The organism is Fulvivirga sediminis (assembly GCF_016757215.1).
GTDB lineage: Bacteria > Bacteroidota > Bacteroidia > Cytophagales > Cyclobacteriaceae > Fulvivirga > Fulvivirga sediminis.
Map to the genome: position 1 here is coordinate 1 of NZ_JAESIY010000003.1, position 57671 is coordinate 57671.

Sequence of the window (57671 nt, forward strand, 5' to 3'; positions counted from 1 at the left end):
TTTTCCATCTCCTGATAGTGACTATGATGTACGATGCATATATGTGAAAAGTATGGATTGGCACTTGTCGATCAATAATAAGAAAGATTCATTTGAGAGGTTTATTAATAAAGAGCTAGATATTACCGGATGGGAAATAAGGAAGGTATTGAAATTACTTTGGAAGTCTAACGTTTCCGTGCTGGAACGGTTGCAATCACCTATAGTATATAAGTTGCAGAACGATGATTTTCTCAATGATCTATGGAAGCTAGCTCAAAATTGTTTCTCGCCAGTATCTACTATATATCATTACCATAATATGGCTTCTCGATATATAAAGGCCTGTTCTCAGGCTGACCAACAGGTGAAGTTGAAAAGTTATTTCTATGCTATTAGAGCCACTATTTGTGCTAACTGGGTGCGAGAGATGAATGCGATACCTCCTATAGAGATGAACAAAATGTTTACTATTGTTTCACCGGATTTGCAACAAAAAATAGAAGAGCTTATAGATATAAAATCAGAAAAAAGTGAAGGTTATTTTCATGATAAAGATGCCTTAATAGATGAATTTCTACTTCTTTCTAGCCGTGAAAATGAAGAAGTAGCTTCTAAATTACCCGGAGCAGTTAATAGGGATATGGAAGAGTTAGATGATTTTTATAGAAAAATAGTCAGAAGTAATGACCATAACTGAGTTAAAGGATAAAGGATTGATAATATACGAATGCCTTAGTGGTAGCCATGCTTATGGTTTGGCTACTGAGCATTCTGATGAAGATATCAAAGGAGTTTTTGTTTTACCTGAAGAGGAGTACTTCGGTCTTGATTATGTTGATCAGGTCAGTGATGAGTCTAATGATATCGTATATTATGAGCTAAGACGATTTGTGGAGCTGCTTACTAAAAGCAACCCAGGTGCCTTAGAAATGCTCTATAGCCCTGATGATACCATTTTGCACATTCATTCGGCTTTTGAGCCGTTACGGAAACTCCAGCTATTGTCTAAAAAGTGTCAGGATACCTTTGGTGGATATGCCGCCACTCAGGTTCGTAAAGCTAAAGGGCTCAAGAAGAAAATTGTTAATCCGGTGGAAAAGGAGCGCAAAGGGGTGCTTGATTTTTGCTTTGTGGCTGCTGGGCAGGGAGCCATACCGGTAGGTGATTATTTAAAAGCCCATAATATGGAAGCTAGTAATTGCGGGCTGGCGAAAATATCGCATATGCATGATGTTTATGGGTTATATTATGGTAACAATACTTTTAAAGGCATCGTGCAAAGTAATGATTCAAATGATGTAACACTGAGTAGTGTGCCTAAAGGAATGCAACCTCTGGCTTATATGTCATTTAATAAATCGGGCTATTCTGCTTATTGTAAAGAGTATAAAGACTACTGGCATTGGGTTGAAAAAAGAAATGATCAACGCTATCAGAATACGCTGGATCATGGCAAAAACTATGATGCTAAGAATATGTTGCATACTTTCAGGCTTTTGCAAATGTGTAAGGAGATAGGTGAAACGAGTCAATTGAAAGTACGGCGGGATGATAGGGACTTTCTTTTAAGGGTAAAGCAAGGCGAATTTGAATATCACGATCTGCTGACTCAGGCTAAAGGAATTATAGAAGCTTTACCTGCATGCTATAGTATGTCGGAGTTGCCCAGCGAGCCTGACCGAAAGATGCTCAATCATATTTTGGTAAAAACTAGAAAGCTATTTTATAAGAAATAGTGTCACTATATATAACTATACTTGCGCTATTTATTTAAGAGTTGGAAAATTGAAAGTTTGTTAATTGGATTATGAAGTACACCCCGCTGCTGTTAGTGTCTATGATCATGATGTCATGTCTCAAAGAAGAAACTTATGGAACTGAATATTTTTATAGAGATTTTTTCACCAACAATGATGTGAAATCTTGGCGTATAAATCCTGGAGACATTGCCTTGGAATCTGCTCATGATACAACTTGCAGCTTGTTTAGTGCTCGCAGCCTTGATAACACGTTCAAGCTCCATGCTGATTATACTCTTGAGTTTAATAATGGAGATATTACCTCCTACCCAGGTTGTGACAGCTGCTGTGTAGATCTACCAAGTGGTACTGGCCGTTGGTATTTACAAGATAGAGGTGAAGATAAGTTACTTGTTTTTATTGTCAATAGTACTTCTGGTATAGCTGATACTTTGATTAATGCTAATTTGTATGGCGCTGGTGATAAATGGATAACCTTAGAAAATGCAGATGATAATTCTAGATATTACAATTACCTGTTTTCTTTAGAAGCTGTACCAGATTAGATTACTTCTTTCTGTAAAACCCTTCCATATATGTAGATTTAGATTTTATTTTTTATGTTTATGATATGCATCATAAACGTTTCCTCAATTTTTTTTTGTTAGTGGGTATCTTGGCGGTTGGCAGCTGTGCAAAACGGGAGGACCCACGTATGGCTAAGGGTATTGCCTTGAAATTGGCTCAAGATAGAAAAGCTCATATCAGCAATATTATATATGACCTATCTCTGGATATCCCAGATAATGCTTCAGATTCAATATTGGGAGAGGAAAAGGTGTTTTTTGACCTCTCAGAGAAATCACAAGTGGTGCTGGATTTTAACGCCAGACCAGAAAATATTAAAAAGGTCATTATTAATGATAAGGAAGTAGATCCTTTATTTAACAATGAACATATCATATTGCAAGGTGATTACTTGAAGCAAGGGGCTAATGAGATACAGATCACCTTTATAGCCGGAGACCAATCTTTAAACCGGCATGATGAATACCTTTATACACTTTTTGTTCCTGATAGAGCATCTACCTGTTTTCCTGTATTTGACCAGCCAGATTTAAAGGCTAAGTTTAATTTATCGCTTACAGTGCCTATCGAATGGAAGGCGGTGGCGAATGGCTCTGTAGCCAAAAAGTTAAGCAAGGGCTCTAAAACTACTTATGATTTTACTACGTCGCCTTTAATAAGTACTTATCTTTTTTCTTTTGCAGCTGGTAAAATGGAGAAAATCACCAGGCAGGTTAATGGCCGGGAAATGAACATGTACCACCGTGAAACGGACACTGTAAAAGTTAATAGAAATGTGGATGCTATTTTTGAATGGCATAGCAAGGCTTTGTTATGGATGGAAGAATATTCGGGGCAGTCTTATCCCTTCGAAAAATTTGATTTTGTGCTCATTCCCTCTTTTCAATATGGAGGCATGGAGCATCCAGGAGCTATTTTGTACAAATCTTCATCGTTGTTATTAGATGAATCACCTACTCTTAGACAGCAAATGGGGCAGGGACAGTTGATCGCTCACGAAACGGCCCATATGTGGTTTGGAGATATGGTTACTATGAAGTGGTTTGATGATGTTTGGTTAAAAGAGGTCTTTGCTAATTTTATGGCATCCAAGATTGTGAATCCTGGTTTTCCGGAAATAAATCATGATTTACAGTTTTTAATGTCTCATTATCCTGCCGCTTATGCTGTAGACCGATCGCAAGGTACTCATCCTATACAGCAGCCATTGGAAAATCTCAAAAATGCAGGAACGCTATATGGCTCAATTATTTACCATAAGGCTCCTGTGGTTATGCATATGCTAGAAGAGGCAATGGGTGAAGAAGCTTTTAAAAATGGATTAAGGCAGTATTTAAAAAAATTCGCCTTTGATAATGCTAGCTGGGATGATCTCATCGCTATTATGGCTAAAGATGCGGATTTTGATATTCACGAGTGGAACAAAAGCTGGGTAAAAGAAGCAGGTATGCCTTCGGTCTATTTTTACATGAAGAGTAAAGATAAAAAGACAATAAGCAAGTTTGATGTCTATACGAGAGTGGAGGCCAAGAATAACTCAGAGGGTTGGAAGCAAGACCTCAGCCTGTTGTTAGGGAATCAGGATTCTTTGTATTTTATGCCTGCCCCTTTACTAACAGACTCCGATGCATTGGATATGAAAGGTAAGCAAGAACCTAATTATGTTTTCACCAACGGGGGAGGTCTTGGGTACGGGTATTTTCAATTAGGAAATAAAACCAAAAAATGGCTTTTGGCTGATATAGACTCTCTAAAAGAGCCTGTTTTGCGGGCTGCTGTGTGGATAGACCTTTATGAAAGTATGCTCAGGGCTCAGATTGCACCAGAAGAGCTCATGGATAGGTGTGTAAAAAGTATAGTAAAGGAGAAGGAGGGATTAATAGTATCTTATATCACTGATATAATTAGAGATATCTTTTGGAAGTTTTACACTGAAGAGCAACGACAAAAAGTGGCAGGTCAGCTAGAAGGAATAGCTTTAAATATGGCTATCAACACTGATTCTCAGAATTTGAAATCTACTTTTTTTCATCTGCTTACCTCTATTACTACTACCCCGCATGGTGAAGCTATTTTAAAGAGTTTTTGGTCTCATGATACTGATGTAGAAGGGCTTACCCTTTCAGAGAATGATTATACAAACTTGGCTTATGGCTTAGCAGTGCGTGAGGTAGAAGATTATGAAGAGATTTTAGATCAGCAGTTGGAGAGAATCTCTAATCCAGATAGAAAAGCCAAGTTTAAATTTGTGATGCCTGCTCTTTCGGCTGACTCTGCGGTTAGAAATGATTTCTTTAGAAAGCTAAAAGAACCTGAAAATAGAGAAAACGAAGACTGGGTACTTACTGCGCTTTCATATCTACACCATCCGCTTCGGGCAGAAACTTCCGTACAGTATATTACGCCCAGCCTGGAAATGCTGGAAGAAGTGCAACTTACAGGTGATATATTTTTCCCACAAAGGTGGCTAAGCACTACTTTAGGTGGCCATAGTTCTTATACTGCTCAAGATGCGGTGAGCATGTTCTTATATGCTCATCATAATTATCCTACGCACCTCAAAAATAAGGTGTTGCAGTCTTCTGATATGCTGTTTAGAGCTGTTGATGTAAAGAAAAAGTATGCTAATTAACGGCGTTTATGAATTAAAAGGCTTTACTGGTGAAATGGGCTTATACAATAAAATTATTCTTTTGAGTTGCATTCATCTTAATCGTTTTATTAATTGTCAGGCGTTTCAAATTGTTATGGGTAGAATAAATGAGTGAAGACCTTCTAAAGGCAATTATTCAGCTCTTTGCTATTGTGGCAAAAGAGAGGGTAACAGAAGCTGAAAGAGATAATATTCAAGAGTTTATTTCCTTGCATGTCAGTCAGGAGTTGGTGGGCGTATACCTAAAGCTTTTTGATCAGCTTTGTTGCGAGCATGTGGGTAGCACCAAGGTACAACAGCTAGATCATGTAGATACAGAAACAGTAGAGTTTGTTGAAGATTGGTCTCGCATCATGGCCATTACTAAAGAGGTAAACAAAGCACTTACATCACAGCAAAAAATGGTGCTGGCAGTGAAAATCATAGAGTTGGTTTTTGCTGATGGTGAAATTTCTGAACGACAGGGTAATCTTATATTTTATATAGGAGAGGCACTTAAAATATCTCGTAAAGATATGGTCACGGTGCGTAATTTTGTTGCCGCCTATGACTTGGAAGAGCTATCTTCTAAAGATATATTGATTATAGATGAAGGGTCAGGCGAATATGACCTTAAAGGGCCTCGACTTGTTTCTAAAAACCTTACAGGGGTCATCGCTATTTTACGGCTTAGAGATATAGAAACCTATTTTATTAAATATTTAGGTATATCCTCGCTTACGCTAAACGGTATTGCCTTAAAAAGTAGAAAGATTGATATTTTTCCTACAGGCAGCACCATAAGAGGAAATAAGATAGAAACAATCTATTACAGTGATATTGTAGGAACTTACCTGCGTAGGCAAGAGCAGAGTGAGATCACTTTTAGCGCTAAGCATTTATTTTATCATTTCAAAAGTGGCCGTGCCGGTCTGCAAAATGTAAATATACTAGAAGAGGGAGGTAAGCTGGTGGGCATAATGGGGGCTAGTGGCTCAGGTAAGTCTACCTTGCTAAACGTAATTAATGGCTCTGAAAAACCTTCTAGCGGCACGGTGCAGATCAATGGAATTGATATCCATGATCAACCATCAGCTATGGAAGGCGTGATTGGCTACATCCCTCAAGATGATCTTTTGATAGAAGAGCTCACTGTATTTCAAAACCTTTACTATGCTGCCAGGCTTTGCTTTGAGCAATATTCTAAAGGTGAAACAGAGGCCTTAGTAAATAAAGTGTTGGCTAACCTTGGCCTCATAGAAATTCAGAACCTGAAAGTGGGCTCACCACTAGAGAAAACCATTAGTGGAGGACAGCGCAAGAGAGTAAACATAGGGTTGGAATTACTTAGGGAGCCTAGCGTACTGTTTGTGGATGAACCCACCTCTGGCTTATCAAGTCAAGATTCTGAAAATATAATGGATTTGCTTAAAGAGCTTTCTTTGAGGGGTAAGATGGTTTTTGTGGTCATCCATCAGCCATCATCAGATATCTTTAAAATGTTTGATAGCCTTTTGATTTTAGACGTAGGTGGGCTACAAATTTATTATGGTAATCCGGTGGCGGCCGTGACCTATTTTAAAGAAATAATAAACGCAGCCAATAAAGACCAGAGCTCATGCCCTGAGTGTGGTAATATTAATGCTGAGCAGATTTTTAGCATTATAGAGACCAAAATAGTAAACGAATATGGTAGACATACAGATAAACGAAAGGTATCTCCAGGTCAGTGGTATCAATATTTCAGAGAGCGCATAAGCATACCTAGGGTAAAACAGGTTTCCCATCCTATCAAAGTATCACAGCATATTCCTAATTGGTGGAGGCAGTTTAAAGTATACATTGTTAGAGATGTCCTCTCCAAGTCAGAAGATATGCAGTACCTGGCCATCAATATATTGCAGGCACCATTATTGGCACTTTTTCTTTCTTATTTGGTGAGGTACTATGCTACTATAGGTAAAGAAGATGCCAGCTACTCTTTTTTTAACAATGATAATATTCCAATTTACTTTTTTATGAGCATTATAGTGGCCTTGTTTATGGGGCTTACCGTTAGTGCTGAAGAAATATTCAGAGATAGGAAAATAAGGAAAAGGGAGCAATTTCTTAACCTCAGCAGGAGTAGTTATCTGGTGTCAAAGGTCGTGATTTTATTTGGAATCAGTGCACTGCAAACCGCCTCTTTTGTTTTTATAGGCAATCATATATTGGAGATTCATGATATCAGTTTTAATCTGTGGTTGATCCTTTTTAGTTGTTCCTGCTTTGCTAATATGCTGGGGCTAAATATTTCGGCTTCTTTTAACTCCGCAGTTACTATTTATATTCTCATACCCATTATACTCATTCCGCAGCTGGTGCTGAGCGGTGTAGTCATTAGTTTTGATAAATTCAATCCTCAAGTAACTACTATGGAAGGCGTGCCTGTAGTGGGTGATTTTATGGCCTCAAGGTGGGCCTTTGAGGCTTCAATGGTGGCTCAGTTCAAAGAAAATACTTTTGAGAAACAATTTTATGAGTTAGATAAAGATAAGGCCAATGCCGAATACAAAAAGCTTTATTATATACCTAAGTTGAAGACAGAGCTTACCCATGTGCTTCATAACATGAGGCGGAAATTGAGTAGGCATAATGGAGATATCGAAGATGCGTTAAACCTACTAAGGAATGAAATCTCTAATGAGCTTAATGAATTAGGCGTAGATAGTGCCACTTTAGTCAGTGAGCTAACCATTCAGGAGTTTGATTCGGCTACATTTAAGAGGACTGATCATTTTTTAGATGTGGTAAGACAGCTTTATGTAAACCGATATAAAAAGGCAATAGCAGCCAAAGATGAGAAGGTGAAGCAGCTGGTCAGCGGCTTAGGGAGCCAACAGGCTTTTGATTCTTTGAAAATGATGTATGAAAATGAGGCCATTACTTTAGCTTTAAACAATACAAATACAGCCTATCGAGTTATAGAATATGATGGAAGGCTGGTTCAAAAGGTTTATCCTATTTACTATGATTCCTTCCAGCCTAATAACCTTCTCGATTACAGAACTCCATTTTTTGCTCCTCGAAAACCGTTTTTAGGTACATTAGTAGATACAGTTACTTTTAATATCATGATGATGTGGTTCATGAGTATTTTGCTTTTCATAGCTTTGTATTACAAACTTCTGCTCCGTTTAATCAAATTTCTATCCGGAGGGAGAAAAAAGAGGGGAGTAAATAGACTATAGTAATGTTAAAAATAGCTTGGAAGCCTAATTATGTACATCCATTGCCTGAAAAGCACAGGTTCCCAATGATTAAATATGAGCTGCTGCCTGAACAATTATTATATGAAGGTACCGTAGAGAAAGATAATTTTTTCGCTCCGGAGCAGGCTTCTGACACGCACATTCTAGCCGCCCATAATGCTGAATACTGGAGGCGTTTAAAAGGCCTTGAATTGACTAAAAGCGAGATCCGAAAAACTGGATTTCCTCTTAGCGGCGGATTAGTGGAGAGGGAAATTACTATAGCTCAAGGTACCATAGATTGTGCTAAGTATGCTCTGGAATATGGAATAGCTATGAATATAGCAGGAGGTACTCATCATGCTTTTACTGATAGAGGTGAAGGCTTCTGTCTGCTTAATGATCAAGGTATAGCTGCTCATTATCTATTACATCATCAGCTGGCTAAAAAGATATTGATAATCGATCTGGACGTGCATCAAGGTAATGGTACCGCTGAAATATTTGGTGCTGAAGATCGTGTTTTTACCTTTAGTATGCATGGTGCTAAAAATTACCCTATGCATAAGGAGGAAAGTGATCTCGATATTGGTTTGCCTGATAATACCACTGATGCGTTTTACCTGAAGACGCTTGACGTTAACCTGAAAAGGCTTATTCAAAAGGTAGAGCCCGATTTTTTGTTTTATCAATCAGGGGTGGATATATTAAGTACAGATAAGCTGGGCCGTTTGAAGGTGACTATCGAGGGCTGTAAAAAGAGAGATAGAATGGTGCTGCTAGCTGCTAAGGAGAATAAAATACCGATGGTGGTTTCAATGGGAGGCGGGTACTCCGAAGAGATTAAATATATAATCGAAGCCCACGCCAATACCTATAGACTTGCTCAAGAAATATACTTTTAACCATAAGTAATATAGAGCTTGTTCTGGGTGTCATAATAATAATCCAGCTTAGAAAGCAATTTTGCCTGATCAGTTTCTAAATCGTTAAGCGTAAAAATTGGAGCTTCAGTAATCCATTGAGCAGAGAAATTAACCATAAGCTCATTGGTTTGGGCATCAATATAAAAGTTGTTAGCAGGAATTGCCCTTAGAATATTACTGGTGGAAGTCAGGTTTTGTAAACTTCTTTCTTTAAAAATAATGTACTTCTTGTTGGAGTTTAAGACATCAGCTATGGAGCCTATTTGCCCATAGATCGGATGATAGATTTTCTTGCTAATGAGTTGGCGTTGCAAAAGTTCATCGAGTTCCATTATTCAATAATTATAGGTTTTGTTTCAAGTTATCTTCTCTCGCAGTGCAATTACTTATCCATAAGCATATGTGAAAAATTTCAGCCTTTTAATAAACAGGTTGTGAAATAAAGATCCCAATGTAGGGAGCTTTTTACTCATCGTATAAATTATACCGGTAAAAAGAGGCCTAATGACCAAACTATAGACTGGCAAAATATTAGCACTTAAGTAATTAACAAAATTAAACCACGAATATTATGGACACTAGTAATAAAAAGATAATTATTGATAAATTAAATCATTTAATTAAAAGAAATTATGACGCTGAATATGGCTACAAATATGCAACAGAAAATGTTGATAATGGAGAGTTGAAAACCATGTTTAAAGCATATACTGAGCAGCGGTATCAGTTCGGACATGACCTAAAAGGTGAAATAGAAAATCTTGGAGGTGAGGTAACAAAGAAGGGCACATCAGTGGCAGGAGATATTCACCGTAAATGGATGGATTTAAAAGCTGCTGTTACTTCTAATGAATCAGAATCAATGCTAGAAGAATGTAGAAAAGGTGAAATGGTTTCATGGGAAGACTATAACCAAGCATTGAGTTTAGAAGATTTGCCTGCGTCTACTTATATGCTCTTGAAAGATCATAAAGCCAAAATTGATGAATGCCTGTATCAGATCATGGAATTAAAAGATAAGTACGTAACCAGTAAATAGTACTCAATATGTATTATATACGTAAGTTAAAAGGTTGGAAATAATTGATTTTCAACCTTTTTTTAATTTTTTCTTAAAATAAATATAATTTAATTTTCTTCTTTAAAGCTTTTGGTATTATTAATTTTCGCATAGTTAAATTATCCATACTAAACCCTTTAAATAATGAGGAAATTTTACATAAGTCAGCTATTACTGCTGAGTTTTTTGTTGGCCATATCCCCGGCTTGGTCACAAAGCATATTCATTAATGAAATACATTATGATAATGCAGGTGCTGATTCGCAAGAAGGCATAGAGATCGCAGGGCCGGCAGGTTCAGATCTTGCCGGATGGTCTCTGGTTTTTTATAATGGTAACGGCGGTGCTCCTTATAGCACCCAAAGCCTTTCTGGTGTTTTGCCTAATCAAGGTAATGGCTATGGTACTTTGTTCTTTTATGAGTCTGGTATTCAAAATGGCTCACCTGATGGTGTAGCCTTGGTTGATAATGCTTCCAATGTGATACAGTTTTTAAGTTATGAAGGTACTTTCGTAGCTGTAGGCGGTATTGCTGATGGCCTTACCAGTACAGATATTGTCTTAGAGGAAGCCAGCTCTACACCGGTAGGCTATTCATTGCAGTTAGGAGGAACAGGTTCTGTTTACACCGATTTTTCATGGCAAAATGCCCAGGGTAGTACCTATACAGAAATAAATACAGGCCAGAGCTTTGGAGGTGATTCTGGAGGTCCAAATAATCCAATGGTGCTTATCAATGAAATTGATGTTGACACCCCTGGGTCTGATCAGGAAGAGTTTATCGAGCTTTACGACGGAGGAGAAGGAAATACTTCTTTAGATGGTCTCGTGTTGGTTTTTTATAATGGTAATGGAGATGCAAGTTATAATGCCTTTGATCTTACAGGTTATTCCACTAATGCAGCAGGTTATTTTGTTTTAGGCAATGCCGCTGTAGCTAATGTAGATCTGGTTTTTTCTAATAATGGATTGCAAAATGGAGCTGATGCTATTGCTCTATATCAGGGGACAGTAGCGGATTTTCCGTCAGGCACTTTAGTAACTACAGATAATCTGGTGGATGCCGTGGTGTACGATACGGATGATAGTGATGATCCTGAATTGTTGACCTTGTTAAACCCAGGAGAACCTCAGCTGAATGAAAATGAAGGAGGAGATAAAGATAATGTATCATTACAACGCATGCCTAATGGAGGAGGTGGAGCGAGAAATACGAGTGCTTACGTTACGGCAGCGCCTACTCCAGGTACAGAAAATGGAGAAGTGCTACCTCCCGGAGAGTTTCAAACTATTGCTGAGGCAAGAGCATTGCCTTTAGGTACGTCAGTTACACTTAGGGGAGTAATTACTGTAAGTGATCAGTTTGCAGGGCCAGCTTATATTCAAGATGCCACTGGTGGTATAGCTGTTTTTGATGCTACTGTTCATGGTGAAGGCCTTTTTAGTATAGGTGATAGCATAGAGATTTCTGGAATTACAGAGGCTTATAATGATCAGGTGCAACTGGGTACAGTAAGTAATGTGGTTGACTTTGGGGTGGCAGCTCAGCCTATTGGGCCTCAGGTGGTCACTTTAAGTGAGTTGTCAAATCATCCCGGAGAGTTGGTAACGGTGGTGAACGCTACCTTTCCTAATCCCGGAGATATCCTTTTCGGTAATTCAAACTATAAATTGGTAGATGCCAGTGGTACAGGAGAGCTAAGAATTGATGCTGATGTCGATAATCTGGCAGGATATGAGCAGCCAGAAGCTTGCAGCTCTATCACAGGTGTGGTGGGCAGGTATCGTGACGTATTTCAGCTATTGCCCAGGCGAGTAACCGACATACCTTGCGCCTCTCCTTATGAGCCTGATGGTGAAGATCTGGAAATACCGCGTCAATCTACGTTTGATGTGGCCGCCTGGAACATTGAATGGTTTGGCAATGAAGGCAATGCACCTGCACCCGATGCTGTGCAGAAGGATAGTGTGAAGGCAATCCTTTTAGCTTTAGATGCCGATATTATAGCAGTAGAGGAGATTGTAGACACGGTTTTGTTCGATCAGATGATAAGTGAAATGCCAGGATATGATTATTTTCTTTCAAGCTTTGTCTCTAACCCAGGCCAGTATGATAATAGCCAAAAGGTAGGTTTTATTTATAAAACAGCTACAGTTGCCCCTGATTTCGAAGCTTCCAGAGCATTATTATCAACCATACATCCATTGTATAATGGGGGAGATGACTCTTACCTTGTAGGTTATCCAGATAGTAGAGATCGATTCTGGGCTAGCGGAAGACTGCCTTTTATGTTGGAAGCAGATGTGACCATAGAAGGTATTACTAAAAAAATTAATATGCTAGTAGTGCATGCCAGGGCCAATAGTAGCAGCGATCCTCAGAGTAGGTATGATATGCGTAAGTATGATGTGGAAGTATTAAAAGATTCTCTTGATACTTACTACGGCGATGCTAATTTAATAATGCTAGGTGATTTTAATGACGATCTAGACGTTACGGTGGCTAATGTTTCTACCACTGTAAGTACCTATGAAGAGTATATTGCAGATACTACTGATTATAAGTTGATCACTTTATCATTAAGTAATCAAGGGCTGCGCACCTATGTTTTTTATGAAAACGTAATTGATCACATTGTAGCTTCTGATGAGATAGCAGAGTATTTTCTTGAGGGTTCTGCTCGTGTAGGTTATCAGTTTTATAATAGTGAGTATGCTTATACTACCTCTGATCACCTTCCGGTAAGTGCGCGCTTTCAGTTTGCTGAAGAGGTGGTGGATAATGACTTTACAGTAACTTCTGTTGTTAGCTTTAAGCAAGGGAAAAGAGCCAATGGCTGGCCAGTTTCTTTTATAAGAAGTAATCCTGATAAAGCATTAGGGGAGCCGTTAGAGAATTTCTACTATAATTTTGTAAGTCTGGGCTTTGGTGGTGAAATAACACTTGAGCTGGATAATTATATGTATGACTTGGAAGGAAATGATTTCAGAGTCTACGAGAGTAGCTTTGGGCCTTTGGAGTTGCCATGTTTCATATATCCTGAAAAAGCTGAAGTTTTTGTGTCTGAAGATGGTAATGAGTTTTATCGTGTAGGGACTACTTGTCAGAATGGTGATTTTGATCTGGCTAATGCTGGTGTGAAACGAGCTAAATTCATTAGAGTAAAAGATGTGACCAAGAAGAATATCTTTTTAGGCTTGGCAGATGGTTATGATTTAGATGGTATCTATAATCTGCATCAGCCTGCTAAGGGAGGAAGAATACTTGCGGATCATCAAAATTATGTACCCAATGAAGATGGAGGTCTGGAGGCTGAAGTTTATCCCAATCCTTTTAGCGAATACCTTACTATAAATGTTAGTAGTATGGAAAGCAAAGAAGTGAAGGTATCAGTTACCGATATTATGGGACGCCAGGTAATGGCTCAGCCATTTAGCCTGGAGATGGGCCAGTCCGGCTTACAGCTAGAGCTCGGTCAATTGCCTAAAGGTGTTTATATCCTTCGCATCACAGGTACAGATGATGCTGAAATCTTAAAAAGAACGGTAGTGAAAGGCCGCTAAAATTTAATGTCAAGAAGGCTGATAGACGCAAGTGTATCAGCCTTTTTTCTTTCTTCTTAGTTTGCTGATACTTTCAGTAGTTATTCTCTTCATACATCTTCCTTGTGTCTTACTCCTGCCTTTGCTAATCCAATTGCTTTGCTAACTATCATCATTTTTGTCTGTTAGGAGTTTAAAGATGGGTGTAATTATATCCATTCATGTATAAACAACAGATCATTATTGATAGAATATGAAATTTGGTAAACCATCCTCTAAAGAAGAATTAGATAATATTGACTTGAGCCTTCCTGCAGATCACCCTGATACCAGCAGAAACCTAAGTAAAGGAAAGCAACCTGTTAAAGTGTATATTGGATGTGCCAAATGGGGGCGAAAAGAATGGGTAGGTCTTATTTATCCTGAGGGGACTAAGGAAAGAGATTTTTTACAGCAATATGTGAAAAACTTCAACAGCATAGAGCTGAACACTACCTTCTACAGCATCAAAAAGGAAAACGTAGAATCCTGGACCTCTCAGGCTCCTGATGGCTTTAAGTTCTGTCCAAAATTTTCAAGAACGATAAGCCATCTTAAAAGACTAAATGATGACTCGAAAAGATTCACTGATTATTTCCTTGAAGCGGCATATTCTTTTGGGGATAAGCTAGGTCCTTCTTTCTTACAAATGCCTAATAACTTCATGCCAAAATATCTGGATCGCTTAGCAGATTATATTCGAGATATACCTGAAGATTTTCCTATGTTTTTAGAGTTGAGGCACACCGATTGGTTTACAGATCCCGTGGTGTATGATGAGACCTTTCACCTGCTGGAAGAGAACGGAAGAGGAGCTGTTATTACTGATGTGGCTATGCGTAGAGATGTGCTACACCAGAGGTTAACTAATACTAAGGCCTTTGTGAGGTTTAATGGTTATAATTTTCACCCTACTGATTTTACTCGTTTGGATCAGTGGGTGGAGAGAATAAAAATTTGGATAGATGCAGGCTTGGAAGAGCTCTATTTTTATCCTCATCAGGAGGAGGATGTTCATGTTCCAAAGACTTGCGATTACATCATAAATAAGTTAAACCAAACTTGTGGACTTGATATTCAAAATACTGATTTAAAAATAGATATGAATTCACTATAACTTTTTGTTATAGCTTTTTTCTCCTCTTTTTAGTGGCGTTTACAGGCTCTATAAGCTTCATTGTAATGGTTGAACATTAATAGGGGACTATAATATTACTCTTACCATGATTGTAATTTCTACTCTCACTAAACCAGAGAAAAACTTCTTAATATATTCACAAATAGTGTGAATCTTTCAGGGCTGGTGGTTACAATATGAGTAGCTTTTTTTTATCTTTAAAGAGATTGCAATGAATACCAGCTTTCGCCTTTTTAAAATGCAGTAAAGCACATTGGTGATTAACTTAAATGAAAGATAATAAATGAAAGCACTAGTATTAACGTCACCCGGAAAGGTGGAAATAGTGGAGATGAAAAAACCAGTATGCCAACAGGATGAAGTACTGGTAAAGCTTAAAGCAGCAGCTTTAAATAAACGCGATCAATTTATTAGGGAAGGTAGATATCCTAACATTCAGCTCAATGCAGTATTAGGCTCTGATGGTGTGGGTGAGGTAGTAGAAGTAGGGCCAGGTGCTGATAAAAAATGGATGGGACAGACAGTTATCATTAACCCTAATCGTGATTGGGGTGACAATAAGGCGGTGCAATCCAGGGATTATTCTATACTGGGGATGCCATCTCACGGTACTTTTGCGGAATACATTAGCGTGCCTGCTCATCGTGTTCACCGCATACCGCAGGGGTTAAAAGAAGAGGAGGCAGCAGCTTTACCTTTGGCTGGTCTCACAGCTTATAGAGCATGTTTTTATCATGGTAAAATCACTGATGGTGTTAATGTACTTATTTCTGGTTTTGGTGGAGGTGTGGCGCAGTTTGCTTTTCAGTTTGCTATGGCAGTGGGCGCAAAAGTTTTTGTTACTAGTGGGCGGCCAGAGAAAATTAACATGGCCTTAGATATGGGGGCAGAAGGAGGATTTAACTATAAATTACCCAATTGGCATAAAAACCCATGGCAGACTAAAGGAGGCTTCGATGTGGTCATAGATAGTGCAGGAGGAGATCAATTTAATAATTTTTTGAAAATTATGAGACCAGGAGGCCGAATAGTCTTTTACGGAGCAACTAACGGTTTACCCTCTTCTTTAGATCTCTATCGTATGTTCTGGAATCAGATTACATTGCAAGGATCTACTATGGGAAATGATACGGAATTTGTAGAAATGCTCCGCTTTGTAGAAAAGAATAAAATAAAGCCATTGCTTAGTTCGGTAAGAGATTTTGATGATATAGAAAAGTCTTTTAATGAAATAGCACAACCTGCCAAAATGGGTAAGGTTGTGGTGAAGTTTTAATTTTGATTATTAAACTTAACCTATTTGATAAACAATGTCTTATGTTTCTTTTTACTAAAAATATTAGCAAGAAATTAATCTTCGAATAGGAAGTTATTATAGGCATTTTGCAGCTCTCTTAGCAGTAAAGAATTGTTCTGAGATTTGGCCAGTTCTATCCCCTTTACAAAAATGCTTTCAGCTCGGTCTTGCTCATTAAGCTCTATAAGCAGGTTGGCAGCATGATAGTAAGTAGGTAGGTAGTCCGGATGCTGAGATAGCAAAATGTCATAATACTCAAGGGCCTTTTGAGTGTCTGAGTTTCGATATTCAGTGGCCAGAGCATATAGCGTAAAAGGATCATTAGGGTCCTCTTTTAAAAACTTAAGCAGTTGATTTATACGGGGTGAATTCATTTATAATACAATTTTTATTTGCTTCATTATTCGTTATCTTCGCTGCAAAAATAACAGCATACTATTAACTACTAAACTTAAGCCTCAGATAAATGAAAATACTAGTTTGCATTACCCATGTACCTGATACCACATCTCGTATCTCATTCACAAATGGCGATACGGAGTTCGATAAAAGTGGAGTTCAGTATATCATCGGACCATATGATGATTATGCTCTTGCCAGAGCGGTAGAACTAAAAGAGCAAAGTGGTGGAACTATTACTGTCCTTAATGTAGGAACTGCTGAAACTGAACCTACCATAAGAAAAGCACTAGCCATAGGCGCTGATGAAGCCATAAGAGTTAATGCTGAACCTACTGATTCATTATTTGTAGCTAATGAAATTGCTAATGTAGCTAAAGACGCAGGCTATGACCTTATACTCATGGGCCGAGAATCTATTGATTTTAATGGAGGTATGGTTCATGGTATGGTAGGTGAACTTCTTGGCCTTCCATCTGTTTCTCCTGTAATGACTCTTGATCTTGATGGCGATACAGCCAAGATGACTCGTGAGATAGAAGGAGGAAAAGAAACTATTGAAGTGAAGTTGCCATTCGTGGCCGGATGCCAGGAGCCTATTGCTGAGTGGAAAATTCCAAATATGAGAGGAATCATGTCAGCAAGAACAAAACCTCTTAACGTAGTAGAGCCTTCTTCGCAAGCGGCGGCTACCAAACTTGAGAAGTATGAAATGCCTCCTGCTAAAGGCGAAGTGAAAATGATTGACGCTGATAACGTAGAGGAGTTAGTGAACTTGCTTAAGAATGAAGCTAAAGTAATTTAAGGTTATAGAGAATAAAATCATAAATCAACAACGCAAAACCAATCCTTATGTCAATATTAGTTTTTGTTGAAAATGCCGATGGTCAGGTAAAAAAGACCTCTTTAGAAGCAGTAGCTTATGCAGCTGCCATTTCTGAAGATGTTATCGCACTGGCTATGGGAAATAATATAGATCAATCTGAGCTTGAAGGTTTAGGTAAGTATGGAGCCACTAAAGTGTTGCATGCTGATGATGAAAAATTGAATCAAGGTATTATACAAGCTTACGCTACGGTTATTAGTAAAGCTATGGAAAGTACAGGGGCTGACATCTTAGTGTTAGCTAACTCTTCTTTGGGAGCACCTGTTTCTGCTCGTGTAGCTATTAAAACAGATGCCAGCCTGGTGTCTAACGTAGTAGACCTGCCAGATACCAGCGCAGGGTTTAAAGTGAAAAGAAGTATATATACCGGTAAGGCCTTTGCTAACGTAGAGCTTACTAAGGATAAGAAAATACTGGCTATAAAAAAGAATGCCGCTGAGGTAAAAGAAGCAGATGGCTCTGCCGCTGTTGAAAAATTTGCAGCGGACCTTGCTGATAGTGAGTTTGATGCTAAAATAACAAATACAGATAAGGCTACCGGAGAAGTGTTGCTACCAGAAGCTGAAATTGTAGTGTCAGGAGGTAGAGGGCTTAAAGGGCCTGAAAACTGGGGCATGATTGAAGAGTTGGCCAAAGAATTAGGAGCAGCTACAGGATGTAGTAAGCCTGTTTCTGATATGGAATGGAGACCGCACCATGAGCATGTGGGACAAACAGGAGTGAAGGTGAGTCCGCAATTATACATCGCCATAGGTATATCAGGAGCTATTCAGCACTTAGCCGGAGTAAATTCATCTAAAAACATTGTGGTGATCAACAAAGATCCTGAAGCACCATTTTTTAAAGCCGCAGACTATGGCATCGTAGGTGATGCTTTTGAAGTGGTACCGAAATTAACCGAGGCAATTAGAGCAGCTAAATAATTTGTGAATAAGATTAAACTAGAAATATTAGGACTTTCTTCCAGTCAATCCCAATCGGGGTCTTTCGCACTTGTATTGGGAGAATCAGAAGGAAGCAGGAGGTTACCGATCATCATTGGAATGTTCGAGGCTCAGGCCATTGCAATAGAGATAGAGAAAATAATTCCTAACCGTCCCATGACTCATGATTTGTTTAAATCATTTGCTCATGGCTTTGATTATAAGGTAGAGGAGATAGTAATCTCTGACCTGAAGGAAGGGGTTTTCTTTGCTAAAATTGTATGTAACAATGGAAGTAAAAATATTGAAATTGATGCCAGACCATCAGATGCTATAGCCATCGGTCTGAGATTTGACGCCCCTATTTATACTTTCGAATCTATCCTTGCTGAGGCAGGTATTGTTCTATCTGATGAGTCAGAAGATGATATTGCTGAAATAAGAAATGAGATTAAGTCATCAGAAAAACAACCACAAGAAAAAGGTGATGATTTAAAAAACTTATCAATAGATAAACTCAACGAATTACTGGATGATGCCATTGAAAAAGAAGACTACGAAAAGGCAGCAAAAATCAGGGATGAACTGAGCAGAAGAAACTAAAACTAACCTAAGAAAAGGTCTTTCATGATAGAAAGGCCTTTTTGTGTTTATTAATAAATGGATTATTTAAGAGGATTAATCGGGCTGGTAGTTCTTATAGCTATAGCCTTTGCTTTTTCAGCAAATAAAAAAGCAATAGACTGGAAACTGGTAGGTGTAGGAGTGCTGCTCCAGTTAATATTTGCAGTACTTATTACTAAGGTTGAATTCGTAAATACTGCCTTTTCATGGGTTAGTGATATGTTTGTTACCTTCTTAGGCTTTGCAGGGAAAGGGGCCAACTTCCTGTTTGGAGATCTTACCGAAGTGAGTAAATTCGGGTTCATTTTTGCCTTTCAGGTGTTGCCCACGGTCATCTTCTTCTCTTGTATTTCAGCCGGATTATATTATTTAGGAATACTACAGAAAATTGTTTTTGTAATAGCCTGGGTAATGTCTAAGACCATGAGATTATCAGGCGCAGAAAGCTTATCCGCAGCCGGTAATATCTTTTTGGGGCAAACGGAAGCTCCGCTATTAGTAAGGCCATTTGTTAAGAATATGACTACCTCAGAGCTCATGTGTCTTATGACAGGAGGTATGGCCACCATAGCAGGAGGTGTATTGGCAGGTTATGTTACCTTCTTAGGTGGAGATGACCCAGTAGAAAAAGCTAAATATGCCTCTTATCTATTGAGTGCCTCCATTATGAATGCTCCGGCAGCTATAGTATTATCAAAAATTGTCTTGCCAGAAGATCGTCCTGAAGATATTGATACCGATATCAAAGTAAGCAAAGACAGCATGGGTGTTAACCTTATTGATGCCTTGGCTAGAGGTGCTTCTGATGGAGTTGGTTTAGCGATCAACATAGCCGGTATGCTGCTGGCCTTTATTGCCATCATTTATGCCCTTAACTGGATCTTAGTAGATGGTATAGGAGCATATACAGGACTTAATGAGTTCGTAAAGGAAAGTACAGACGGAACCTTTCAAGGATTTTCATTGGAATATATCTTAGGACAGGTTTTTCGTGGGTTTGCCTTTGTGATGGGGGTGGAATGGGCTGAAACGATTAAAGTAGGTAGTTTGTTAGGTCAGAAAGTAGTACTCAATGAGTTTGTGGGGTACCTAAGTCTTGCAGAAATGAAATCGCAAGGTTTGTTAACACAGAAATCTATCGTGATATCGACTTATGCCCTTTGTGGATTTGCTAACTTTAGTTCTATTGCTATTCAAATTGGTGGAATAGGAGGTATGGCTCCTAATCGTCAGGGAGACCTTTCTCGATTGGGTATGAAAGCGCTGTTTGCAGCTACTCTCGCCACCATGATGACAGCCACCATAGCAGGAGCTTTGTTAGGATAAACTACTTTCAATAGGCATTGTCCTTTATCTTTTTTTAATTTGTGGTTATGTCTGATGCCACCATGAATACACCGGAAGCCGTACTCAAAAAATATTTTGGATATACCAGTTTCCGAAAGCATCAGAAAGAGATTGTAGATACCGTACTGGAAGGCAATGACGCTTTGGTGCTCATGCCTACCGGAGGGGGTAAATCGCTCTGTTATCAGGTGCCTGCTCTTATGCTGGAAGGTGTAACCATAGTGGTGTCGCCACTGATAGCGCTGATGAAGGATCAGGTAGATGCCTTAACCGCTAATGGCATAGCGGCTGCATATCTCAATTCATCTCTTACCACTCAGGAACAAACTGAAGTTTTTTCTAAACTCAGGGCCAATGAACTGAAATTGTTATACCTGGCACCAGAGCGCTTAATAGGAAAGGGAGATGCTTTTCTTAATTTTTTAAGTGAGATAAAGGTAGCAGCTATTGCTATTGATGAGGCCCATTGTATTTCGCAGTGGGGGCATGATTTTAGGCCTGAGTATATGATGCTCTCAAAGCTAAAGGAAACCTTCCCCAAAGTGCCTCTTATAGCGCTTACGGCAACGGCAGATAAGCTTACCCGAGCTGATATCCTACAGCAACTCGGAATAGACAAGTCACAGGTATTTCTTTCTAGTTTTAATAGGGGAAATATTAGGTATTTGGTACAGCCCAAGCAGAGCAGCTATGAGCAGTTGGTTCAGTTTTTAGAGGCTCATAAGGAAGATTGCGGTATTATCTATTGTCTGTCTAGAGCATCAGTAGAAGGGCTGGCAGCACGACTGAAGGAAGACGGTTTTGATGCGCTGCCTTATCATGCAGGTTTGGATAGAAAAACCAAAGATGAACATCAGGAGAAGTTTATTAATGATCAGGTGAAGATCATTACGGCTACTATTGCCTTTGGTATGGGAATAGACAAATCAAATGTACGCTTTGTGGTGCATATGGATTTGCCCAAAAATATAGAAGGCTACTATCAGGAAACCGGCAGGGCAGGGAGAGATGGCCTTGATAGCGACGCTTTACTTTTCTATAGTTATGGAGACGTAATGAAGCTGAGAGGCTTTGTGGAAATTGAAAACAATCAGGAGCAAACTGAGGTGCTGCTTAAAAAACTGTCAGAAATGGCTGAGTTTGGAGAGCTGCGCACATGTAGAAGGAAGTACTTGCTAGAGTATTTTGATGAAGAGGCTCCAAATGAATGTGGTAACTGTGATGTGTGCCTGTCTGTAGATGAAAAATTTGATGGAACGGTAATAGCTCAAAAGGCCTTATCTGCTGTCTATAGATTAGAAGAGCGATTTGGACAAACTTATATCATTGATTTTTTGCGTGGGTCTAAATCGGCTAAAATATGGGATCAACATAAGCAGATAAAGACGTACGGAGTTGGGGCAGATGTGAGTAAAGAAGAATGGGCGCATTATTTGAGAGATCTTATACACCTGGGTTTTTTAAAGAAATCTGAGGGCCAGTATCCGGTACTTGTGCTTACAGAAAAGAGTAAGGAAGTGCTTACAGGCAAGGTGAAGGTAACCCTCAGTAAAGTCAAAGAAACTATTGCTGTGGTTCAGGAAAGTGCTCCTGAGTATGAGAAGCCACTTTTTGATCAATTGAAAAAGGTAAGAGCTGATTTTGCCCGAAAAGAAGGAGTGCCACCTTATGTTATTTTTTCAGATGCTACGCTCGTGGAGCTAGCTACCTATTTACCGCTTGACACAGAAGCACTGTTGAAAATGTCAGGTTTTGGGGAAATTAAATTGGAAAAATATGGCAGTGAGTTTTTGTCAGTGGTTAAGAACTATTGCCAGCAGCATAACCTATCTACTGCTATACAAAATAAAAGAGTGAAGGCTAAGAAGAAGAAGAAAGCTACATCAGGAGCAAGGGGTACGGCTCTGGAATCTTTAAGACTCTTCAAGGATGGGTTATCAGTAGAAGAGATTGCTGCTCAACGAGGCATAGTAGCTAATACTGTAGAAAATCATTTAAATGAATGTATCTTAACTGGTAAGGTTAATGTTTTTGATCTAATAAATCAAGAGCTTTATAATGAGATTTATGGAGTGGTGAAAAATAATCAGGAGCCCGGACTTAAATCTATCAAAGAGAAGTTGAGAGAAGAGATAACCTATGGGCAAATCCGCTCGGTGCTCAACCACCTGAAGTATGAAGCCGATAAACAGCCTAATTAAGAAGGAAAGTTGTATCGCTTTCCGTAGGTGTCTTCTATGTATTTAAAGTAGGTGAAGAGCCTGTAATTAAGCTCTAAGCCATAATCTATGTTAGGGTTATAGTCTATTCGATTTTCGAATGGGTAATTTTCATCTTTAAAATAAGCACCCTGTCCAACTTTTTGATTCCATGAGCTGGTATAGATACTATTCTTCTGTTCGTAGTAAGCTAAAGAATAGTAATTGGCAGGTTTTGCATATCGGCTGAGCCATCGGTCATAGCCAGAGTCAATAATTATCAGTTCGTATTCACCATCATCATTTCTTTCACTTAGTATGTTAGAACCAGTGTTACGTTGCTGCCCGGTGGGCTGAGAGGTATAGCAAGCGGAGAGAAGAATGAAGATTACAGCAGATGATAAGATGTTTTTCATAGAGACCTCCTTTGTTTTTTGATTAACAAATGATGAGGCCTTAAAGTTGATATAAAAAGTGAAGGCGCCCCGGTTAAAGACGCCTTCTGCCTATGGGTTAGACAAAATTTAAGTTCTTTTTAGGAGAGGCTGCCTTGGTTTCTTCGCTGGCAAATTCTTTGTATTTATCGAAATTTTTATTAAATGCTTCCGCTAGTTTATTAGCCATGTCATAGTACCCTTTGTCATTTTGCCAGGTCTCTCTAGGACTCAATACTTTTGATGGAACTCCCGGACAAACTGCAGGTATTTCGAAATGAAAGATGGAATGCTTTCTATAGCCTGCATTCTCTAACGTACCTGTAAGCGCAGCGGTAATCATGGCTCTCGTATATTGCAGCTTCATTCTGCTACCTACACCGTAAGGTCCGCCAGTCCACCCTGTATTAACCAGCCACACGTTTACATCGTTCTTTTCCATTTTTTCGCCTAGCATTTCAGCATATCTGGTGGGGTGTAGGGGCAGAAAAGGAGCTCCGAAACAGGCACTAAATACCGTTTGTGGTTCCGTAACGCCCGCTTCGGTACCAGCTACTTTAGCTGTATAGCCAGATATGAAATGATACATGGCTTGGCCCTTGTTCAGTCTTGAGATAGGAGGTAATACGCCATAAGCATCACAAGTAAGGAAGAATACATTTTTAGGTATGCCTCCCACCGAAGGTTCTACGGCATTAAGAATGTGGTGAATAGGGTAGGCCGTTCTGGTGTTTTCAGTTACAGAGGTGTTAGTATAGTCAATAGTTCGCGACTCGGGTATAAAACGAGTGTTTTCTACAATAGCTCCGAATTTTATAGCATCATATATTTCAGGTTCTTTCTGCCTGGTAAGGTCTATTACTTTAGCATAGCAGCCGCCTTCAAAGTTAAATACATTTTTCTCCGTCCAGGCATGTTCGTCATCACCGATCAGCCCACGATTAGCATCTGCTGATAGCGTAGTTTTACCAGTGCCTGATAAACCAAAGAATATGGCCGTGTCTAATGTCTCATGCCCAATGTTAGCAGAACAGTGCATGGGTAAAACATGGTGTTCGGTTGGGAGTAAGAAGTTGAGCACAGAAAAGATGCCTTTTTTCATTTCGCCTGCATAAGCCGTTCCACCCACTAAAATCATTCTTTTGGTGAAGTTGATAATAGCGAAGTTCTCTTGTCTGGTACCATCTGTTTTAGGATCAGCTTTAAAGTCAGGGTCGCATATAATGGTGAAGTTAGGTTCAAAATATTCTAACTTGTAGATGTCCGGTCTCAAAAACATATTATGACAGAAGAGATTATGCCATGCCTTAGTATTAATCACCCTAAGTTTTAGTCTATAGGTTTTGTCAGCTCCTGCATAAGCATCTCTTACATATAGCTTTTTGCTCTTGAGGTTATCTAGCATTTTTTGATGCAAGAGATCAAATTTATCTTCGTCGAAGGGAATATTAATATCACCCCACCAAACTTCATTTTCAGTAAGACTATCTTTTACAATAAATCGATCTTTTGGAGAACGTCCGGTAAAGCTACCTGTGTCACACATGAGTGCTCCGTTATCAGCTAGTTGCCCTTCTCCATTAGCCAGAGCTAATTCTACTAATTCTGCAGGGGTCTGATTCCAATACACTTTTTCTGAAGTGTTTACTCCTGTATGCTTAAGATCATGACTTTTAGATTTTAACCCTATTTCCTTCATATACTTAAATTCTTAAATAGTGAATGATCATTTTTTTGATGTTATCCAAAATTAGGGAATAATTATGGGCTGTTATTATGATTTTTTGAAAATTTAAATCGTTTGCAATTTCAATAATCACCGTACATGATCTGCGTCAACCGAATACAAAATATAATTTGCTTATGAATCTTAACAGTGTTAGTTTTAGCGGTATTTTGTTTAATTAACTCAAATTTGAAATATGTCTAAAACATTTTTAGGGCATCCGCGAGGTCTAGCTACGCTCTTTTTCACTGAAATGTTTGAGCGCTTCAGCTTTTATGGCATGAGAGCGCTATTAATTCTATTCATGACCAAGTCCATAGCAGAAGGAGGATTAGCTTTTGATGATAAGACTTCTGGAGCTATCTACGGATTATATGTTATGGGTGTTTATATACTTGCTTTACCTGGAGGATGGTTAGCTGATAGACTTTTTGGGTTAAAAAAAGCAGTATGGTATGGCGGTATCATTATAGCCATAGGTCATTTCACCATGGCCATACCGGGGTTACTTGAGTTAGTAGGGGTTGGTAGTGAAGAAGTAACACAATTGGATACTGTACCTTTCTTTTTAGGTTTAATTTTAATATGCGTGGGAACAGGGCTTTTAAAGCCTAATGTGAGCTCTATGGTCGGCTCGTTGTATGTTAATGATACAGGTGCTAGAAGAGACGCTGGTTTTTCTATATTTTATTCCGGAATTAATTTAGGGGCATTAGTGGCGCCATTAGTAACCAGCCCATTAGGTGAATTTGTGAATTGGCATTTAGGCTTTGCTGCAGCTGGTTTGTTTATGGTTTTCGGACTAATTCAATATAAAACCACTGAGAAGTATTTAGATGGAATTGGAGACGTGCCTTCCATTGAAACTCCAGAAGAAGTAGCGGGACAAACTAATCTTGTGAAATGGCTAAGGATTATTGTAATAGGCATAATTATTTTATTAACAATGGCCTTTATGGGTGTTATTCCAATTGACGCTATCATTTTAGCTGACTTTTCAGGTGTGCTAATTGTTTTTGTGGCTTTCTTATTCCTCGGATATGTGTTGTTTTTGGGTGGTTTAGAAGGAGATGAAAAGAAGAAAGTAATAGCAATAGGTATTGTGTTTATATTTTCAGCGATGTTTTGGTCAGGTTTTGAACAGGCAGGTTCAACCTTAAATATTTTTGCAGATCGATTTACAGATAGAAATATATTTGGAATGGAAATAGCCGCGGGGATATTTCAATCAATCAATCCATTGTTCTTAGTTTTATTTGCCCCTGTATTCGCTTCAATGTGGATATGGTTGGCTAAACGAAACTTAGAACCTAGTAGTCCAGTGAAATTTGCTTTTGGGTTGATTTTACTAGGGGTAGGGTTCTTAATTATGGTTTTTGCTGCAAAAGTGGCCGTTTCTGGAGAATTAGCTGCTCCCGGATGGCTATTGTTAACTTACATGTTTCATACTTTCGGAGAATTAAGTTTAAGTCCTGTAGGGCTTAGTTTAACTACTAAATTAGCTCCTAAGAAGTTTTATAGTCAAATGATGGGGATATGGTTCATGTCAGTATCTCTGGGTAATTTGATAGCAGGTAGATTAGGAGGTGAAATTTCTGGAGACGGAGAAGGAGCTCTTGATAAAATGCCAGATCAGTTTATGCTGATTGTAATTACTACCGTAGCTTCAGGAGTATTACTTCTTCTCTTATACAAACCCATAAGAAGTTTGATGGGAGATGTAAAGTAAGCATTAATGGAAGTTGAAGCAGGTCAATGACCCTTCTAGGTGAAGAATTATTAAAACATTAAAGTCGGTCAGCAATGATCGACTTTTTTTATGCACTAATTTAATTCAGGGAGTTATCACCTAGGAGATTAGATGTGGGAGGTACTTGTCAATAGGCTGAGAGAAAAAGAGGGGTAGGGTGTTAGATATACCTATCTGACAGGTACAAATCTTCATGATTCTGCAGGGGAAGTGTTTCAATACATTTCTATGTGTATGATGACCGGACCCAAACAAAAAAAGGCTTCGAATTTTCGAAGCCTTCTCTTTTATCATCGGATTAGATGTTATTACATCATTCCTGGCATTCCGCCTCCAGCAGGCATTGCAGGGCCTTTATCTTCTTCAGGAAGATCAGCTACTACAGCCTCAGTGGTAAGTAATAGTCCAGCGATAGAAGAAGCATTTTCTAATGCTAATCTTGTCACTTTAGTAGGATCAATTACACCAGCTTGGATAAGGTTTTCGTATTTGTTATCTCTTGCATTGTAACCGAAGTCGCCTTTTCCTTCTCTGATCTTTTGAACGATCACAGAACCTTCTTGACCTGCGTTAGCAGCGATAGTTCTTAAAGGAGCTTCAATAGCTAGTCTGATGATATTAACACCAGTAGCCTGATCCTCATTATCTGTTTCAACGCTGTCTAAAGCTTCGATAGCTCTGATAAGAGCTACACCACCACCTGCTACTACACCTTCTTGTACGGCAGCTCTGGTTGCGTGTAGAGCATCGTCTACTCTATCCTTAATTTCTTTCATTTCTACCTCTGTAGCAGCACCTACATAAAGGATAGCTACCCCACCAGAAAGCTTAGCAAGTCTCTCTTGTAGTTTTTCTTTATCATAGTCAGAAGTAGTAGACTCCATTTGAGCTTTAAGTTGATTCACTCTAGCCTCAATGTCTTCTTTATTACCAGCACCGTTAACGATAGTGGTATTATCTTTATCTATGTTGATTTTTTCAGCAGTACCTAAGTATTCTAAAGTAGCGCTTTCTAATTTATAACCTCTTTCTTCAGAAATTACAGTACCACCAGTAAGGATAGCGATATCCTCAAGCATAGCTTTTCTTCTGTCTCCGAATCCAGGAGCTTTCACAGCAGCAATTTTCAGAGCACCTCTGATTTTGTTTACTACCAATGTAGCAAGAGCTTCACCGTCTACATCTTCAGCTATGATTACTAAAGGTCTACCAGTTTGAGCAGCAGCTTCCAAGATAGGAAGTAACTCCTTCATAGCAGAGATCTTCTTGTCATAGATAAGAATATAAGGGTTTTCAAGCTCAGCTTCCATTTTCTCTGTATTAGTAACAAAGTATGGAGAAAGGTATCCTCTGTCAAACTGCATACCTTCTACAGTCTTAACTTCAGTTTCAGTACCTTTTGCTTCTTCAACAGTAATTACACCGTCTTTACCTACTTTATCCATTGCATCAGCAATCATTTTACCGATCTCAGCGTCGTTGTTAGCAGAGATAGTACCTACTTGTGCAATTTCGTTAGAAGAATCAATGGTTTTAGATTGCTTCTTAAGGTTTTCAACTACGGCAGTTACCGCTTTGTCTATACCTCTTTTTAAATCCATAGGATTAGCTCCTGCAGCCACGTTTTTAATACCATGACCGAAGATAGCCTGAGCCAATACTGTAGCAGTAGTAGTACCGTCACCAGCATCGTCGGCTGTTTTAGAAGCTACTTCTTTCACAAGTTGAGCTCCCATGTTTTCAATAGCATCTTCTAGCTCGATGTCTTTTGCTACAGATACACCATCTTTAGTAACTGTAGGTGCACCGAATTTTTTGTCAAGAATTACATTTCTACCCTTAGGTCCTAATGTAACTTTCACTGCATCAGAAAGAGCATCAACTCCTTTCTTTAGTTTTTCTCTAGCTACAGTGTTGAATAATATTTCTTTAGCCATAATTCTTTTTAATTTTTAGTCGTTGTATTGATTTCTCAAAACAGATTAAACAATTGCAAATATGTCAGATTCTCTCATGATAAGATATTCTTTACCTTCTACAGTGATCTCTGTGCCAGCGTACTTACCGTAAAGAACCTCATCACCTTCTTTTACTGTTAAAGGCTCGTCTTTTTTACCTGTGCCTACAGCTACTACTTTACCTTTTTGAGGCTTTTCTTTAGCGGTGTCAGGTATAATGATACCTGAAGCTGTTTTTTCTTCAGCAGCGGCAGCTTCTACAAGAACTCTGTCCGCAAGAGGCTTAATATTCACGTTTGACATTTTTTGTTATAGTTTTTAATTAAAACTTTGTTTCTTAATTACGGTTCAGCTATTGCACCTTTTGTGCCAATCATATTTAGCCTCTATAAATAGACATTTTTGCAGTTTTTTAGCATTTATCATGACATGATAAATGAAGGTATGACATAATTGCACAAACTCTTATATGGCAATATGTCAGTACTTGCCTCATATATCCTTTTTTTGTACATTATATTATTTAAAATAGTGAGACTATGGATAATTTGAGTAATAATTGGTTTGCCGAAGGCTTGGTGGATTATGAGTATAAGAAGTATGTTTTGCTAGCTTATCTTAAAAGAGTGACAAACTCATTTGAAGCCAGAAAGTTGTACCCATTCTTGTCTGATCTGGTGGTGCATTATAATAACCTCATACAATTTAGGGAAAATAAAAGGCAGTTTAATAATGATATGCCAAAAGATCTGACAGGTATAGACAGAGAAAGTTTGGAGCTTATCTACAGTAGAGTACAAAAAGATGATGAACTGTTAAAGGAGATTGAGAATATTATAGAATTTTCTCTGCCCAGGCTTAAATCATCTGTTAAAGCAGGAGCAGAGGTGTATGAGTTAGTAGAAGAAAATTGCGAGTTTACTCCTATAGGACTTATGCCATTGTATACTAATGAGGGGTATATGTTTATTAGTAATAATAGTAAAAAGACTAAGATATATCGCTATGAACTTACTATGCTGGAAACCACTAGAGAAAAATACAGAGCCTTAAATACTTATTTTGTAGAGGCTGTGCAAAAGGGGTGGGGTACTACTTATGAGAGTATTAAGGTGAGCTTAACTAAGAGATTCAAAGACCTTCCTAATCCTGCTACTTTTCTGTTTTATTCTAAGGAGAAATTTCCTTATACTTCTACCTTGGAGCCTGTGGCTAAGCGACTATTAGTAAAGTATATTTCAAATACATGAAAAACTGATTAAATGGTCAGTACAGTGTATCATAAAAAAGGCCGTTTCAAATTTTTGAAACGGCCTTTTTTATGATACTATATTTTTTTATTCTTCTGTGTCTTCAGCTGGCGCAATTTCTTCAAGAGATCCTGCATCAGTACCTTCTTCTTCTTCAGCTGGTATTAACTCTTCTCCTGAGTCAGTACCCAATGAAGGCATTGTGGCTCCTCCTTGTTCTTTAGCTCTTTCTCTAAATTCGTCAACAGGACCTTGTGAAGGCGTGAAAAGGAAGTTAGTAGCGAGAGTAAGTACAATGATGGCTATAGCAAAGCCCCATGTTAATTTTTCTAATAAATCGCCTGTTTTCTTAACACCAATCATATTGCTGGCTCCTGCACCTCCAAACTGGCTGGTAAGACCACCGCCTTTAGAATCTTGTGCTAAGATGATCAATACAAGCATTATAGATGCTAGAATTATTAAACTTAAAACTAATGTAACCATTATCTTACTACTAAATTATTTTTGCAAGTCTTTAATTTGAGTCGCAAAGTACGACTTTTTTTGCGGAAATTTCCAAATTAATTTTTTATATATATCAATAGCCTTATCTTTTTTTCCTTGGCCGATTAATATTTTTGCTAAATTTTCTGAAACAAGGTCATCACTAAAGTGCGTGCTTGATTCAGATAAATCTACCTGAGCTGCTGAGGAAGGTTTGGCTTTAGCTGACAGTGAGGGCTCTGAATTGATGAACTGAGCAATAATTTGATCTTGCTCTTCTTTATTAGTTTTTGACGGAGTGCTGCTCGTTTTTCTTTTAGTAGTTGAGCCACCATCTTTAGCTTCACTAGTCTTAGCCTTTGGTTTAGCTTTGGCTGTGGTAGTCTTTTTGTTAGAAGCAGTAGACTTCTTTGAGGTGCTTTTAGTACTAGTCTTAGCTGCCTTTTTTGCCGTAGATTCTTTGGAGGAAGTAGCCTTGCTGTCTTTTGAAGCGGATGACTCTTCTGTACTCTTTTTAGTGGTGTTTTTTGAGCTTGTTTGTTTCTCCACCTCTGGGTGTTCTTCTACCCACTCTAAATAAGACTCCTTACTTTTTCTTAGGGCTTCTAGATCTAGCAATACACTATCTCTTAGCTCTTCAGATTGAAGGCCGTTTTCATCTATAGACACTGAAAAACCAGTTTTTTCTATAGTCTCTGATTCTTCATCATCAGTAGCTATTACTTCCTCTTCAACAGGTTTTTCCTCTATAATATCTCTCAGCACATGTCTGTCAGAAGCATATAGGGCAGCATATTGCAAAGTCTGAGTTGCTATATCCGTGTTAGCATCATTATTAGCCTTGGCTATAAGCGTATGTAATATCTGGCTGTAGGGATAGTTTTTAACTAATTCATGAAGTTTGGTCCTATCCTCTTCAGAAATATTATTATAATTTTTGACAATTTTAATAAACTTCTGTTTGTTCAAAGCTAATGGATTTGATGAAATTGTATTCAAAGTTACTAAGTAAAAATATATTAAAAATTACCAATTGGCAACCGAGGCATTGAATATATCCAAAATTATCTGGTCAAAGATCTCATCAAGCAGTGTGGCCTCAATAGCAGTAAGGTTTTGATCACTATCAAAATCACTATAGAAAGAGAACGATTTATTCTCAAAGTTAAATTGATCATCTTCCGTGTTTATATATGTAACCTGAACCGTGATGGTAAGTCTGGTGAGTGCAGAAGTATTTCCTCCTAACTCATCATTATTAGAAGCTGTAGGTGCAATAGGAGTAAGTCTGTACCCTGTAATGCTTCCTTCTAGCTGTAGTTCACCATCTTCATCTACCAAACCTAGGTTGGTATTTGATAAATAGTAGTCTTTTAGCTTATTAGTGAAAGTCTGTGGCATGTCAGGTGGCCCACCTTCCGCATCATTATAAAATTGCTGGATGGAAATGGTTTCTGCTGTTATGTTAGCACCTGTAAATGAATAAACACCACATCCTGCTAATGAAAAAGCGGGCAGGACTATCATTAAAAAAATTCTTAAATTAAAGATCCTCAAGTTCGTATTGTTTGATTTTCCTGTACAAAGTTCGTTCCGAAATACCAAGGTCTTTCGCTGCGTATTTTCTCTTGTTGTTGTTTTTCATTAAAGCCTTAATAATCAATTCTTTTTCTTTCTTTTCTATAGAAAGAGAATCGTCTTCTTCAGTTTCATGAGTAATGTCCTGAATATCAGAAGCGTCTTCATCGTACTGATTGTGATGATCCGAATTTATGTTGAGAAGTACTGGCTCATCTGGTATTACACTTTGCTGATGATTCAAGCTATTATCGTCCAGATCTTCGAATAGTTCGCTATGATCTTCTATAACCTGATGTGCCGATCCTTCTGTTTGTAATGCTTCCAGAACAAATTTTTTCAAATCGTTCATGTCTTTTTTCATATCAAAAAGCACCTTATACAACAAGTCTCTTTCTGATATGTTCTGGCTGTTCTTTTCCGGATCTTGGTAGAGGGCAGGCAGCTGATTATTATTACCAGGCAAATATTTTAAAAGCGTTTCTTTAGTGATGACTTTATCATCAGTAGATAGAACGGATATCTGCTCTGTTAAATTTTTGAGTTGCCTGATGTTTCCCGGAAACCTATATTGAAGCAGGGTTTCTTTAGCATCTTCAGTAAGTGCAATTGGCTTCACTTTATATTTTTCAGCGAAGTCAGTGGCAAATTTTCTGAATAGTAATTCTACGTCGTTACCCCTGTCTCTTAAAGGAGGCACGTATATAGGCACCGTACTTAATCTGTAATAAAGGTCTTCTCTAAATTTACCTTCGTCTACAGACTTCATAAGATTAACATTAGTAGCAGCTACTACTCTTACATCCGTTTTTAAAACTTTGGAAGAACCTACTTTTATAAACTCACCATTTTCTAAAACTCGTAAAAGGCGGGCTTGCGTGCCTATAGGCATTTCACCAATTTCATCAAGAAAAATGGTGCCGCCACTCGTTACTTCAAAATAACCCTTTCTGGCTTCATGCGCTCCTGTAAAGGAGCCTTTTTCATGGCCAAAAAGCTCAGAGTCGATAGTGCCCTCAGGTATAGAGCCACAGTTGATAGCTATAAACTGGTTATGCTTTCTGGGGCTGAGATAATGTATTATTTTACTGAAAGATTCTTTACCACTACCGCTTTCACCTGTAATAAGTACAGACATATCAGTAGGGGCTACCTGCATTGCTACTTGTATGGCATGATTTAGTAAGGAAGAGTTTCCAATAATACCAAATCGTTGTTTTATACTCTGAATTTCAGATTCAACCATCTTTTAATCTACTATTTTACCAAATAACGTAGCAGCAGAGCAATCTTCTACTAAAACATTAACATATTGACCTTTTTTATATCCTTTTTTCGGGAAAATCACCACTTTATTAGCTGTATTTCTTCCTTGCAAGTCATCCTCAGATCTTTTTGAGAAGCCTTCTATAAGCACTTTATGTACTTTTCCTATGTCTCTTTTGTTTCTTTCTAAAGCATGAGCTTGCTGTTTGGCTATGATCTCACTTAGTCGGCGCTTTTTCACTTCTAAAGGAATGTCATCTTCCAGTTTTTTAGCAGCAAGAGTTCCTGGCCTTTCACTGTAAAAGAACATGTATGAGAAGTCATACTTTACATAATCCATTAACGTGAGTGTATCCTTATGCTCTTCTTCTGTTTCCGAACAAAAACCTGCTATCATGTCAGATGATATACCACAATCTTCACCAATAATCCTCCTAATGGCATCTACACGTTCTTTATACCACTCTCTGGTATAAGTTCTGTTCATTAGTTCCAGCACCCTGGTGTTTCCGCTTTGTGCGGGTAGATGTATATAGTTACAGATATTATCGTACTTTTTCATAGTATAAAGTACTTCATCTGTTATGTCTTTAGGGTGAGAGGTACTAAATCTAACCCTGAGCTCAGGACTTACCTGTGCTACCATTTCTAAAAGGTGAGCGAAATTCGTTACTTCGGAGATTTCTGATTTCTCTAATTTCGCCTTATTATTAATTTCTTTGCTCCATTTATAGGAGTCTACGTTTTGTCCTAACAAGGTCACTTCTTTGTAGCCTTGGTCAAACAGATTTTGAGCCTCAGCTACAATAGAATGAGGGTCTCTGCTTCTTTCTCTACCTCTGGTGAAAGGCACTACGCAGAAAGAACACATATTGTCACAACCTCTCATGATAGATATAAAGGCAGTTACGCCATTGCTGTTTAGCCTTATGGGGCTAATATCTGCATATGTTTCTTCTCTGGAGAGAAAGGTGTTTACGGCTTTTTGTCCATTATCTACACTCTGAACAAGATTAGGTAGGTCTCTGTAGGCGTCAGGCCCTACTACCAAGTCTACGATTTTTTCTTCTTCAAGTAATTTATCTTTTAAGCGCTCAGCCATACAGCCTAGCACGCCTATCATCATTTCAGGCTTATTTTTTTTGACATTATTAAACTGGCTGAGACGCTTCCTTACGGTTTGTTCTGCTTTTTCACGAATGGAGCAAGTGTTTAGAAAAACCACATCTGCTTCATTAAAGTCTGAGGTAGTATCAAAACCTTCTTTTTTCATAATAGATGATACTATCTCACTGTCGGAGAAGTTCATCTGACAGCCGTAGCTTTCTATGTAGACCTTTCTGTCTTTACCAGTGTCTTCAGTTTCAGATACTTTAAAGGTTTCACAGGCTTCGTTCTGGTCATCTCCTTTTATAATATCAATGTCTGCTATCACATTATCCATGGTTCGCTCAGTTATATAGAAATGCAAAGGTAACAATATGCTTTGAAAGTGACATAATGTCAGTAACTATTTTACTTTTATTGTTGGGTTACCTAGTAGTTCTAAGATAGCCTTGGCTTTTAAAAGGCATTCTTCATATTCTTTCTCAGGAATAGCATCATAAGTAATGGCACTGCCTACCTGAAAGGAGAGGGTGGAGTTAGAAGCATTGTATAAAATACTTCTTATTACCACGTTGAAGTCGAAGTCTCCCGTAGGACTGAAGTATCCCATGGCTCCAGAATAAAGGCCGCGTTTATTGTTTTCATATTTTTCGATGAGTTCCATCACTTTTATTTTTGGGGCCCCTGTCATACTGCCCATAGGGAAGGCATTTTTTATAGCCTCTATGGCTGTTACCTCAGGGCTCAGGGTAGAGGTGATGGTTGATATCATTTGATGCAGTTGATGAAAGGAATAAATACCAAATAGTTCTTCAGGTTTAATAGTGCCGTATTGAGAGCTTTTGGCGAGGTCGTTTCTTACCAGGTCAACAATCATCATGTTCTCGGCAAGCTCTTTTACATCCTTTCTTAAAGATTTTTTTATGAAATCATCTTCTGTTTTATTACTACCTCTTTTTGCAGTGCCTTTAATAGGTTGAGAAACCAACTTTTGCCCTTCTTTTTTCATGAATCTTTCAGGGCTCGCGCAGATCAAATAGTAATTATTAAACTTATGGAAAACTGAAAATGGAGTGGGTGAAGTGGTGGTTAGTAGTTCGTAGGCATGGAGAGGCGAAAAGTCTTTGGTATTGGTATGGAAGTCTATACAATAGTTAATCTCATAAATATCGCCTTCTACTATATGTTGTTTGAGCTTTTTTACTTTGCCGATGTACTCTTCTCTGGAAGTGCCTGCATATATTTCATTTATAGGCTCTAGGAGGGAGGTTGAATGGGGGGCAATCGCTTCAATGTTTTTAATAATAGATTGGGGATCACTATTATAGGTTTCTATGGATATGTTTTTATCATCCCATAAAATCACTGTTTCGGGTTGATAAAAGAATATATCAGGAAAGTTTAACCTGTCAGTGTTAGAACTACTTAGCTTCTCAATATTATTCTTGAGGTCATAGCCAAAGTGGCCAATAAGCCAATCTTTATGGATCTCTTGAAATTGTTGCAAGTCAAGAAACGGATCGGAAGATTTGAAAGGTATAATTTGGGTTGCGTTAAAAGCAAGCAGGTTTTTAAAGCCTTGATAGGGGATGTTGGCTATATTATTAGCACTGAAATATGAACAATAATCATAGCGCTGAGAGAAATGAAGAGCTTTCTTTATAAATTGTTCAACGTTATCTGGATTATAGTGTAAGGCTTTTCGCAAAATTCTTTTTAACGCAAATAAATATAAAAAATAAACCGGCTCAAAATGTAATTTTGGCCGGTCTAAGATCTTTATCTGCTAAAAAGATAAATTACATAGCAGGAGCTTCAGAAGCTTTGATGTCAAATCCTACGTTTACAGTATCGTAAATGAATTTGTCTTTGGCTTTGTCTACAGCGTCAGCTTCAGCAGAATAAGTAAGTCCCCATAAAGTTCTGTCAATATTGAATTTAGCTTTAGCAGAAAGTCCACTTTCAGCTACTTTCACTACTGCAGGGAAAGAAATACTTAACGTTTTTCCTCTCATGGTAAGGTTACCTGTGATTTTATGAGAAGGAGACTCTACCATAAACTCATCAGCACTAGCAGGCTTGTATTCTGAATCAAATTCTTCTTTAACTTCTACAGAATCACCAGCAGTGTAAGGCTCTACTGATGTGATTACAAACTCAGCAGTAGGGTGGTTCTCAGCATCAAAGAAATCAGCTGATTTTAAGTGACCTTCTAACTTGCCTCTCATTTCGTCATCATCAGCAATATCAGTATTTTTAATATTAGCGATGTCTAAAGTAATAGTACCACCTACTATTTCATCTCCGTTAACAGCAATGCTTCCCTGGCTGATAGGAATAGTTCCATCATGCTTTCCTGTAGGCTTGCTACCGATCCAGGTAACAGTGCTTTCATCTGCATTTACTGCGTATTCTTTTGATGCTTCTACTTGTTCTACTTCCTTAGCTTCTGAAACTTCAGCATCAGTGCCTTCTTTTTTCTGTCCACAAGAGGCTAATATTCCTGCAGATAGCAATAAAATAAAAAAGCTGTTTTTCTTCATTTGTCTTTCTTTTAGTTTGGTTAATTTGTGATGTAAGTATCAAATTTAATATACTACAAAAGTATCAATTTAACTAATAATCAATAATTGTGGAAACATTAAAATATGGCACTGATAAAAAAAATTAAAAAATCAATCCCAAAATTCGGTGAAAATTGCTTCTTAGCAGATACATGTGTAGTGATAGGTGACGTTACTATGGGAAATAATTGTACCGTTTGGTTTAATGCCATAGTGAGAGGGGATGTTCATTCAATAACTATTGGAGATGAAACTAATATTCAGGATGGGGCGATTATTCACTGTACTTATCAAAAAGCAAAAACAGTAATAGGAAGCAGGGTATCTATTGCTCATGGTGCCATAGTACACGGCTGTGAAATAGAAGATGATGTACTTATAGGTATGAAGGCCGTAGTGATGGATAATGCCATTGTTAAAACTGGGTCAGTGATAGCCGCAGGAGCCATTGTATTACCGGGTACCGTGGTAGAGGCAGGAAGCATCTATGCAGGTGTGCCAGCAAAGAAAGTGAAGGATACAGGGCCAGAAATGAAAGAAGTTATTGAAAGAACAGCTAAGAACTATCCTATGTATGCTAGTTGGTATGATTAAAAGATTTTAACAATAAAAAGGATATTAGGAGGAATATTGCTTCTAGTGTTAGAATTCATAGAGTTTAGATGAAGAATGCAAATAATTCCTCTTGAATTTAAAGAGAAATTATTTTAATTTAAGAATAAAGTATTATTAGAACTGTTACATTTTATGGGTCATTTAAATAAGGGATATGATGAGTTGGTATTAAAGGAATACCAGAAAAAAATGAAGGAAGCAGGGACCAATCATTTAGTGATAGACTCAGAGGATAATTCTGATGAGTATGTTAACTTTTATTTTATTGGTAAGTATGAAGGGCGCGATGTGTTGTATGATGCCGTGCTCTATACATTAAGATTACATCATAATAGTGAGTTGTACGAAATAGCAGAGCACCGTGCAGCGAATCATTTTCCTGAATTTAAAAGTATAAAATATGAGGAAGATGAAAACGGAGATCTGGAAATATTAGATTCTCTGGAAGAAGAAATAGGACTTTTTATGGCAGAAGTAATTACTGAACTGGAAGAAGAAGGTGACATAAAGGTTCAGGAGCATGTGGAGATTGACCCTAAGGTTGATTTCGGTGTAGGGCTAGATGCAGGCCTAAACGTTGATAAAATATCACCAACTGTGATATCTAAATTTGTGAAGAGTTATAATGAAGATAGTTTGAAGTTAGATCAAACCATGTACTCTTTTCAAACAGAAGATGAAGAGCTGGTGAAATAGTTAGGAAATTTACATAATAGAGGTATGGTACAGTCAGGGGTTAAACTAAGAAGAAGTATATATTATACCTTGGCTTTTGTATCTATTATTTGGATAGTCAAAATCATTGAATACACCTTTCACTATAATTTCGGTGATTTTGGCATACTTCCCCGCACAGTAAGTGGTTCTATAGGCATTTTCACGGCTCCTTTTATACATGGAGATGTTTATCATTTACTTTCAAACACCTTTCCTCTTATTTCTTTAGGAATAGGCATATTTTACTTTTATGATAAAATTGCTATCACAGTAATTTTATTAATATATATTATGACGGGGTTTTGGGTATGGGTAGCAGCTCGAGATGCTTATCATATAGGTGCCAGTGGTGTTATATACGGCATGCTCACTTTTTTATTGTTGAGCGGTTTTCTTAAAAGGGACGCCAAATCCCTGGCAGTTTCATTTATAGTGCTTTTCATTTATGGAGGATCTTTTTTTACAGGAGTAATTCCGGGAGATCAGGCGGTTTCATGGGAATCTCACCTTATGGGAGCGATAGCAGGAATATTTTGTGCTATTTACTTTAGGAAATTTGGAGTTGTAAAAAGAACTAAAATAGAAGAATCAGCAGCCAGCATACCTACTTATGTATATCACTATACAAATGCTGAGATTGACGAGGCTGAAGAGATTTTGAATAAGAAGAAAAATAACACCATTATATATACGATAGATTCACCTTTTGAAGAATTAAAATAAGAACGTTTGCTTAATTATTAAAAAAGCAGGATTAGTAATTCTCTTTAATCTTTACTTTATTTGCCGACTAATTAAAAACAAAAATTCAAATAAGGTGAAAAATCTATCTTTAGTACTTAATGTAGTTCTACTCATCGCTGTTGGTGTTTTATATGTATTACATTTTTCAGGAGGTAAGTCTGGGGAGCAAGAAGAAGAAAAAGGATTGCTTCAATCTTCTGCATATTCTGTGGCTTATGTTGATTCTGATTCTGTAGTTAAAAACTATGACTTCTTTAAGAAGAAGCAGGAAGAGTTAACAGCTAAGTCTGAGAAGCTTCAAAATGAATATAAAAACAGGGCAGAGGGTTTACAAAGAGAGGTAAATGACTATCAAAGAAATGTAAACAACCTTACTATAGGTCAGGCTAAAGCATTAGAGGAAGACCTAATGAAAAAACAGCAAAACCTAAGAATGTATCAAGAAAGCCTTTCTCAGCAGCTTATGCAAGATCAGAATAAGGTGCAGGCAGAATTATATGAGAAGGTATCAGAGTTTCTTAAAGGATACAGCTCTAAAAAAGGACTTGAGTTAGTAGTTCAATATACTCCTGGTAGTGATGTGCTATATGCTAATGATAGCATGAATATTACAGGAGATGTAATTAAAGGATTAAATGAAGCTTACAATAGTGAGGTTAATTCTCCTGAAGAGGATTCTACAGTTGTAAGTGAATAAGATTATAGAATCGAATGAAACCACAAGCCCGCTTCTTAAGAAGCGGGCTTTTTTAGTATATTAAGGGTTGTATATTGTTTCTGATATTTTTATATTTTGATTTTATAAAGTTCGGGAAATGATTAAAACCCTATTTTTAGCTCTCAATGTAAGAAAGGAAGAAGAGAGGCAGGTTTTACTGTTATTAGGTAAAGGTTTTTTTATGGGCATATTTCTGGCTAGTTATCAGATTAGTGCAGAAACATTGTTTCTAAATCGACTGGAAGATTACCTGAAAGAGGCTATAATGATCTCTGGTTTTCTGGGAATAGTTATAACAGCCTTATTTGCTTATTTACAAAACCGTGTAGACTTTTCTAAGCTAGTTGTTGGTAACCTAATAGGCATATTTGGTTTTATAGCAGGAGTATATTTGCTCTTTAAGTTGGGAGACCCAGAATGGCAAGATGTTTTGATATTTCTCATGTTTGCCATGATAGGCCCTATTCTTGCCGTTTCGTTGCTAGGCTTTTGGGGAGTATTTGGTCGGATGTTTGATTTAAGGCAGTCCAAGCGAATCATAGGGGGCATAGACATAGGCCAGCTCACGGCTTCTATTCTCATTTCTTTTTCTATTCCATTTTTAGAACCTTTTTTGCCTAATACTACTTCCTATTTGCTTATCAGTGGTGTTTGTGTTTTGATATCACTGTTTTTTCTCTCAATTATTACCAAAAGATATGACCTTAAAAAGGCCGAGCTTTCTACTAGTAAAAGCGAGGCTTCAAAAACGGGTGTTCAGCATCTTATAAAGAACAGGTATGTAAGGTTGCTGTCTTTTTTCTTGCTCTTTTCAATGGTGGCTTTCACCCTGGTGCAATATTCTTTTCAGAATGTAGTTGCGCAGCAATACCCTGAAGAAGGTGAGCTCAGAAACTTTCTGGCCATATTCAATGGATCTATACTGGTACTCAGCTTTTTACTCCAAACTTTTGTTAACGACAGAATAATAGGAGAGTACGGTTTAAAAGTTTCTCTTCTCGTGCTTCCAATAATATTGTCTATACTAACCGTGGGAGCCCTTTTGGCAGGCACCTTGTTTGGCTATACGCCTGAGGCAGGAACTTACTTTATTTGGTTTTTCCTATTTATTTCTTTGAGTCGATTGTTCAATTTCTCTCTCAGAGATTCACTGGAGAACCCTACCTTCAAACTGTATTTCATGCCTCTGGATAACAGGGTTCGATTCGATATACAAACAAAGGTAGAGGGTGTGGTAAATGAGGCCTCACGCTTTATTGGAGGGGTACTGATTATAGGCCTTTCATTGATCTCTTTTTTTAACCTCATACATTATTCTTATGCCTTAATATTGGTGATAATCGGCTACTTTTTTATAATAGGTAAACTATATGCAGAATACAGGGATAGTATAAGGCATAAATTGCAAGATCAGCAAGACTCTTTTTATGAAGAAGTACTTAGCCCTCAAGAGAGGTTGTTTAAACGCCTTAATGCAGCTCTTACAGTGGATAGGTCTAATAAAGTGGTATTTTCATTTAAACTTCTTGAGAAACTAGACCCACATAACCTTCCTAAATATATTAACAGCTTAATGGGGCATGGTGCAGCCGAAATTCGCGATTTTGCGCAAAATAAAATCAATGAAATAAAAGGTATTTCAATTTCTGATAGATATGTGATTAATATGTCCGGTAATCAGGAATTAAGTGGTAAGCAGCTAGTAAGCGGCACCGATGTTTTGGACCTTTTTCAATCAGGAAATGTGACCAAAGCCAGGTTAAGCAGGCTATGTAAGTCCGAAAATAGTGAGGATCGCCAATATGCTACTGAGTTGCTCAATAATAGTAATGAAGAGGAGCATATCCCTTTTTTGATAGAACTACTGATGGATATGGATCATAAAGTGAGGAATAGTGCTATTAAAACAGCTCAGGAAAAATACAATAGGGAGGTGCTTAACATGTTATTAGAAAACCTCAGCTATTCAGCCTATAGTATTCAGGCTGGTAATACCCTAACTTATATAGGGGAAGATGCTTTAGACGTGCTAGATAGTGCTTTTTATAAGTCTGGCCAATCATATCAGGTTATGCTCAAGATTATACAAATTATTGGCCGTATAGGAGGTAAAACGGCCGAAGAGATGCTATGGTCTAAAATAGACTTCCCTGATAAGTTATTAATGTCTCAGGTTCTTTTGGCATTGGGTTTAAGTGAGTTTAAAGCTGACTTTACTCAAATACCCAGGATTAAATATGGAATAGAATCTGATATTGAAGATATCGCATGGAACATTAGTGCCATAACTGAAGTAACAACTGAGCAGTTCGGTAGAGAAATAAAACTGGCTTTGGAAGAAGAGATAAAGTATGACATAGAACATATTTATATGCTGTTGTCTATGCTGTACGATGCCAAATCTATACAATTAGTGAAACAAAATATAGAAAGTGGCACTAGTGAAGGTATTACCTATGCTATAGAACTTCTGGATGTATTCTTATCAGAAGACCTTAAACAACGTATAATTCCAGTTTTGGATGACCTCAATTTCGCCGAAAAAGCACGTAAGTTGGAGTTTTACTTTCCTCGGCAAAAACTGGATTCTAAGCTGGTCTTAAAGTTTTTGCTTAATAGGGATTTTGCGCAGACTAATCGCTGGACCAAAGCCTGTATAATCTTTCAGATTGGTCTTTTGAAAATTTCTGACTTTACATATGATTTGATTGCCAATTTGTTTAATCCTGATAGCCTGATAAGAGAAATAGCGGCCTGGGCACTTTATGAGATAGACCCCGCGCTATATACAGCTAATGTTAAGAGAATTGAGAAAAACAGAAAGCGAGAGCTGGATGAGCTAGTCTTGATATCTACCAAGAGTTCGAAAACCTGGAGGTCATTGAAATTTGAAAAAATCATTTTTTTAAAAAATATACCTGTATTTAAAGGTGTTTTTGGGTTGACAATTGCCGGAGTTGTGGATGCCATTGAAGAAGTACAATTAAAGGAAGGGGAGGTCTTAAAAATAGATGAGCACTATAATGATAATTTTTATATAGTGTATTCAGGTACTATTAACATTTATGAAGAAGGTAAATTGAAAGATGAAATTAAAACCGGAGAGTTTATTGGTGAATTGATGATCCGAGCAAAGCAATCAGGAAATAATTATATGAGGGCGGAAAATGATACGGTGCTATTTAAAATTAAGAAGGATAACTTTTATGAACTCTTGGCTGATAACATTAATCTGGCAGATAAAATAGTGGAATATGTTTAATGATCAGCAATCTATTTGCTTGATTTTTTGTATTTTAAACAGTAAGTTAATTAACTTAAATTTTACTTTTTAAAATCATTACCGTCATTTTTATTTTTTAAGCTGTAGGTTGGCTTACGCCCGATGTTGAGATACGATACAAAAATAGGTGATCATGATGCTTCCAGTAGTGAATTGGGTAATCACATGCTATTGGGAAATAATCCTTTTCCAGGATTAAGAGCTTTTAGTATCGATGAAAGTCATCTGTTTTTTGGAAGGGAGAGGCAGGTCAATGAAATTACTGTAAAGCTTTCGGCAAACAGATTTGTTGCCGTGATGGGGTATTCTGGTAGTGGTAAGTCGTCACTCATGTATTGCGGGCTTATTCCGGTACTTCATGGGGGGTTTTTAGAAGAAACAGGCCCCAACTGGAATGTAGTTACTACCAGGCCAGGCATGTCTCCTATTGATAATCTGGCTCATTCATTACTGAAGGCATCTTCTGATTATAATGAACAGACTTCTGAAGAGCGAATGCTCAATCAATCGTTACTTACTTCTATTCTCAAAAGTGATTCTCATGGACTTATTAAAGCCGTAGACCATATAAAACGTGAGGATAGAGAAAACACTTTAATTCTGGTAGATCAGTTTGAGGAGTTATTTACCTATCGATCAGATGAAGAAAACGATGTTTCAGAACAGGCTAAGGTTTATGTAAACCTATTGCTAGAAGCTTGTCATGTTGATGATTCTCCGATATATCTGGCCATTACTATGAGGTCTGATTACGTTGGTAAATGCGCCTTGTTTTCAGGACTTACACAAATGATTAATCAGAGTAATTATCTGGTGCCTCAGATGAATCGAGAGCAAAAGCGAAAAGCCATTGAAGGGCCTATTGCAGTAGGAGGAGGAGAGATTTCTGGTCGATTGTTAAAGCGATTGCTCAATGAAATAGGTGATAATCAGGATCAGCTACCAATTTTACAGCACGCGCTCATGCGTACGTGGGATTACTGGGTTAAGAACCATGAAGAGGAAGAGCCGCTAGATCTAAGGCATTATAATGCAATAGGAAAGATAAGCCAGGCCCTATCACAGCATGCCGATGAAGCCTATGATGAGCTGAGCCCTTCTGATCGTGAAATAGCGGAAATTCTATTCAAGAGTCTCACAGAAAAGACCATCGATAACTTTGGGCGTAGAAGGTCTGTGAAATTGTCTTTGGTAGCAGAGCTGGCTGGGGCTAATGATTCAGAAGTGATAGAGGTGATTGAGAAGTTTCGTCAGCCAGGCCGATCATTTTTGATGCCAGGAGCAGGAGTGTTTTTAACGCCCGAATCTATAATAGAGATATCACATGAGAGCTTAATGCGTATCTGGACACGCCTAAAGGTGTGGGTAGAAGAAGAGCATGAATCAGCTATGATGTATCGTAGGTTGTCTGAAGCCGCCGCAATGTATCAGGTAGGTAAAACTGGATTATGGAGGCCTCCCGACTTGCAGCTGGCATTAAACTGGCAAAATAAGCAAAAACCTACCAGAGCTTGGGCTCAAAGGTATGATGAGGCCTTTGAAAGAGCCATAGTATTTTTAGATACTAGCCGTATTACCTATGAGGCAGAACAAAAGAATCAGGAGTTATTACAAAAAAGAATTCTGAAGAGAGCCAAAGTAGTAGCTGTAATCCTCGGCGTATTTTTGCTAATATCTATATTCTTGTTTTTATTGGCGTTTACAAGAAATATTGAAGCTCAAAAACAGGCAGACCTTGCCATCATGAGTCAAAAAGAAGCTACGGAGCAGCGAGATATAGCCAGAGACAAGGAGAAGGAAGCCAGAGATCAGCGAATTTTGGCTTTGCAAAGGGAGCAGGAAGCCACTGAAGCTAAAATAAAGGCAGAAAGGGCGCTCGAAGATGCCGAAGAACAAAGAAATTTTGCTTTGAAGCAATATTTATATGCTCAGCAGCAGACCAATATAGCAGAGTCGGCCAAGCTAAAGGCAGATAGAGAAAGGATTAATGCGGAAGAACAAACCATCATAGCCCGCGAAAATAAAGACCGCGCCGAGAAGTTACTCTACCAATCTATAGCTCAGTCGATGGCCGTTAAATCTTTGGATATAGAAGATAATAATCTCAAAGGTTTATTAGCTCAGCATGCATTTATATTTAATGTAGAGCACGATGGTAGCGAGCATGATCCTTACATTTATAATGGGTTATATTCAGCTCTGGCTCAAATAAGTGGCAGGGTATATAATACTATTGATGGTAAGCAAAGAAATTCCATTAAGTCGGTAGTGTTTACCAGCGAAGGAGATACTTTCTACAGTGCGGGGAGTGAAGGTAAGATCGTATACTCTTCAATATCTGACCCTAGTAATTCTACTGTAGTGGCTTATAATAAGTACCCTAATCGAGTATTAGCTTTAAGCTCAGATGACAATTGGCTGGTCAGTGGTAGTGACTCGTCATATATTAAAATTTATAATTTGAGAGAGCTAGGAAAAGCAGAGCTGCTTTACGGACATAAAAGCTTTATTAATGATATTCAATTTATACCTAATTCTCAGCGATTTGTAAGTGCAGGTGAAGATGGTCAGCTACGCTTGAATAATGTGGTAAGTCAAGTAGGAGGTTTAATAACTACAACAGAAGAACCTTTAAAAGTTTTAACGATCAATGAAAGTGGAACCTTGGTTGCAGGCAGTACAGTGTCTGGCAAAGTGATCTTAGTGGATTTAAGAACTGGAAAAAAAGGAGTGCTCATTGATAAAGAAGGTACACCCGTGCATGCCGTTTGCTTCAGTCCAGATGGCGATCAATTGGCCATAGGAGATGAAAAGGGGATTATTGGAATATACTCGGTCTCTAGTGGGGATCTCCAGAGAGAGTTTGTTGGTCACAAAGGTAGGGTAAGTGCTATTAGATATAATAATGAAGGCAGTTTATTGGCGTCTGCGAGTTTAGACAGAACTATTCAAATATGGGTGACTGATGACTTTAATGAATTACCGCTGAAAATGTCAGACAATGATGCCTATGTCTGGGATATTAAATTTAGTCCTGACTCTAATTATTTATTAGCTGCTTGTGGAGATGGAGAGCTACGTGTATGGCCTACCAAACTCTCACTTATGGCTGAAAAAATGTGTTCTGTACTTGAAAGAAATATGACTGAAGAAGAATGGAATACCTATGTAGGGCACGATATTCCTTTTCAAAGCACCTGCATAAACCTGTTATTAGATAGTCACTAAAATGAAAGGAGTACGGTTTTTCATCGTTTTTATTTTTTATCTGCCTTGTATATTATGTCAGGCGCAATCTTGCACTGATGTTCTAAATATGGCCAGGGAAAATTTTGATGCCGGACATTTTTACGTTATTCCTGATTTAATAGATCCTTGTCTGAAAAGTGGTTTTAAAAGAAATCAGAAAATTGAGGCTTATTATTTATTATCTAGAACATACTTGTTTCTGGATAAGCCTGATAAAGCTGAAGAAAGCTATCTTAACCTCTTAAAAGAAGACCCTGAATACACTCTGAATGAAGAAGAGGACCCCATAGACCTTGTTTATCTAAGCAGGAAATTTATTACCACTCCCGTTTTTGCTTTTTATGCAGGTGCAGGTTTCAACCTTAGCTCTGTTAACGTATTATCCAATTATGGCATGGATAATACCCGTAATTCAAAAGAAGAATACGGCAATGGTTTAGGAGTGCAGGTGAAGGTAGGTGCAGAATGGAATGTTAGTGACTTTTTAAGTGTAGGTTTAGAACCTTCTTTTTTTACGCGTTCCTATACTTATGATAATACTATTTTCATATTTGATAATCAAGAATATAGTGAAAATCAAATAGGCTTTCAAGTTCCATTATTTTTGAAATACAGAAGAAGGTTGGGTAAGATAACACCTTATGTTTATGCCGGCTTCGGCGTTGATATTCTTTCTAATGCAAATGCTAAAATTAGGTATAATGATAGAGACCTTGACACTCAGAGCGAATACCCGGTTACAGGTCCTGAGTTAAATATTAATAATTTGAGAAGGCGAACAAATAGTTTCGTTTTGTTGGGGATTGGGGCTAATTACCGCTTGGGGAATAATTACATATTCTTTGATATAAGATATAGTGCCCTCCTTAGGAATATTGTGAAGGAGGAGAATCGATATAGTAATTTGGCTTTCAATTATATCTATAGTTACGTGGATGATGATAAAAGACTGAATAATTATGCTTTTTCAGTAGGCTATTTATGGCCACTTTACAAACCACGTAAAGTCAAAAAAAATAATAATGAAGGATTTTTTAATAAATTATTTAGCAAGGGAGGACGAGGTAAATGAAGGAGAAACTGATTGTTATCGGCCTATTTTTTATCCTCTGTACAGCTTGTGACACAGAGAACAATATTGAAACGTATTATTCCGATTATTTTATAAAATACTATGGTGTTGATGGTGATCAGGAAGGGGTAGATTTTGAGGTTTTACCTGATGGTTATTTAGTATTAGGTAAAAATGTATATACCAATACTGTTTTTTTAGTACGAACGGATTTTTCTGGTAATGAGCTATGGAGTAAACAGTTTGGAGAAGGGGCCGATGAGGTCGTGGATATGGTGGTGAACCCAGATGCGGGTTATATGGTGGTAGCTAACACACGGGCAGGAACCCCAAATAGTAAGGTAATGGTATTCAATGTAGATAATCAGGGTAGTGTGGTTCAATTAGATACTTTTGGCCTTGCTGGGTATGACGTACATGCCTCATCTATTACTACCACCAGATCAGGAAGATTTATCATTACAGGGTATACAAATAAGGTGAGTACTACAGGAAATTTGGATGTATCCGATCTTTTTTCGTTTGAAATAGATGAGAATATGACCGCACAGAGCCTATGGCGCAGCACCTATGGGTGGGATGGAGAAGATTTAGGGATCAAGATTTTAGAAAGGGATAATGGTTATGTCTTTTTTGGGACTACTGATCATAAAACTTCTAATAATATTCCTCGGGATAGAACCAACATGTTTTTATTTCCTATTAACAGTATAGGAGATCAGACATCTACCTTCCCTTTGCAGCTATACGGAACCAATGCGGCGGAAGTAGCCGCTGATATTGTAGGGTTAAGGGATGGAGGATACGCTATGGTTGGAGCTAGTATAAATGGAGCTAGGAGAACACCTTTCATGGTGAGAGTTACAAGTAATGGCACTACTATTTTTCAAAATCAGTTTACCGATATAGGTAGTATGGAATTGAAGTCAGTTGTTCAGTCAGCAGATGGAAACTTTTTAGTGCTCGGAGTCCTTTATGAAGATAATGGGAGCAACATCACTATATTGAAAATTGCTGCTGATGGAAGGCTTCTATGGTATAGGCTTTTTGGAGGTGAGGATTCTAATTTGCCTGGTAGAATTAAAGAATTAGAAGATGGGTCCATTTTATTTGTTTCTACCATTGAGTTAGAGAATCAAACAAAAATGGCCTTGATTAAAGTTACTCCAGCGGGTGAGTTAACCCATCAATGATGAATTCAGGTTACTTTAAGTCTTTAAACCTGATTTAAAGATACAATATACTGTGCTTAATTTTAAATGCACTATATGCCAATGGATCAAAAACAATATAATGTCAATAGTAGGTTTTATCCGTTGAAAATGAACCTGTTAAAGCAGTGTCTTGGCGGAGCCTTTCTGGTCTTTTTATTGTTATTTGAAACTTTCAACGGATATGCTCAGTGCGGGTTTTCCGGTTTAGGCAACTCTTATTGTGAGTCAGACCCCCCTGCGAATTTAGAAGCGCATACTACGGGAGGAGTCTTTTCGGGGCCAGGAGTTACAGGTTCACAGTTTTCACCTGCCACTGCAGGATCAGGAATACATCAAATCAATTATAAAAATACATATATTTATAGTGTAAGCGGTATTGGAGCTTTTAGTTTTGATAATAGTACTACAGGCTGGACTACAGTGACATCTTCTGGTGGTGATTTGCAGAACACAGATGATCAATTATCTGACGCCATTAACATTGGATTCCCATTTGAGTTTTTTGGTAATACTTATACTCAGCTTTATGCTTCATCTAACGGTAATGTTGCTTTTACTCCTTATATGGAAAATACGTATGTTGACGCATTTATACCTTCCACGTCTTTACCTAATAACATGATAGCCCTAATACGGGCAGATTTAAATCCGGGAAGTTCGGCAACTTCTCAAATTAAATATAAAGTAGTAGGTACTTCTCCTAATCGTACATTTATTTTAAGTTATAAAGATGTTCCTGAATTTGGAAACCCAGGATACGTAAGTATGCAGCTGAAACTTTTAGAAGGCAGTAATAATATTGAAATACATACGGCTGTTAATACCTTATCCATAGCCAGTCTACAGGGAATAGAAGATAGTAATGGACAAATAGGATATGTTACCTTGGGGAGAAATAATCAACACTGGACGGCATTTAATGATTATATAGCTTACAAGCCTTGTGTCTCCACTAAAATGGTAGAAGTATATCAGGAGCCTGTTTCTGAAGGAGGTTTAGGAGGAAGTGTATGTGGTATTGGTTCCTTAAATACTTATGAGTTATCAGCTGTGGCTAGTGTAGGTGTAGGCACCTGGACACAAATTAATGGGCCAGGAAGCAGTGTGTTTAGTGATGTTAACTCAGCTACCAGCACTGTTTATGCGGATACCTACGGTAGTTATATTTATCGCTGGACAGAGAAAAATGGCGACTGTGAAGATTCTGATGAAGTGGTTGTCACTTATGATCGACCAACAGCTGCAGATGCTGGAGCTACTAATCTGCAAGAATGTGATTTGACCGTCGCTTTATCAGCAATTCAAAGTGTAAGTGGAAGTTATGCTAGTTGGAGTGTGACCAGTGGCGATCCTTCAAAAATAACTTTCAGCAATAGTAATATTTTTAACCCAACTGTAACGTCTTCTGCTTATGGTACTTATACATTTCAGCTTACTGAGAGCTTTGGAGAAGCATGTAGCAGTACTGATGAGGTAACAGTAAATTTCACAGAGAAACCAAATTCAGAGGCAGGATTAGGAGGCAGCGTTTGTGGTATAGGCTCATCTAACACCTATAGTTTAAATGCTCTTACCAGTGTAGGAATGGGTACTTGGACACAGATCAGCGGTCCTGTTAATAGTGTGTTCAGCGATGTTAACTCACCAACCAGCACCGTTTATGCGTACACCTATGGTAGTTATGTCTATCGCTGGACAGAGCAAAATGGTGGCTGTGAGGATTATGATGAAGTTGTGGTTGTATATGACCGGCCAACAACTGCAGATGCCGGAGCCACAACTATAGAAGAATGTGACTTGACCACATCTTTACCAGGAATACAAAGTGTACGAGGTAGCAACGCGAGCTGGTCTGTAACAGGTGGTGATCCTTCAAAAATAACTTTCAGCAATAGTAATATTTTTAATCCATCTGTAACATCATCGGCCTATGGTACATATACATTTCAACTTACTGAAATTTCTGGAGCCTGTAGTAGCACAGACGAGGTTACAGTTTCTTTCATAGAACAACCAACTGCAGATGCCGGAATAACAGGTAGTATATGCGGGGTAGGTCCATCAAGTACTTATGGTTTATCTGCTGTGGCCAGTGTGGGCAGCGGCTCATGGGCACAAATCAGCGGTCCTGGTAATAGCGTATTTAGTGATATTAACTTAGCCACTAGTACAGTTTATGCCGATACCTATGGTGCTTATGTCTATCGCTGGACGGAACGTAATGGCTTCTGCGAAGATTATGATGAGGTGACAGTTTATTTCAATCAAAGTCCTGAAATTATATCTGTTGATGATGATGGAGCGGCATATTGTGAGCCTGCTTCGTTACAATTAAGAGGAGAAATAGGAGGGGGAGCAAATAGAGGCAACTGGAGTTTGATATCTGGAGGTACTGGTATTCTAAGTGCTAGTAGTATTACCGGATCTATTATTAAAGCTACTTATGCCCCTACAGAAGGTGAATATGGAGAGTTGATATTTAGGCTTACTACTGATGATCCTGATGGAGCAGGTCCGTGTATGCAAGATTATGCAGAAGTCTCTATTGATATTAATCAGGAAGCACAAGTAAGTGCGGGGGCTGACTTCCAAATCTGTGAAGATGAACCAGCAGTGTTGGACGGCTCCTTTGCTGGGTCCGCTAGTTCAGTGGCTTGGAGTGGTGGAACTGGTGTTTTTTCCGATGTTAATAATCCTTTAACAACCTATTTTCCTTCAGATTCAGAAATTGATGCAGGTGCAGTAACACTTACTTTACAAACCGATGATCCTGATGCTACTGGGCCATGTGAGGCTATGTCTGATCAAGTGACTATAACTATTCATCGGCTTCCAGAGGTTGCTCTTACCGGGTTAGATAATATTTATGCAGAGAATGATCCCGTAGTATACATGGAGGGCTTTCCTTCCGGAGGCTACTATACCGGCGGAGGAGTGAATGCAGGTACCAATGAGTTTCATCCTGAAAATGCAACAGTAGGAGCCGCAGACCCTAACACAGTGGTATATTCTTATACGGATAGGTTCGGGTGCTTAAACAGAGATACAGTGGAAGTAATCGTTAATCCTGCTACTTATATTAATTTTAATGTTTCGGGCGCACCTCAAGATGCTAATGGAAACTACGAATTGTGCGCTAACATTGGAAATGTAAGATTAACTGGGGTGCCGTCTGTTTCTTCAGGGTTATCTCCTACTCAATTCTCTAGTGATAACAGTGATCTTATAACCCAAGTGGCTGGAAATTATTACATTGTAACCGATGGGGTGCCATCAGATATCTATACGATTACCTACACTTATACAAACTCTGATAATGTTACTTCTGTTATTCAAAGGGGTTTGAAGATATTGCCGTCTCAGGAGGTCAATTTTACGGTAAATAGTTCGTGTGTAGAAGATTCCATTCAGTTTAATGATAATTCCAGCATTGCAAGTACTCCATTTGCTACTTCTATTTCTAGCTGGTCTTGGAATTTTGGAGATGGAAGTGCCAATGTTTTCGAGCAACATCCTAAGCATAAATTTCCTTTTCCTGGTGTTTATAATGTTACACTTACTACTTATAATGATCGTGGTTGCTCCGCATCAATCTCCAAGGAAGTAAGGGTAGGAGAGAAGCCTGATGCTTCTTTTATCTGGTCTTCTATCTGTAGTAATGATGCTACTGAGTTTACTGATCTTTCTGGGAGTCTTAGTGTGAGCTCTTATGCTAATTATGCATGGGATTTTTCTGATGGAAATACTCTTTCTGGGGCTCCTTCAGATAATGTTCCGGCAGGTGCAAATGGAGGCAAAAGTTTTGGTACTTACAAAAACCCATCTCACCAGTTTGAAGAGACGGGCACCTATGATGTTAAGCTCACAGTAACAACTAATGATGGCTGTGTGGATGAGCTGGTACAAAGAGTATCTATATTGCCATTTAGTACCGTAACCCCAGATGCAGAGAATGCTTATTTTGAGAATTTTGAATTGGGCAAGGGGGGCTGGGTACCAAGTGCTAATCAGGTAACGGAGAGTGATACTTCATGGGTTTGGGGAGAGGCTAATGGTGAGGTGATTAATACCCCAGGTAATAACGTGTGGTGGACAGGCAACAATGGGGGCTCTTATTATAATGATGAAGATTCATATATCAATGGTCCATGCTTTGATCTTTCACAGATAGATCGCCCCATGATTTCATTAGATATATGGTATGATTTGCAGGATGGTTTTGATGGCATAGTATTACAATACAGTACTGATCAAGGAACTACATGGAGTAATGTAGGTGATATTAATAAAGGTATCAATTGGTATAACCAACAAGGAATTATCAGTAGGCCAGGAGATTCTCAAGACAGAAATAACCTAAGTGACTTTAACGAAGGAGATAAAGGCTGGACTGGAAACTCTGATGGCTGGATTACAGCGCGCTTTGCTTTAGATGAAATTCCTGTTAGCGAAAGAAATTTAGTAAGATTTAGAATAGCTTTTGCCAGTGATGCTAATAATCCGCTGGAGTCTAACTTAAACGGTTTTGCTTTTGATAATATTTATGTAGGTAATAAATCCAAACAAGTACTAATAGAGCACTTTGTAGATACTGAAATAGCCATTAGTAATGAGGCCATAGATTATTTTCAAAGGCTGGCAGAGCAAGAAATTAGTGAAAGCGGTAAGCTGGATTTCATTATGCTTGAATACCATATAGCTGATTCTGGTGAAGACCCTCTTAATGATGATAATCAGGGTGATCCTAGTGCCAGGTCCATTTACTATGGTATTTCACAGGCTCCAAAAGCGGTGCTCGATGGTAATGAATTTATAGGTAATCCGTTTGAAATAAATCAAACCGCTATTGAAAGGAGGTCATTAATGCAGCCTGTTTTTGATATTGAGATTACCTCCCTCGAGAGCGAACCTACCTCAATGGAGGCAGTGGTAAAATTGACTGCTCTTAGGGCAATATCAGAGGACGTAATTGTACACTTGGCTGTGGTAGAGAACGATATTGTTGTAAATGGCAAAACTTATGGTAGCGTGCTGAAAAAATTGGTGTTTGGAGGTGAGGGGAATACTCTCAGGATAGATTGGGTAAACGGTACGTCGCAAGAATTACAGTCTAAATGGGAGGTCAATACTACTTTATATGATAATGAGAAGCTTTATTATGTAGCTTTTGTACAGGACAGAGCTACGCAGGAGGTCTATGGTGCCGTACGGGTAAAGGCTCCCGCTAAACAGCAGGCAGATATAACATCTATTGAAGAGCCACAAGCTTTCTCGGCCTCGGAGTTTAATATTTATCCTAATCCGGCTACAGAGCGGTTATATTTTGATCTTCCTAATATGACCACAGGTATGGTATGGGAAATTGTAGATCAGCGAGGTGTACAGATGGATATGGGAGATTTTGATCAGCAGACTAACCATGAAGTGGACATATCAAAATTGGCGAACGGTATTTATTATGTGGTAATATCTTCTCAGAATAAACCACTCATTTACAAGAAAATCGCAATAATGAGTAAAAAATAGAAGAGGCTAAAAGGACATCTATGACAACCTTTTTAAGCCTTGATTAATTATTTTAATAACTTTTTAACAGCCTTAGCTATATCATACATGATTAGGTTATTGAAATACGCAGGAGTTAATCTGTTTTTTACAAGATCATTGGAGATGTGTACCGAATTTATACCTTCATAATAAGTAGGAGTATGCCCGTCAGAATTATGGAGAATGAGGCTAGGCTGTAATTTTTCATAGAGTCTGGTTTCTTCTAAACTGAAGAAATTAAATACCCTGCAATTGGTAACTCTCTCCAACGTGAGGCTAAAAAGGTTTCTGTCATAGCTTTGGGAGTCTATCAAAAATATCACGTTATTATTCCTTTTCATAAGTTTTCTCCTTTGCATTATCTTTTTCCAATTTTATGCCACTGGAGATTTTTACTTATAAATTCAATAAAGCTGTATTTGGAACATTTCTTAATCCCAAAATGGGATTAAGAAATGTTTTTTTGGGATTAGCTCAGCGTAGTTTCAAGCTCTTTTCTTAGTTCTTTATAAGCCGTTTGGCATTTTTCAGATAGCTCATCGACCAGAGTAGGAATAAGGTCCGTTTTATAATTATCCTTACCGTATACTTCAATATTTTTAATAAGAGGCTTCAGGCTGTCGATGCCCATAAAAGTGATAGAAGGCTTTATTTTATGAGCCAGATGCCCCACCTTAAGCCATTCTGCTTTGTTTATCCACTTTTGCATCTCATTAATAGTTGGAGGAGTGTTCAATAGGAAGGTTTCAATCATGTCACGCATGAATGTTTTATCCCCATCACATATGCTCTTTAGGTAGGTTAGGTCTGTTATGCGTGCCGGTATTGGCAGCTTATGAGAGTCAGAACTTTTCTTGCTAATAAATTTGCTGATGGATTTATATAGATCCTGAGGCTGGAAAGGTTTGGGTAAATAGTCATTCATTCCTACTTCCAGGCATCTTTCACTATCGCCTTTTATGGCATTAGCGGTTAAAGCAATGATCGGAATTTCTTTTTTGCTGTCAGGCATAGATTGCCTGATGTTTTTAGTAGCTTCATAGCCATCCATGATTGGCATTTGAATGTCCATTAAGATTAGGTCATAATCATTGCTTCTAAGCTTTTCTAAGGCGATATAACCGTTTTCTGCACCATCTACTTCACACTCCCATTTTTTAAGGATATTAAGCGCATATAATCTATTGATATCGTTATCTTCTACCAAAAGTACTTTTACTCCCTTAAATGAATACTTAGGGGTTTCTTTTACTTTAGATGATGGCTGTACTAAATCCTGAATTTTACCAGATTCATAAGGGATTACAAAAGTAAAGGTGGTACCCTTGTTTTCTTCACTGGTAACATCAATGGTCCCGTTCTGTAGTTCGATAAGTTGTTTTACAATGGAAAGGCCAAGGCCTGTGCCTCCATATCTTCTGGTAACGCTTTCGTCTGCCTGAGTAAAACTTTCGAAGATATTCTGCACTTTTTCTTCAGAAATGCCCACGCCAGTATCAGATATGGAGAAACTGATGTAATGAATTTTTTCTTCCTTTCTTTCTAAAGAAACTGCAATAGTAATTTCACCTATATGCGTGAATTTAATAGCATTGCTGATCAGGTTAATGAGTATTTGATTGAGCCTTACAGGGTCTCCCAGTAATACGGTGTCAGCTTCTGGTTGAATATCATATTTCAGATCAATACCTTTTTCTTTCGATTGGAAAAGAAAGGTATCTACTACCGCACTCAGTTGATATTTTATATTAAAGCCTATTTTCTCAAACCTCAGTTTTCCTGATTCTATTACAGAAAGATCCAGTATGTCATTGATGATTACCTTAAGACTTTCAGTTGAGTTTTTTATAGCACTGAGGTACTTCATCCTGTCGTCTTCCTCTGTGGCTTCAAAAAGTAGGTTAACCATGCCAGCTATGCCGTTTATAGGCGTACGAATCTCATGACTCATATTAGCCAGAAACTGCTCTTTGGCTTTTTGCGCCCTGAGTAGCTCTTCTGCATCTTTTTTTCTTTGCGAAATATCCCTGCAGTCTAATATCAGGCCTTCTATACCTTCTTTGTGATGTAGGTTAATGGAGTTAAACTCTAAATATTTATACGTAGCATCTTTGCATAAAAACCTAAATTCAATATTAGAATCGTATGGCTTTTTAATGCTCTTTTCGAACTCTGCACGTACTTTCTTTGCGCTATTGGGCTCCAGATAATCAAAGAACATTTCACCAATAAGGCTGTCAGGAGCATGGCCCAGTGTTTCTTCTACTGAAGGGTTGTGATATAGGATGAGACCGTCATAGTCTACTATGAAAATTATATCTGATCCATCTTCTACCACTGCTTTATAAAAGGCACCGCTTTCTATATATTTTTCCAGTAATTTATCCATGGGTTAAAGTGCCTCTTCCTCCATTTCTTTTAAGTATCTGTATATCGTGGATTTGCCAATGTCTAGTTTAGCTGCTACCTGTAGTACATTATTGTCGTATTTATCAAGGTAGTACCTTATGATTTTAAAAGTATAGTCTTTCAGGCTCATTTCTTCAAAAAGGAAGTTGGTTTCTTTAGATACGCTATTGAAATTGATATCTTCAGCAGATACTTCCTGCTCGTTAGCCATTACAGCTGCCAGCTCTATGATAGACCTCAGCTCACGCACATTACCCGGGAAGGGGTAGTTTAATAGCTTATCCTGAGCTTCTGATGATAGTTTTAATGATGGAAGGCCATTGTCTTTACTAAAGCTCTGTAAGAAATACTTAGCAAGTACAATTACATCTTTACCACGATCTCTTAACGGAGGTAAATGCACAGGCAACCCTAATAATCTATAGTAAAGGTCTTCTCTGAAATTACCTTTTTTAACTTCTTCAGCCAGATCTCTGTGCGTGGCTACTATGAGCCTTATATCTAGTTTTATAACGTCATTACCCCCAATTCTGGTTACTTCACGCTCCTGGATTACACGCAGTAACTTAGCCTGAAGATTTAAATCCATTTCACCAATCTCATCGAGAAAAATGGTGCCTCCCTCGGCCTCTTCAAATTTGCCTATTCTGCGTGTGTTGGCTCCTGTAAAGGCTCCTTTTTCATGCCCAAACAGTTCGCTTTCCATTAGCTCAGAAGGGATAGCCGCTATGTTTACTGCCACAAATTGCTTTTTCTTGCGGGTAGAGTTATAGTGTATGGCTTTTGCTACTAGCTCTTTACCTGTTCCTGTTTCTCCCGTAATAGATACTGTAATATTGGTTTTAACGGCCTTTTCTAATAAAGAAAACACCTTTTTTAGGGCGCTGCTGTTGCCTATTATGCTTTTATCGAACTCATATTTCTCGGAGATCTCCTGTTTGAGATGATCTATCTCTTTGATTAAAGATATGTTTTGCCTGGCATTATTTATGGTGTTCAGTAGACGATTTTTGGTGTCTTCATCTTTAGTAATGTAATCGTAGGCCCCCAGTTTGAGTAGTTCTACCGCTGTCCCTATTTTTTCCTGGGCACTAATAATAACTACCTGTATGCTAGTGTCATATGATTTCACTTCTTGTAATACCTTTTCTCCAGGCATGTCAGGTAAGGAGTAATCCAGGGTCACAATGGCTGGTTTCTGATATAAGTTATCAAGACATTCTTTACCTGTAGAAAAACTGGTTACTTCAAAGTCAGGATTTAAGCCCAGAACATATTGTAAAAATTTAGTATAAGCAGGATCATCTTCTACTACAAATATTTTCACCGGTTCCTGTTCGTACATATGAGTTGGTTATAGTTGGTTTGCCAATATAAAAGTAAAGAAAAATGTTATTTAGGAATATAAAAAAAATGATCATAAAAATTCACGA

General features: G+C 38.1%; 42 protein-coding genes. 26 read left to right on the plus strand and 16 right to left on the minus strand.

The window, feature by feature from the left end:
* The 6 genes from JL102_RS05915 to JL102_RS05940 all read left to right on the plus strand — a co-directional run.
* Positions 1-679 (plus strand): nucleotidyltransferase domain-containing protein (locus tag JL102_RS05915; RefSeq protein WP_202243342.1); only part of this gene is annotated, 679 nt, incomplete at its 5' end.
* Complete coding sequence (locus JL102_RS05920; protein ID WP_202243343.1) at positions 666-1718, plus strand: nucleotidyltransferase domain-containing protein; 1053 nt, start codon at positions 666-668, stop codon at positions 1716-1718. The genes JL102_RS05915 and JL102_RS05920, both read left to right, overlap by 14 nt.
* Positions 1719-1789: 71 nt before the next feature.
* Complete coding sequence (locus JL102_RS05925; RefSeq protein ID WP_202243344.1) at positions 1790-2287, plus strand: hypothetical protein; 498 nt, start codon at positions 1790-1792, stop codon at positions 2285-2287.
* Positions 2288-2436: 149 nt separating this feature from the next.
* Positions 2437-4941 (plus strand): M1 family metallopeptidase, encoded by a 2505-nt coding sequence (locus JL102_RS05930; RefSeq protein ID WP_202243345.1) that lies wholly within the window; start codon positions 2437-2439, stop codon positions 4939-4941.
* 128 nt (positions 4942-5069) lie between these two features.
* Entirely contained in the window at positions 5070-8171 is a 3102-nt protein-coding gene (locus JL102_RS05935; RefSeq protein ID WP_202243346.1) for an ATP-binding cassette domain-containing protein, read from the plus strand.
* Positions 8172-8173: 2 nt separating this feature from the next.
* Positions 8174-9076, plus strand: a complete 903-nt coding sequence (locus JL102_RS05940) for a histone deacetylase family protein (RefSeq protein WP_202243347.1) — start codon at positions 8174-8176, stop codon at positions 9074-9076.
* On the opposite strand, the gene JL102_RS05945 is transcribed toward JL102_RS05940, so the two are convergent.
* Positions 9073-9429, minus strand: a complete 357-nt coding sequence (locus JL102_RS05945) for a hypothetical protein (protein WP_202243348.1) — start codon at positions 9427-9429, stop codon at positions 9073-9075. The genes JL102_RS05940 and JL102_RS05945 overlap by 4 nt on opposite strands.
* A 239-nt stretch (positions 9430-9668) precedes the next feature.
* Here JL102_RS05945 and JL102_RS05950 point away from each other — a divergent pair, with 239 nt between their 5' ends.
* From JL102_RS05950 to JL102_RS05965, 4 genes are all read left to right on the plus strand, one after another.
* Complete coding sequence (locus JL102_RS05950) at positions 9669-10136, plus strand: ferritin-like domain-containing protein (protein WP_202243349.1); 468 nt, start codon at positions 9669-9671, stop codon at positions 10134-10136.
* A gap of 165 nt (positions 10137-10301) precedes the next feature.
* Positions 10302-13721 carry a T9SS type A sorting domain-containing protein gene (locus tag JL102_RS05955; protein ID WP_202243350.1) on the plus strand — a complete coding sequence of 1140 codons (3420 nt, stop codon included), beginning with the start codon at positions 10302-10304 and terminating at the stop codon, positions 13719-13721.
* A gap of 232 nt (positions 13722-13953) precedes the next feature.
* Complete coding sequence (locus JL102_RS05960; protein ID WP_202243351.1) at positions 13954-14856, plus strand: DUF72 domain-containing protein; 903 nt, start codon at positions 13954-13956, stop codon at positions 14854-14856.
* A gap of 304 nt (positions 14857-15160) precedes the next feature.
* Entirely contained in the window at positions 15161-16153 is a 993-nt protein-coding gene (locus JL102_RS05965) for a quinone oxidoreductase family protein (protein WP_202243352.1), read from the plus strand.
* 74 nt (positions 16154-16227) lie between these two features.
* On the opposite strand, the gene JL102_RS05970 is transcribed toward JL102_RS05965, so the two are convergent.
* Complete coding sequence (locus JL102_RS05970) at positions 16228-16548, minus strand: tetratricopeptide repeat protein (RefSeq protein ID WP_202243353.1); 321 nt, start codon at positions 16546-16548, stop codon at positions 16228-16230.
* Positions 16549-16640: 92 nt separating this feature from the next.
* Between JL102_RS05970 and JL102_RS05975 the strand changes: the two genes are divergently transcribed.
* The 5 genes from JL102_RS05975 to recQ are packed head-to-tail and all read left to right on the plus strand — an operon-like array spanning position 16641 to position 22554.
* Complete coding sequence (locus JL102_RS05975; RefSeq protein ID WP_202243354.1) at positions 16641-17378, plus strand: electron transfer flavoprotein subunit beta/FixA family protein; 738 nt, start codon at positions 16641-16643, stop codon at positions 17376-17378.
* 47 nt (positions 17379-17425) lie between these two features.
* Positions 17426-18382 (plus strand): electron transfer flavoprotein subunit alpha/FixB family protein, encoded by a 957-nt coding sequence (locus tag JL102_RS05980; protein ID WP_202243355.1) that lies wholly within the window; start codon positions 17426-17428, stop codon positions 18380-18382.
* Between the two features lie 3 nt (positions 18383-18385).
* A complete protein-coding gene (locus tag JL102_RS05985; protein ID WP_202243356.1) occupies positions 18386-18985 on the plus strand; it encodes a bifunctional nuclease domain-containing protein in 600 nt (199 codons plus the stop codon).
* Positions 18986-19042: 57 nt separating this feature from the next.
* Entirely contained in the window at positions 19043-20332 is a 1290-nt protein-coding gene (locus JL102_RS05990; protein WP_202243357.1) for a NupC/NupG family nucleoside CNT transporter, read from the plus strand.
* A gap of 47 nt (positions 20333-20379) precedes the next feature.
* A complete protein-coding gene (recQ, locus tag JL102_RS05995; RefSeq protein WP_237390438.1) occupies positions 20380-22554 on the plus strand; it encodes a DNA helicase RecQ in 2175 nt (724 codons plus the stop codon).
* Here the strand turns inward: recQ and JL102_RS06000 are convergent.
* Both JL102_RS06000 and pckA read right to left on the minus strand, forming a co-directional pair.
* Entirely contained in the window at positions 22551-22967 is a 417-nt protein-coding gene (locus JL102_RS06000) for a DUF6146 family protein (protein WP_202243358.1), read from the minus strand. The two genes, recQ and JL102_RS06000, sit on opposite strands and share 4 nt — an antisense overlap.
* A 97-nt stretch (positions 22968-23064) precedes the next feature.
* Complete coding sequence (gene pckA, locus JL102_RS06005; protein ID WP_202243359.1) at positions 23065-24684, minus strand: phosphoenolpyruvate carboxykinase (ATP); 1620 nt, start codon at positions 24682-24684, stop codon at positions 23065-23067.
* Between the two features lie 223 nt (positions 24685-24907).
* Here pckA and JL102_RS06010 point away from each other — a divergent pair, with 223 nt between their 5' ends.
* The gene (locus JL102_RS06010; RefSeq protein ID WP_202243360.1) at positions 24908-26440 is read left to right on the plus strand and encodes a peptide MFS transporter; all 1533 of its coding nucleotides are present in this window, start codon (positions 24908-24910) and stop codon (positions 26438-26440) included.
* A gap of 329 nt (positions 26441-26769) precedes the next feature.
* Here the strand turns inward: JL102_RS06010 and groL are convergent, their stop codons facing one another.
* Both groL and groES read right to left on the minus strand, forming a co-directional pair.
* On the minus strand, positions 26770-28398 hold the full coding sequence (groL, locus tag JL102_RS06015) for a chaperonin GroEL (RefSeq protein ID WP_202243361.1): 1629 nt from the start codon (positions 28396-28398) through the stop codon (positions 26770-26772).
* Positions 28399-28443: 45 nt separating this feature from the next.
* On the minus strand, positions 28444-28722 hold the full coding sequence (gene groES, locus JL102_RS06020) for a co-chaperone GroES (protein ID WP_202243362.1): 279 nt from the start codon (positions 28720-28722) through the stop codon (positions 28444-28446).
* A gap of 236 nt (positions 28723-28958) precedes the next feature.
* On the opposite strand from groES, the gene JL102_RS06025 reads away from it, so the two are divergent.
* On the plus strand, positions 28959-29669 hold the full coding sequence (locus JL102_RS06025) for a hypothetical protein (RefSeq protein WP_202243363.1): 711 nt from the start codon (positions 28959-28961) through the stop codon (positions 29667-29669).
* 87 nt (positions 29670-29756) lie between these two features.
* Here JL102_RS06025 and secG read toward each other — a convergent pair whose 3' ends face one another.
* From secG to JL102_RS06060, 7 genes are all read right to left on the minus strand, one after another.
* Complete coding sequence (secG, locus tag JL102_RS06030) at positions 29757-30113, minus strand: preprotein translocase subunit SecG (protein WP_237390439.1); 357 nt, start codon at positions 30111-30113, stop codon at positions 29757-29759.
* A gap of 57 nt (positions 30114-30170) precedes the next feature.
* Positions 30171-31124, minus strand: coding sequence for a tetratricopeptide repeat protein (locus tag JL102_RS06035; protein WP_202243365.1), 954 nt, complete (start codon positions 31122-31124; stop codon positions 30171-30173).
* Positions 31125-31181: 57 nt separating this feature from the next.
* Positions 31182-31682, minus strand: coding sequence for an LptE family protein (locus JL102_RS06040; protein WP_202243366.1), 501 nt, complete (start codon positions 31680-31682; stop codon positions 31182-31184).
* A gap of 16 nt (positions 31683-31698) precedes the next feature.
* Positions 31699-32979, minus strand: coding sequence for a sigma-54 interaction domain-containing protein (locus tag JL102_RS06045; RefSeq protein ID WP_202243367.1), 1281 nt, complete (start codon positions 32977-32979; stop codon positions 31699-31701).
* Positions 32980-32982: 3 nt separating this feature from the next.
* Positions 32983-34443 carry a tRNA (N6-isopentenyl adenosine(37)-C2)-methylthiotransferase MiaB gene (gene miaB / locus JL102_RS06050; protein ID WP_202243368.1) on the minus strand — a complete coding sequence of 487 codons (1461 nt, stop codon included), beginning with the start codon at positions 34441-34443 and terminating at the stop codon, positions 32983-32985.
* Positions 34444-34509: 66 nt separating this feature from the next.
* The gene (locus JL102_RS06055; protein WP_202243369.1) at positions 34510-35814 is read right to left on the minus strand and encodes an anthranilate synthase component I family protein; all 1305 of its coding nucleotides are present in this window, start codon (positions 35812-35814) and stop codon (positions 34510-34512) included.
* A gap of 91 nt (positions 35815-35905) precedes the next feature.
* A complete protein-coding gene (locus JL102_RS06060) occupies positions 35906-36649 on the minus strand; it encodes a YceI family protein (protein ID WP_202243370.1) in 744 nt (247 codons plus the stop codon).
* Positions 36650-36754: 105 nt separating this feature from the next.
* On the opposite strand from JL102_RS06060, the gene JL102_RS06065 reads away from it, so the two are divergent.
* The 9 genes from JL102_RS06065 to JL102_RS06105 all read left to right on the plus strand — a co-directional run bounded on the left by JL102_RS06065 (position 36755) and on the right by JL102_RS06105 (position 53808).
* Positions 36755-37264, plus strand: a complete 510-nt coding sequence (locus JL102_RS06065; protein ID WP_202243371.1) for a gamma carbonic anhydrase family protein — start codon at positions 36755-36757, stop codon at positions 37262-37264.
* 153 nt (positions 37265-37417) lie between these two features.
* Positions 37418-37981 (plus strand): hypothetical protein, encoded by a 564-nt coding sequence (locus tag JL102_RS06070; protein ID WP_202243372.1) that lies wholly within the window; start codon positions 37418-37420, stop codon positions 37979-37981.
* Between the two features lie 24 nt (positions 37982-38005).
* Complete coding sequence (locus JL102_RS06075) at positions 38006-38725, plus strand: rhomboid family intramembrane serine protease (protein ID WP_202243373.1); 720 nt, start codon at positions 38006-38008, stop codon at positions 38723-38725.
* Positions 38726-38819: 94 nt separating this feature from the next.
* Positions 38820-39443 (plus strand): OmpH family outer membrane protein, encoded by a 624-nt coding sequence (locus tag JL102_RS06080; RefSeq protein ID WP_202243374.1) that lies wholly within the window; start codon positions 38820-38822, stop codon positions 39441-39443.
* A gap of 118 nt (positions 39444-39561) precedes the next feature.
* Entirely contained in the window at positions 39562-42726 is a 3165-nt protein-coding gene (locus JL102_RS06085) for a cyclic nucleotide-binding domain-containing protein (RefSeq protein WP_202243375.1), read from the plus strand.
* A 123-nt stretch (positions 42727-42849) separates the two neighbouring features.
* On the plus strand, positions 42850-45975 hold the full coding sequence (locus tag JL102_RS06090) for an nSTAND1 domain-containing NTPase (protein WP_202243376.1): 3126 nt from the start codon (positions 42850-42852) through the stop codon (positions 45973-45975).
* Between the two features lie 88 nt (positions 45976-46063).
* Positions 46064-47068 (plus strand): outer membrane beta-barrel protein, encoded by a 1005-nt coding sequence (locus JL102_RS06095; RefSeq protein ID WP_202243377.1) that lies wholly within the window; start codon positions 46064-46066, stop codon positions 47066-47068.
* Positions 47065-48261 carry a hypothetical protein gene (locus JL102_RS06100; RefSeq protein WP_202243378.1) on the plus strand — a complete coding sequence of 399 codons (1197 nt, stop codon included), beginning with the start codon at positions 47065-47067 and terminating at the stop codon, positions 48259-48261. The genes JL102_RS06095 and JL102_RS06100 overlap by 4 nt, the downstream gene beginning before the upstream one ends.
* Positions 48262-48342: 81 nt before the next feature.
* Positions 48343-53808, plus strand: coding sequence for a PKD domain-containing protein (locus tag JL102_RS06105; protein WP_202243379.1), 5466 nt, complete (start codon positions 48343-48345; stop codon positions 53806-53808).
* Between the two features lie 47 nt (positions 53809-53855).
* Here JL102_RS06105 and JL102_RS06110 read toward each other — a convergent pair whose 3' ends face one another.
* The 3 genes from JL102_RS06110 to JL102_RS06120 form a co-directional block, all read right to left on the minus strand.
* Positions 53856-54170 (minus strand): hypothetical protein, encoded by a 315-nt coding sequence (locus JL102_RS06110; RefSeq protein WP_202243380.1) that lies wholly within the window; start codon positions 54168-54170, stop codon positions 53856-53858.
* Positions 54171-54298: 128 nt separating this feature from the next.
* Positions 54299-56218: a PAS domain-containing hybrid sensor histidine kinase/response regulator gene (locus JL102_RS06115; protein ID WP_202243381.1), complete on the minus strand. Its 1920-nt coding sequence runs from the start codon at positions 56216-56218 to the stop codon at positions 54299-54301.
* Between the two features lie 3 nt (positions 56219-56221).
* Positions 56222-57583 (minus strand): sigma-54-dependent transcriptional regulator, encoded by a 1362-nt coding sequence (locus tag JL102_RS06120; RefSeq protein ID WP_202243382.1) that lies wholly within the window; start codon positions 57581-57583, stop codon positions 56222-56224.
* Positions 57584-57671: the final 88 nt, after the last annotated feature.

Bases quoted from the DNA above. Each gene is read 5' to 3' on its own strand.
- JL102_RS06105 (WP_202243379.1), top strand. From the start codon at position 48,343: ATGGATCAAAAACAATATAATGTCAATAGTAGGTTTTATCCGTTGAAA.
- JL102_RS05950 (WP_202243349.1), top strand. From the start codon at position 9,669: ATGGACACTAGTAATAAAAAGATAATTATTGATAAATTAAATCATTTA.
- JL102_RS06115 (WP_202243381.1), bottom strand. From the start codon at position 56,218: ATGGATAAATTACTGGAAAAATATATAGAAAGCGGTGCCTTTTATAAA.
- JL102_RS06120 (WP_202243382.1), bottom strand. From the start codon at position 57,583: ATGTACGAACAGGAACCGGTGAAAATATTTGTAGTAGAAGATGATCCT.
- JL102_RS06095 (WP_202243377.1), top strand. From the start codon at position 46,064: ATGGCCAGGGAAAATTTTGATGCCGGACATTTTTACGTTATTCCTGAT.
- JL102_RS05925 (WP_202243344.1), top strand. From the start codon at position 1,790: ATGAAGTACACCCCGCTGCTGTTAGTGTCTATGATCATGATGTCATGT.
- JL102_RS05965 (WP_202243352.1), top strand. From the start codon at position 15,161: ATGAAAGCACTAGTATTAACGTCACCCGGAAAGGTGGAAATAGTGGAG.
- groES (WP_202243362.1), bottom strand. From the start codon at position 28,722: ATGTCAAACGTGAATATTAAGCCTCTTGCGGACAGAGTTCTTGTAGAA.
- JL102_RS06110 (WP_202243380.1), bottom strand. From the start codon at position 54,170: ATGAAAAGGAATAATAACGTGATATTTTTGATAGACTCCCAAAGCTAT.
- JL102_RS05935 (WP_202243346.1), top strand. From the start codon at position 5,070: ATGAGTGAAGACCTTCTAAAGGCAATTATTCAGCTCTTTGCTATTGTG.
- JL102_RS06085 (WP_202243375.1), top strand. From the start codon at position 39,562: ATGATTAAAACCCTATTTTTAGCTCTCAATGTAAGAAAGGAAGAAGAG.
- JL102_RS05970 (WP_202243353.1), bottom strand. From the start codon at position 16,548: ATGAATTCACCCCGTATAAATCAACTGCTTAAGTTTTTAAAAGAGGAC.
- recQ (WP_237390438.1), top strand. From the start codon at position 20,380: ATGTCTGATGCCACCATGAATACACCGGAAGCCGTACTCAAAAAATAT.
- JL102_RS05960 (WP_202243351.1), top strand. From the start codon at position 13,954: ATGAAATTTGGTAAACCATCCTCTAAAGAAGAATTAGATAATATTGAC.
- groL (WP_202243361.1), bottom strand. From the start codon at position 28,398: ATGGCTAAAGAAATATTATTCAACACTGTAGCTAGAGAAAAACTAAAG.
- pckA (WP_202243359.1), bottom strand. From the start codon at position 24,684: ATGAAGGAAATAGGGTTAAAATCTAAAAGTCATGATCTTAAGCATACA.
- secG (WP_237390439.1), bottom strand. From the start codon at position 30,113: ATGCTTGTATTGATCATCTTAGCACAAGATTCTAAAGGCGGTGGTCTT.
- JL102_RS06065 (WP_202243371.1), top strand. From the start codon at position 36,755: ATGGCACTGATAAAAAAAATTAAAAAATCAATCCCAAAATTCGGTGAA.
- JL102_RS06075 (WP_202243373.1), top strand. From the start codon at position 38,006: ATGGTACAGTCAGGGGTTAAACTAAGAAGAAGTATATATTATACCTTG.
- JL102_RS06100 (WP_202243378.1), top strand. From the start codon at position 47,065: ATGAAGGAGAAACTGATTGTTATCGGCCTATTTTTTATCCTCTGTACA.
- JL102_RS06040 (WP_202243366.1), bottom strand. From the start codon at position 31,682: ATGATAGTCCTGCCCGCTTTTTCATTAGCAGGATGTGGTGTTTATTCA.
- JL102_RS06000 (WP_202243358.1), bottom strand. From the start codon at position 22,967: ATGAAAAACATCTTATCATCTGCTGTAATCTTCATTCTTCTCTCCGCT.
- JL102_RS05955 (WP_202243350.1), top strand. From the start codon at position 10,302: ATGAGGAAATTTTACATAAGTCAGCTATTACTGCTGAGTTTTTTGTTG.
- JL102_RS05975 (WP_202243354.1), top strand. From the start codon at position 16,641: ATGAAAATACTAGTTTGCATTACCCATGTACCTGATACCACATCTCGT.
- JL102_RS05990 (WP_202243357.1), top strand. From the start codon at position 19,043: ATGGATTATTTAAGAGGATTAATCGGGCTGGTAGTTCTTATAGCTATA.
- JL102_RS05980 (WP_202243355.1), top strand. From the start codon at position 17,426: ATGTCAATATTAGTTTTTGTTGAAAATGCCGATGGTCAGGTAAAAAAG.
- JL102_RS05920 (WP_202243343.1), top strand. From the start codon at position 666: ATGACCATAACTGAGTTAAAGGATAAAGGATTGATAATATACGAATGC.
- JL102_RS06045 (WP_202243367.1), bottom strand. From the start codon at position 32,979: ATGGTTGAATCTGAAATTCAGAGTATAAAACAACGATTTGGTATTATT.
- JL102_RS06010 (WP_202243360.1), top strand. From the start codon at position 24,908: ATGTCTAAAACATTTTTAGGGCATCCGCGAGGTCTAGCTACGCTCTTT.
- JL102_RS05930 (WP_202243345.1), top strand. From the start codon at position 2,437: ATGGCTAAGGGTATTGCCTTGAAATTGGCTCAAGATAGAAAAGCTCAT.
- JL102_RS06090 (WP_202243376.1), top strand. From the start codon at position 42,850: ATGTTGAGATACGATACAAAAATAGGTGATCATGATGCTTCCAGTAGT.
- JL102_RS05945 (WP_202243348.1), bottom strand. From the start codon at position 9,429: ATGGAACTCGATGAACTTTTGCAACGCCAACTCATTAGCAAGAAAATC.
- JL102_RS05940 (WP_202243347.1), top strand. From the start codon at position 8,174: ATGTTAAAAATAGCTTGGAAGCCTAATTATGTACATCCATTGCCTGAA.
- JL102_RS06060 (WP_202243370.1), bottom strand. From the start codon at position 36,649: ATGAAGAAAAACAGCTTTTTTATTTTATTGCTATCTGCAGGAATATTA.
- JL102_RS06025 (WP_202243363.1), top strand. From the start codon at position 28,959: ATGGATAATTTGAGTAATAATTGGTTTGCCGAAGGCTTGGTGGATTAT.
- miaB (WP_202243368.1), bottom strand. From the start codon at position 34,443: ATGGATAATGTGATAGCAGACATTGATATTATAAAAGGAGATGACCAG.
- JL102_RS06070 (WP_202243372.1), top strand. From the start codon at position 37,418: ATGGGTCATTTAAATAAGGGATATGATGAGTTGGTATTAAAGGAATAC.